The organism is Bradyrhizobium sp. ISRA436, from assembly GCF_029910015.1.
In the GTDB taxonomy this organism is placed as follows: domain Bacteria; phylum Pseudomonadota; class Alphaproteobacteria; order Rhizobiales; family Xanthobacteraceae; genus Bradyrhizobium.
Genome location: NZ_CP094519.1, coordinates 5,400,586 through 5,457,309, shown reverse-complemented (window position 1 = coordinate 5,457,309; position 56,724 = coordinate 5,400,586). Strand labels below are relative to the sequence as shown.

The window sequence follows — 56,724 nt, the reverse complement described above, 5'->3', positions numbered from 1 at the left end:
GGCGACAAGGCGATTGCCCTCGGCCCGAACTGCGCGGATGCGTATCACATGGCTGGCATGTTTCACGGCTACGCTGGCGATTTCCGAAAAGCCGCTCAGTACGAGGAGCAAGCACAGCGGCTCAGCCCGCTTAGTATTAGTCAATCGATGGTCGATGAGGCACGGGCAAAGTTTCACCTTGGTAATCTTACCGCTGCACGCGACATTGCCTCGCGCGTCCTAATCGAGAGGCCACACTGGCTAACAGGGCAGGCCGTTCTTGCAGCGTCGCTCTGGAACCTCGGCAGTGAGGACGAGGCTCGAGCAATCGTCAGGAAGATGCTGACAACCCATCCCAACCTTACCGCAAGCCGCTGGGCGCAGGGATTACCTTACCGCCACCAGGAACACCTGGACGCACTGATGAAGCCACTGCGCCTTGCCGGGTTACCCGAATGATCCAGTAGCCGCGATCAGCGGACGCTCGTCTATGCCGAAGTGGTGATCGAGTCAGGCAGCAGAATTCGAAATGGTAAGGAAACGGATACAGATGCGGGAGACGTCATTGGTTAGCTTTAGCGGGTGTTTACTTTGCGCGACGGCATCAGTGAAGAAGAGTTTTTGCCAAGATTGCACGCCTTCCTCCAGCATTTCATAGATATTGGGTTTGCTACCAGCTATCGCATCATGCGCCGCGAGGCACTGACCGGTTTCGGCAGAACGCTGCCGGTTTTCATGTATCGAGGCGAACTCATCTATCCAGACCTGGAGCGGGAGCATGCCGCGTACGAATACGTCAAACAACGTGGCGAGCAGGTACACTCGCTGCATGTAACGATGAACTCGATGGTCAAACCCGACGCCGACTTCTTTTTGGAGACGCAGATCGGATAGACCGCGAATGTCTGCCTCTATGCGTCGGCTGTCGGGGATACACCGGGCAAATTGTCTCAGGGGCCGGCCGTCGTTCTTGACCCAAGCGGTCCGTAGTCGATTTTAAATCTCCAGGATCGGCCGAACAAAATACCATGCCAAGCGATCGGCGTCACGTTGCTCCATCGGTAGATGAGGGGCGCCTTTGTTCGACGTGGTGAATTGTGTTCCGAACAGGTGCGGATCGAGTCCTACACTGGTAAGCCAATCAGACAGTAGCCGTGCGTACTGGTGCGTGGTTAGGCTGCAGTTAGGTCCTCGCCGGCCGGTGAATAAGTATTCGTCCGGCTTCTTGCCCGTCGCCCTCAGATAGGCGTCGATGGCTTGGCGCGTTGACCCGGTGAGTTCGAATCTGAGCGGCCGTCCCGTCTTCTTTTGTCGGACGCTTGCACGATCGGTCGTCGACTTTCAGCGCCACGACATCGCAGCCACGAAGTTTACCGTCGATGGCCACGTTGAACAGCGCCAGATCACGGACCCGGCCTTCCTTCTTGGTAATGCGCTTCGATTCGGGACGGCCGACGAAGTGCTCGCAGCGGGAGAGGGCATCAAGACCACGCTGTCGCTGCGATGCCCAGCTCCGATGCTGCCAATCGTGCAGCGCTCTCCGCAAAGCACCTTGCTGCGCTCCAGCTTCCGGCCGGCTCTACATGGTGCGTGGTGCCGATTCGGCCGGCGATACAGCAGTGTCGGCCCTGACCAGGCGCGCCGAACAGACAGGTATCGAGGCAATCGCACTGTTGCCCGGCTCGGGGAGTTCAATGAGGAGCTGCGACATTTCGGGCTCGGTCACTTGCGCTCAGCCTTATCCGCCCAGTTCAACTCCACAGGACGCCGCGCGCTTCATCTGTCCCGTCATGACCGGGATTGGCTGAATGACGAGTTCGTGGCGTCGTCATCCGATTCCACGAGGGCGTCCTCTCCCGGCCAAATCCGCACCCCAGCCTTCTGAAGGGCGATCGGACGGCAAGCGGCTCGGCCCTTCAATGGCATGGATCGCGGCTATTTTCCGCCGGCGCTTATCAGCGCCTTTGCATCGCGAAACAAAATAGCCGCGCCTCTGCCATCCTCCGCTGACGCTTCGGCCCTTCGCTGCGCTCCGGGTTCTGGTCCATTCCGCTTGCCGTCGGGTGATCGCCACGAAGGCCGCGATGGGCGCGGCCGAGCCGGCCAAAGGAGCCCACCCATGGCAAGCGACCACGACGACAGCGACCTCGAACCGCCCCACAGTCCGTCCCCGACCGCTCACATCCTCGACGAGCTTCAGCTTTATGGCTTCCGTCCCTTGAAGGATGAACCCGACCCGAGGCCCCTTCCGGAAGGCAACGCTGTCGCCGGCGCCGTTTCCGACATTTTCGGCGCCCTGGTCTCGACCTTGCACGGCACTCGCCTCGAATCGGACCTCGAGGACCTGCTCTGGCAGACCGTCAACCTGTTTCACCGTGCAACAGGCTGGATCGAACGCGAGCTCGACGCCAACGAGCAGGCACAGCAGAGAAGCCAACACGAACAGAATGGCTCAGAGGTGCGATCCGTCGAACTCGAACGGCTCACGGCCGAGGGAATCACACTCGTCGAGCGCCGCAACGCGATGGAGCTCTTCCGCGATCAGGCCGCCGAACGATTCGAAGTCCAGATCGGTTCGCCTTGGCGCCCGCGCTCAGGTTCTGTCGTCAGCCACCGCACATTGACCGCCGCAATGATCGACTCTCGCGATTTCCTCGCCGCAAAGCGCCGCGCTGACGCCGAACTGATGCTGCCGCCCGGCCCGAAGATCGCGCTCACGGGCGGACTCGACTTCAATGATGTGTCATTCATCTGGGATCGGCTCGACAAGGTCCACGCAAAACATCCCGACATGGTTCTGCTCCACGGCGGATCGCCGAAGGGCGTCGAATTGATCGCTGCAAGATGGGCCAGCAATCGCAAGGTACCCCAGATTGCCTTCAAACCGGACTGGACGAAACATGCCAAGGCTGCGCCATTCAAGCGCAACGATGCCATGCTGGCGGTCATGCCGATCGGCCTCATGCACTTCCCAGGCACCGGCATCCAGGAAAATCTTGCCGACAAGGCGAAGAAGCTCGGCATCCCTGTCTGGAGGTTTGGCAAGGATCGCGCATGAGCGAGAATCTCCATCCGCCTCACGTGCCTGCGGGTGTCCGAAGCGCGCAGGCCGAAGTGCCGAACCTTGCGTCGAACTCTGAGACCCGATCCTACCGCCAGGGCTGCTGCAGCTGCGTCTTCTTCCGTCGCATGAGTGCACATGCAATTGCGCAACTGGTTTCAAGAACAGCAACCGTACGACGCCGCGGGCGCGGCTCGGTCCCGCGGTCCCTTCAATTCGGCCGCCGACTTTGACCTATTCGCCACTAGTTGAGGTGCGTGTCAGGAAATATTCACGCGACAACATCTCGGTGAGGGTTGAATCGCACCTAACGTCAAGTTGTACGGTCTCGGAATAGGCAGTGTTGGTATTCACAAACCGAAAAGCTTCGAGCGAGCAACAAAGGTACGAATGTCTCAAGTCTCAGTCTCAGTCTCATGCAAGACGAGCCCCACTGTTAGCGACACTGTAAGGCGGGCGATCTCCGGATCAGGATCGGCACGCGATGGTCTGACGGGCGCCGTTGGCCGAACGTCGACATCCTACGTAAGCAGATCGGCTGACCTGCCTCGCCTGCGATCGAAGATTGGCGGCAAGCTCAACCTGCCTGTGCGCAAGCTCAGGATCGAGCTGACCATTGTACCAATTGCGATCGGAGGCGTGGATCGTAAGCGCAATGTCCAAGAGAGCTCAATGACGTCAGCCACTGGTTTTGCGGAGATCGTTCCGCATCTGCGTAGATATGGAGGTTGTTGTTCGCGGACCTTCGAAAGGCCGACACGCGAGGCGCCATCCTGATTCCGCCGAGTGCCGTGTCGTTCAAAGCGGCCGCAATGAGGGAATCGTCGCCGGCTTCCGGGCTTGACAAAGCGCCGTTTCTCGGTCGCGCCGCAATGCTTCAGATCCGTTGAATACAACAATGAGGGGGATGGTATGACAAGGCAGCGCTCTCTGCTGACGCCTGGTCCAATGTCGCTGTCGGCGGCGGTTAAGACCCAGATGCAATTTGATCTTGCATCGCGTGATTGCGAGTTCAAGGAAGTAACCGCCCGTATGAGGCGGCTGATGCTCAATCTGTCGGGGAACCCTGAAACCTATTCTGTGGTGCCTATTCAGGGTGGCGGCTCTTTTGCCATGGAAGCCGCTCTCTGTTCGTTCGTTGCCCAGGCCGACAAGCCGCTCGTTTGCATCAACGGGATCTACGGGGAGCGCATTCTCACGATCTTGCGGCTATGGGGCGTCGACGCGCTCCACTTTGTCAAGCGAGCCACCGAGCCTTTGGATCCCCAGGAGGTTGCTGAGCGTCTCAGTCAAAATCCAGGCATCACGCACATCTGCTTTGTCCATTGCGAGACCACGACCGGGATCGTCAACCCGCTGGAAGCGATTGTGGCGGAGGCGAAGCGGCGTGGCGTGAAGACCATTGTCGACGGGATGAGCTCGTTTGGTGCCATCAACACCGATCTGAGCCACGACGGACCGGAAGTCCTTGTCACGTCTAGCAACAAGTGCATAGAAGCGCCGCCGGGAGTCGCTTTTGTCATCGCCTCTCGCGAGCTGCTGGAGAATGCGGCTCACGAACCAAGGTCATTTGTGCTCGACGTAAGAGACCAATGGCGTTCGTTCGAGCGCACGGGAGAGTGGCGATCGACCCCTCCCACTCATATCGTTCAAGCGGTTACAAAAGCGTTGGAGATTTTGCACGCCGAAGGCATTGATGCCAGGCGCCGCAGGTATGAGAAGATAAGGGACCATCTTATCAAAGAACTCGAAGGAGTAGTGTCTCCACTTCTGCCAGCCGACCTGCAGTCGCCCATTTGCGTCGCGTTCACCGCGCCGACCGGAATCTCGGACCAGGTCGCGTTCGATGGCCTATATCGTCATCTGGCGGCTCATAACCTTTACGTCTACTCCAAGTTGCATCCTCCTACCCGCAGCTTTCGGATCGGTTGTATTGGAGAAATCCAATCCAGTTGGATCGAACGGTTGGGGTGCGCTTTTCGCACATATTTCAGGTCAGGTCCGGCGCCGTTGGCGGGGCGGATGTCACCCCAGGAGATTGCCGGCCGGCAAGGCGAGATCTCGCGTCCGGTCGCGACAACCTCCCAGCCCCCATTTTCCACCGAAACTGCCGTTCTGCATGCGGGATACCGGCGTGATCCGACAACAAAAGCTGTCGCGGTGCCGATCTATCAGAACACGGCTTATGAACTCGACGGCGATCTGAACCATATCGCCGATGTCTACAACGTAAAGGCTGATGGTTTCACCTATACCAGGATCATCAACCCAACGACCCGAGCGCTGGAACGAAGGTACGCCGCCGTCGACGTGGGAAGCGACGCGCTCGCGGTTGCATCGGGTCAAGCCGCGACATTCCTTGCGATCGTCAACCTATCAAGCGGCGAGGTGGGGGACAACGTCGTCGCCTCTCCGTATCTGTACGGCAATACCTGGAACCTGCTCCACAACACGCTAAAGCGTCTTGGTATTAGCGTCAGGACAGCGGATCCTCGTAGGCCCGAGACCTTCGAACGTGCAATCGATGATCGCACGATATGTCTGTTCGGAGAGGTGATCTCGAACCCATGCCTTATTCCGCTCCCTGTCAAGCAACTGGCGGAGATCGGCAGAAAGCACGGCGTCCCCCTGGTCGTGGACAATACGACGACACCCTTGGTGTGTCGGCCGTCAGCGCTCGGTGCGGCGATCACGACGTACTCTGCAACCAAATACATATGCGGCCACGGCACGACACTAGGCGGTCTGATCGTTGACAACGGAGAGTTCGATTACCGGGGAGCGTCTCGCTTTCCCCTGTTCAATCATCCTGACGACGCGCATGGGGGAATTATCTGGCGCAACGCGCTGCGGGATGTCGAAGACCTCGGCAAGAGCGAGTTTCTACTGAAAGCGCGAATGACATGGCTGCGCGATACCGGGGCCGCCATCGCCCCCTTTGCGAGTTTTCAACTGATCCAAGGGCTCGAGACACTGCCTCTTCGCATGAAGCAGCACTGCGAGAATGCCAGGATCGTGGCCAGCGTTCTTCAGGAGCATCCAAAAGTGCGGCGCGTCTTCTACCCAGGGCTCTTTGAAGGAGCCGATCGGGAAACTGTCGATCAGACCCTCGATGTCGCGTACGGATATGGGGCGATGGTGATGTTTGAGGTGGAGGACGAACAGGCAGGGCGCAGGTTCATCCAGAACGTCGACTTGATGTATCACGTGTCCAATGTGGGGGATGCCCGCACGCTCGTGACGCATCCTGTGTCCACGACCCACACCACTGTCCCACGGGAAAAGCGTGAGGCCGCCGGCATATTTGGTGGCTCAGTCCGACTGTGCGTCGGCATTGAAGATGTCAACGACATCATCAAGGACTTGGACAAGGCGCTTTCCGCAATCTGACAACCTGTAAGCCCATCAGGAAGGGATTTCTCATGACACAGGCAGAGGCTTGGAAACTGAGGTCGTCGCGCTATGAGGCTGTTCAATTCAGCCGCGAGATCAACAAGCAGCTCTCCGAGCTGAGACCGGACAACATAACGGGAGCCGCCTATATCGCGAAAGATTACGCTGTCATTACAGCTTGCGCGCTCGCGACGGTCTACGTCTCATGGTGGCTCTATCCGCTCGCTGTTCTTCTGATCGGCGCCTACCAGCGGGGATTGACAACGATCGCGCACGATGCGGCTCACCGCACCCTCGCGAAAAACACGACCTGGAACTATGTCCTTGGCATTCTGTTCGCCGCCTATCCCTTGTTTCAGCGCCACTGGGCTTACCGGATTTCACATGTCTACCAACATCATCCCTATCTCGGCGACCCGCAGAAGGACCCTGATCTGAAGTTCTTCCTGGCCAGCGGCGTCTACGACGTCCAGCCCCCGGGACGCTACGCCTTCAACATGATCTGGAAGCCGATATTGGGTGGCGCGACAGTCGCGTACCTGAAGTATCTCTGGACCAACCGGTTTTCGATAACAGATGCCGACGACGCGAGCCGGTCGGGCATACTTATCGACAAGTATGGCTTCTATCTTTTCTGGACGACCATCTTGGTCGGATCATATGCCCTTGGACTGCTCCACATCGTCGTGCTGTTCTGGATCGTGCCCTATCTCTCCACGTTTCAGGTCCTCGGCTGGTTTATCGAGCTCGCCGAACACTCCCCCATGTGCGAGACGGAGACGCAGAACGTCTATCTAACCCGGAATAGGAAAGGAAACTTCCTCGAGCGAGCCATCTTTGGTCAGAACCTGGATGAATATCACCTCGAGCATCATCTGTCGCCCGGCATTCCGTTTTGGCTCCTGCACAAGGCACAGAAGATTCGAATGCAAGATCCTCATTACGCAAGCGTTGCTGCGACCTGGGGAGGGCTCTTCGTCAAGGGACCCCAAGGTCAACCCAGCGTCATGACTCAACTAAAGGAACGAAATCGACGCCTGTATGAGCAGTCGTTGACCAGCGTCGATACGAAAGAGCAACCAGCTTGACACCGCAACGGAGACTCTCGACCCGAGCCGTCGTGGGCGTCACGTCAAATCGCCTCTTGGTGGATGGCGTGCACCGCGACTGGTTGCGCCGCAAGTATCTGCACGCCCTCGCTCACTATGCCGGCGCGACCTGTGTGATACTGCCGACCATCGATGCTGAGGATGTGAACGCCGATGCCGGACTGGCGATCATGCCCAGATTGGACGGCCTCGTGTTGACAGGAGATGAATCGAACATTGATCCTGCAATCTTGCGCGCGCCCGCTTCCCTTGCGAAGACAAGCGAGCAGGACGTTGAAGGAGGCATCCGCGACCGCCCACGCGACCGGCTGTCGGCGGCGGCCATCGAGAGGGCCGTTGCCTACGGGATGCCGATCTTGGGTATTTGCCGTGGGCTGCAGGAGCTTAACGTCTACTTCGGCGGCACGCTTCACCCGTCGCTTTCGCAGTGGAAGTCCGAAAGTGGTCAGATGCATGCCGAGAAAGCAGATCTTCCAAGGGATCGGCAATACGATGTGGCACATAGCGTAAGGATATGTCCTGACGGCGCGCTCTTTCCGATCGCCGGCGCGATCGAAGCGCAAGTGAACTCCTTGCATAATCAAGGCATCGAACAGCTTGCCGCTGCGCTGAAGCCAGAGGCCTGGGCGTCCGACGGTCTGGTTGAAGCGGCGTCTGTCATTGGCGCGCCGACGCTGCAGATTGGCGTGCAATGGCACCCCGAATGGCACGTGGCAACCGACCGCGTGAGCAAGCACCTCTTCAGCGCATTTGGCGACGCGTGCGCTGCGTACTGCCAAAGCAAGACATACTAGGGGCGGATCGTGAAGTTCCGATCGAAATGCGGCCCTGCGGAGCCGAACGGAGAATCCCGCAGGTCCGGTTCGCCGCAAGCCGCGCCCGGGCTGCTGACCAATCGCTTCGCCGCGGGAGTGGTCTTTGTGGCCCTCTACGTCACCGTGAGTGCCGCAGGTGAGGTCTATGCTGCTTCATATTTCCAGCAGGCAGACGCGGCCATCGCTCTTCTGCTGTCCTTTGGTGTGGTATGTATGACCTTCAACGTCTTGGCTCGCGGGGCAGGCGGACGAGTGGAAGTCACGAAGTCGTCGCTTCCGGTCTTTGTCTCACTCAATTTCGTGACCGCGATAAGCTGGGTTGGGCTGTTCGTCGGACTGACGTACGCCGAACCTGCCATCATCGTCGCGTTCATGGTGGCGTTGGGGCCTTCCGCAACAGTGTGGCTAAACGCGCTGATCAGAAAGCAGGGCATTCCCCCAAGGTCAGATATTGTCGTGAGCCTTCTGATTGCGGTCGTTGGCAGTTACATGATCTGGATTTCGGCGACCGGAAACGCCGGCGTCGCGTGGGGACCTCAATCGTCCTTTGGCATCTTCCTGGCAGTCGTGGCCGGTCTATCGCTTGCCCTTACCAATATCCTCGTGAAAATGCTGTTCGATCGTGGATTCTCCGGTCGTCAAGTGCTGGCCCATCGCTTCTACGGGGCGATCCTCTTGCTGCTTGCGCTGAGCGATCATTCGTCTATCGCGTCGGAGATCGCGCAGCATTGGTGCGCAATCGTAGTGATCGCGCTATCGACAATCATTGTGCCTTTGCTCTTGATACAGGAGGGCATTCGCCGCGTGGAGCCGTTCACGGTGAACATGGTCCTGTCCACGGCTCCGATCATCACATTTTTGTTCCAGTATTTCGACGCTCGCATCGTGCCGTCTTCATACACGTTCGTTGGAAATCTTCTCATCACGGCTATCGCCCTGTGCAACATCTACTTGCAGTATCGGAGATCCGCATGAAGGAACGGCATTGTGTAATAGTGGACGCATACTCAACCGGCCGATACCTGCCGGAGGAGTTCAAGCGGTATGGAATTGGAACGGTGCATGTGATGTCGTCTGCACAGATTCCGGCCATCTTTCGCTCGCATTTCGACGATCGGTCATATGATGAGGTCATTCGTCCGAGCGAATGCATGGCTGACGATCGGCTTGTCGAGCATCACCTGCAAGCCCTTAGAGGTCGAGAATTCGACTTCGTGATAGCCGGATGTGAGACAGGAGTTGAGCTGGCCGATTGCCTGTCCGAACGGCTGGGCTTGCCGACGAATGGGACCGCCATGTCGTCTGCAAGACGAGACAAATCGCGCCTGGCTGAGGCGTTGAGGTCTGCAGGGGTACGATCGATCAGTCAACTGGTGTCTGATAATGCGGAGGACGTCATAAGTTGGATGCGTCAGGAACATTTCGACGAAATCGTCATCAAGCCGGTGAACAGCACCGGTACGGAGGATGTATTTTTCTGCGCGACTGATGCGGATGTCCGGCGAGCGTTAAGTGTCATCGTCGGAAAGACGAACCGGGTCGGATCGTTGAACCGCGTTGCCCTTGCTCAGGAGAAGATAAACGGTCAACAGTACACCGTAAATGCAGTCTCGATCGAGGGGGAAACGTTCGTCACCGAGGTGTGGACCTATGACACCGTTCCCATAAAAGGGGCGGGGTCGGTCTGCTCGCTCGAGCGACTGTTGGGAGGTAAGGAGCCCGTCGTTCAAGAGCTGTCCGACTATTTGGTCCGAGCATTGCAGGCGCTGAAGATCGTCAACGGACCCGCTCATGCCGAGATCTTCGTTGATGATCGGGGAGCGGTTTTGGTGGACTTTGGAGCAAGGCTTCAAGGGACAATGTCGACAAAGGCCCGGACGATGGCTTTGGGTCACAATCATATGACGCTGACTGCGTGGCGCTATGCAGATCCCGTCGGCTTTGCGGAGTATATGAGGCGGCGCGGGCCGTACATGCGGCGCGCTCACTCGCTGTGTGTCTCGCTCATCTCCGATGTGGGCGGTGTTGTTGCTGGATATCCGGGACTCGAGGCAATCCGCGGACTGCCGAGCTTTGCGGATGCGATTGCATTCGTTCCGATTGGTCAGAACCTGGTACCGACGATTGACTTGGCGTCAACACCGGGCATCGTGTATCTCGTCAACAATAACTTGATCCAGCTCGAGGATGACTATCGAGCGTTGCGCGCCATGCGTATGGACCAGGTGTTCGAATTGAAGACGCAAGGACAGCATTGATGTCGGGCGAAGTACGGGGGAGCGCCGCGAATGGAGCCCGTGCGGCAATGATTGGCGTGTGCGACTTTGACGGCGTCCTTCGAGGCAAGCACGTGATGGCCGACGATGTCCTTGATGGAGATAAGCTCATCAAATTCTCGGAGGCCGTGCTCGCCTGGGACTGCGCAGACCAGGTGATCCCGGCGACTGTTACACAAAAGCCGACATCAGCATTCGCAGATGCCGACCTGCGGATTCTCTCACGCACTGGTCGCCCGGTGTCTCCTGATCGTCGTCAGTACCTCTATCTTGCTGAGTTTGTGGGAGCGCATGAGAGCATCTGCCCGCGTGGCGTCTTGCGTAAAGTCCTACGAAGAGCTGCCGATCACGGATATGGCTGCACAGCCGGATTCGAGTTCGAGTTTGTGCTATTCAAGGAAACCGCCGAGACAATTGACGGCAAGCCATTTGACCAATGGACTCCTTTGACGCACGGTCCGTTCGGCTATTCAGTCGCACGCGCCGTCGCACACAATGAGCTGTTCGACGAAATCCGCGTGCTTTGCAAGAACGCTGGAATACCTCTCAGCGGGCTTCATTTTGAAACGGGGCCTGGCGTTATTGAAGCGGCACTTCGCCATTGCGATGCCCTGGATGCTGCCGACCGTGCCGTGATATTCAAGTCGATGATAAAATCGTGGGCGCAGACGCGAGGCCTGATGGCGACCTTCATGGCCAAGGTGTCCGAGAACTGGCCGGGCCAGTCGGGCCATATTCATATCTCGATGTCGTCGGGCGGCGAGAATCTATTCTACGACCGCGAAACTAACCGTAACGTCTCGAAAGCCATGCGTCAGTTCGTCGGCGGACAGCTGAAGTACATGAAAGAGTTTTGTGTGCTCGCCGCGCCCAACGTGAACAGCTATAAACGGCTAAGGCCCGGCTATTGGGCTCCAACCTGCCCGAGCTGGGGGCTCGACAACCGCTCCTGCGCAGTACGCGTCATTCCGGGAGAGCCAGCCGCGCACCGCATCGAATACAGGCTGAGTGGCGCCGACGTGAACCCCTATCTCGCCCTCTCATGTGCTATCGGCTCCGGCCTGCTGGGGATCGAGGAGGACGTTGGCTTGACAGCTCCAGTTGCCGGTGATGCAAGTGCAGTAAACTGCGCTGCGGCCGAGCGTCTTCCCCAAGATCTATCGGAGGCGACAGGTCGGTTTGTACAATCTCCAGAGGCGGTTGACCTTTTTGGAGGCGAGTTTGTCGAAGCTTTTTCGTCGTCCCGCCGCTGGGAGTGGGAAGTGGTTCAGCACCGAGTCACTGACTTTGAACGTCAGCGGTACTTCGAAATCATTTAGAGCAGGCAGCGCGTACGGTCAGCGAACCAGTCGGACGACGGCTCAAGCGCCGGACGATGCTCTCGTCTGCATCTGAGTGGTTCCGGACAGCTGGTACGACCGCCTGCCTCTGTGCGGCCGTCAGTGTCGGCATAGCGCGGACGCGGATTATTGTTCTGGACACGCGCCCAGGCCGGAGGGCGTCGCCGGATGACGTGTCGGCGAACGCGCGGCCTGGGTCGCACTGAGCGTGCCGAGTGTCATTGGGCCGATGATGTGCCGGCGGCAGGCGCGTCGTTGCGGCATTGTGCCATTCGACGATTGCGCCTTTCCTTCGCATGCTCTTTCCTTCTCTACGCCCAGCCCAGACGACCCCTTGTGTTGGACAACGACGTCCGCCAAGTCTTGCTCTCCAGAGTGTTCAGCGCTCGGACGCACCTGACCTCGTTGGCTCGATCTGGCCGACGACCGGCTGCGCCTCGATCGTCTGAGCCGCAACGCCGGCAATCAAAACTTTCTTCCCCTGGGCTGACGCCCATTCCTCGCGAGACAAGAAAGTTTCTCGCCGGCGTCCTTCGCTGCGCTCCGGCCCAGAAGCGGGTGCGCCGCCGATCGTCGTCGGCCTGTAGATCGCCATCGAGGCTGCGGTGGTCGCGGGCTCGAACAACAGAAGGAGAAGAGACATGGCTAACATCGGTTCTTTCAAGAAGGTCGGCAACGATTTTCAGGGAGAGATCATCACGCTGAGCCTGCAGGCCAAGGGTGTCCGAATCGTCGCCGAGGCCAGCCGCGGAAACGAGAACGCTCCGAGCCATCGCGTCTATGTGGGTCGAGCGGAGATCGGAGCGGCCTGGTCAAAGCGCTCCGAGGAGGGCCGGGATTACCTGTCACTCAAGCTCGATGATCCGTCGTTCAACGCGCCGATCTATGCGAATTTGTTCGACGATGAAGCCGGCGAAGGCTATACGCTGCTCTGGTCGCGGCCGCGCAAGAACGGCGACTGAGGTCGATCCGTCGAAGCCCCGCCCGGTTCATCGGGCGGGGCGCTTCGTTGTTTTGTCCACTGGTCAGCGAGTATCCGTCGTCGCCGGATGACCCGCTCGCATCGACTACTCGATCTGCGCCCGAGGCGCTCGCTCGGCGTCCCATGCGATACAGTTGCGACCGCCAGGGCGCTCGCGGTCGCGACTTTGCTATGAATCAGGGCGGGCTGGTTCGCAGCTGGCGTACGCGCCGGCTGTTCGGGGAAACTCCAGATACGCGCGATCTCGGGCGACGGTTCGCCGTCGGCAGCCGACAATGGGCCCCCTCTGTAGTCGTCGTGCTGACTCCCATCGAGGCGCGGCGTGCAATCCCGCCTCGTTCTGAAAACGGTGCAGCTGCATAGCACGATGCCAGCACCGTCTTGAAAACGCTGTCGGTATCCACACTGCTGACGAGCGATCCGGTCATTGCAGGCCACCGTGTTGATCGTTGCTCAGCCAGCCCGATCTCACTCCTGAGCACCTCGACATTCGCCCGGCCAGCGATGCAGCAAGTTCGGTGCCCCCCCTGACATATGATATCGCCAGGCAGCGATCGGCTTCTCGGACAGGGGGCACTCGCGCATCGCGGCTCGTCATTGCAGTCGGCCCAGTCTCCGAATCTGTCAAAATGGTAACGGCATCCAATGTTTGCTGGATTGGCCGCAACTCACTTAGCTGACACTCGAAGGCTGGTTGATTGGCGGACGCGTGCGCTGGTGAGCTGGTTTGTGCACTCGGGGCAACGGCCAGCCGACTTCAATGCTTCGTGGATCGATCTTCATTCTGTCCCCAACGTAGGCCGTTCAAGGTTTCTTCAGTATTCCAGGCGCGGCTTTCGAAAAGCGGACCTGACGGAAAGGAAAGCCATAGAGGCTCAAATTCGTTTGACTGTGGCCGGCTCGACCTCCATCGCTGAGCAGGAGAATGCCGCGCGAATGCAGCATGCGCCGGGTAAACCCCGCCCTTCGGCGCATCTAAAAGCTCCCGTTTGCCCCGTTTCGGTGCGCCCCAGTGGCCAGCGAACAGATGAGAGCGCCGACGGGGCCTGCCACTGATGCAGGGTGGATATGGCTGACTTCCATGAGCTGGACGTAGAGAGCTAGCGCTATCAGCTTGGGGTATCGAAAATCGGCCCCTCAATATTCGGCATCCCGCTCCGAAAACAAGCTCCTCCATAATGACCACACGCACGGCGGCGCTGCCGTGCGCAGCGTGCTGTCATCCAGGAGCTATCTAATGCCCGATCCAATGGCCGGCCTACCCCCACGCTTTCTGCGTACGGCAGAAGCGGCGCGTTATCTCGGCCTGTCCGGTCGCACGCTTGAAAAGCACCGTACATACGGCACTGGCCCGACCTATCGCAAGATTGGCGGTCGCGTCGTCTACGCCTTGGATGATCTGAAAGCTTGGGCCGATCTCGGCTCCCGGACATCAACTTCCGATCCCGGCAAGGGGGCTGTACTGCCGGCCAAGAAGCACCCGACCCTGCGCCCGTATGCGGGACAAGAACGCCGGTGAGCATCGGGGGGAGCTTGCGATGCGACTTAAACATCACTCCGAGCGAGACCAACTCCAGCTGTTTCGAGCGCTGCCTGGCGATCTCGCGCCCCGGGACACCCAGGATCTTATGGCGTATCCATTCTTTTCGCTCGCGAAAACGAAGCGGATCGTGCCTATCGATTTCCGCGCCGGCACAATAGCAATTCGCGTTGAAGCCGTGCCGGAGCACGGTATGGCCACCATCTGGGATGCGGATGTTCTGATCTGGGCAGCTTCCCAGATCGTCGAAGCACGCGACGCGGGCTTGAAGACTTCACGCCTCATGGCTGCAACGCCTTACGAGATTCTGACGTTTGCCGGCCGCGGGACAGGCGCGCGAGACTATGATCGGCTGAAGGCGGGCCTCGACAGGTTGCAGTCAACGACGGTGCTGACATCGATCCGTCAACCTGCTGAGCGGCGGCGACATCGTTTTTCATGGATCAACGAGTGGAAAGAAACTGCCGATGCAAACGGGCGCGCACGCGGGCTGGAGTTGATCCTCCCCGATTGGTTCTATGCAGGCGTTATCGACGACTCGCTCGTGCTCACGATCGATCGCACTTACTTCGATCTGACAGGCGGACTTGAGCGCTGGCTTTATCGGCTCGTGCGCAAGCACGGTGGCCGCCAGGTCGGCGGCTGGAGTTTTGACCTTGTGCACCTCCATGCCAAGTCCGGCAGCCTCTCGCCGCTCAAGCATTTTGCATACGACGTACGGCAGATTGTCCAGCGTCAGACATTGCCCGGCTACCGGCTCTTGCTCACCCGCGATCGGACCGGCGCTGAGCGGTTGAAGTTCGCGTGCACCCCGATCGGCCCGCTCACCCAAGGACTTCGCGGGCGCGGTATCACTCCAAACTCGGAGGACGGCCTGTGAATCAGCTCGTGCTATCGGGGACTGCGCCCCTCGTGCTATCGAGGACCGAATCCTCGTGCTATCGAGGACCGAAATCGAGCTCAAGTGCCTGTTTTTCAGCGCTTTGCGGTCGCTGTAACGTTACTAACATACTGACACTAACTTCTTGTTGTGAATCAGTGCGTTGTGAACAAGTCGTGCGCCGCTCTGGTGAGGATGCCTCATGCACGTTCTCTCTCTCTCTCGCCGCCCTTCTGCAATCCGATTCTCCTGTCGAAGCCACGCGTGCCTTCGCAGTCGCACGCAAGCGCTCGCGATCATCAGTATCGACATCGCTGCGTCGTGTTCGTCACTTTCCCTTGCGGCAGCTCACGCGGCGAGAAGAACTCTGCAATATCCGTGGTGGGCACGATGCCCGCAGCATGCCGGAAGCTGCAAAATGGGCACTCACGCTAAGCTGCGCCGTTCGTGATGACCTCAATGAGGGGCTCAAAGCCGCCGGCAACAAAAGTTCCGGTCTCACCCACAGCTCCGCCTCCTCGAAAGACGCCGCTCCGCCGTGGCGGAAGGCGAAGGCCCTCATGGAAGGGGCCGGGTCGCGGAGGTCCTTGAGCGGACGCCGCGACCCGGCGGCGCCTGTTGCCGGCGTCAAACTGGAAGGTCGTGCCGCCGATCCAGACCTTGAGCAGCAGTATGGTGTGCGGCCGCGCCATCAGCGCCGGGCGCTGCAGTTCGGCCAATCGCGGCGGCATCGCGTTTCGGGCGTGGACCAGCGACGCGATAACCGCCTCCGGTTTCTTCTTCCCGGCCATGATCTCGTGCACCCGCGCGTCAAGGCGGTCGACCGAGATCCTGCCGACTTTGAGGCAAAACGGGCGCAACAGGCCGCGGATCATGTTCTCCATGGGCAGCACCCTGCCGAGCATTGCCCTGCGCCGGACCAGCAGCGCCTGCAGGGTCTGTACGTCCTCCGACTTGACGTGCACAGCCCGGAACCAGCCGGTCCGTGCCTGTACGATGTCTTTTGCGTCGTTCCGATCGACAGACAACGGCGGTCGACGAACCGTACCAAGATTTACATCTCTGCCCCGCCGCCGCACTGGTCCGCATCCAGGGCTTCGACGGATAGCGCTTGCCTCCACAACGGAAGAGCTGACGCATGAGCGATCTCACGCAAGTGGAAGTCCTGTGGCTTGAGAGGCGCATCGAAAACCGTATCCGGTTCGGTCGCATCATCGAAGAAAAAAAGGTCGATCGTCACCGCCGTATCCTGTCATTTGCGCCGCACAGCATCTTCGCCTTTGTCCGCTGGACATCGAACGACTTTGGAACGGTCGTCTCACGAATTGACATCTTGCGCGCAGTTGCACCGGGGCAGCGCTGCTCAACCGTACCCTATGTGAAGCCTGGAGGGGAAATCCTGCTACGGCTTTCCGGTTGGCTGAGGGTCGAGCGGGTGTTGCAGATGATTGATGCGATTGAGGCGCTCGACATTGATCCAGCCGATGTTGCTCCTGATCATTGGCATCACGTTCACAACCGCCTCTCTGTGAATGAGAGCCCGCGTCCGTACACGAAAGCGCGACATCAGGCTTGGCTTCACCGGCGGAGAGTCATGCGATGATCAGCAAGCTGAAGATCATGATAGCGATGTGTGGGGCCGCTGCTGCGCTGATAACGACAATGGTGCTCGAATCAAATCCACTCTACATCTGGAACGGGTCTGCGAGTGTCCCGATCGGCCTCTATCGCTTGCGGCCCCTGGAAAAGCTCTTCGTCACGGAGCTGGTCGCCGTTCTGCCGCCGGAGCCGCTCGCGACCTTTCTCGACCTGAACGGCTATCTGCCCTCGGGCGTCCCGATGCTCAAACGCGTGCTAGCGGTTCCAGGACAGACGGTCTGCAGAACCGGACTCACGATTTCGGTCGACGGGATTGCGGTGGGCGAGGCGAGGGATCGCGACAGGCGCGGCCGACCGCTGCCCAAGTGGGACGGGTGCCGCGTGGTCGGGGACGCCGAACTCTTTCTCATGAATTGGCAGTCGGATGATTCACTCGATGGCCGGTATTTTCGTTTTCTGCCCGCATCGGCTGTCATCGGCCGTGCCTTTCCCATGTGGACGTGGGAGGAGTGATCGTGCGTGTTTCATGTGGCCAGCGCGCCATTCCTCTGTTCGATCAATTGAGGGACCATTCCTCCATCCCGACCAATGTCTGCAAGGCCGACGTGCGCAGCGGCGGTCCAGGGCGGCCGAACGGCCGGCGCGAAGCAGCTTTACCCTGGACGGGCGTGAGCACGGTGGCATGCTTGGCTGGGTCGGGAGCGCTCGTCTGGGCTGTCGAGCCGCTGCTGTTCGTTTTCACGGTCTGCGGCAATGCCGCTGTTGCCGGAGAAGAATCTGCTAGCCAGCCAGCCGAGGAACAGGTCAGCAATGCGTTTGCGCTATTCATTGTAGAAGCCTCACAACGGTTCGCAGTGCCCGTGCGCTGGATCAGATCCGTGATCCGGCTGGAGAGCGCCGGCGACGTGCGTGCCAAATCGTCGAAAGGCGCAATGGGATTGATGCAAATCACGCCAAAGACCTGGGCGGATCTTCGTCGGCGGCACGATCTCGGCAACGATCCCTACGACGCTCGCGACAATATTGTGGCCGGCACGGCATATCTGGCGGAACTGCGCGACAGGTATGGCATGCCCGGTGCGCTTGCAGCATACAATGCTGGGCCAGCACGCTACGAAAGGCATCTCGCCGGCGCCCCATTGCCAGTCGAGACTCAAGCCTATGTCAGCCATCTCGCAAATTTGTTGGCAGTTGAGCTCGCTTCCCGTCGCTCCTGTCGCGAGGTCCTTTGGACCACCGCCCCGTTCTTTGTTAGGCGATCGGAACACAAGAGTCGTCCGGATTGGGAGCAGGCTAGAAGCGTCGCGAACGGGGCACTCGCTTCTTCAGGTGTTCACCCTCTATCGTCCATGATTCCCACAGGGACCGGTCTGTTCATCGTGAGATCCGATGTTGGAGGCACACGATGAGCAACTGCGTGAATCGACGAGCGATGGGAAGCGGTAGAGGGAAGTTGGCGGAAACGAGAGGACAGGAGCGCACGACAGCACGACGGCAAGATAAAAGGGGCTCGCCCGTCAAGCCGCAAGCCATTGTCATGGCATGCGTTCTTCCGTGCCGGCCGGTCGTGACGCGTGCCGCGCCTTTCGAATTCACGAGCAAATTCAAGACTGCCTTCGGCACTCCTGGCTTTCTTGCATCGGCGGAGGACCTGACATGATTGCGCGCGATAGCGATCTCCGCATCCGACCGGGACGAATCCGCAGCACACGGGCGCCAAAGCAGAAGAGCTTCATCAACCAGGTGCTGCGTGCGGCAATGAGGGCTGGCCACACCTCGACTCACGCAGGGGTCTATCGGTGCGCTTCAGGTCGCGGACGCTCGACGTTCGGGCGCGGCCGAACCCATTTCAGCCGTGATCGCCTGTTCAGCCCGACGCGTCGCGTCACAGTGAAAGCGCGCGTGGTGCGTCATCAGGGACGTGCGTTCCGATCTGCGTCGCTGAACGCTCATCTCGTCTATTTGAAGCGCGACGGCGTGAGCCGAAGCGGGCAAGAGGCCGCGATGTTCGATGCGCAGAGCGATCACGTCGATGGTGCTAGCTTCGCTGCCCGATGCAAGGAGGACCGGCATCATTTTCGCTTCATCATCTCGCCGGAGGACGCCAGCGACCTGACCGACCTCAAATCATTCACGCGTGACCTGGCCAAGCATATGGAACCGGATTTAGGCACCCGGCTCGAATGGATCGCCGTCGATCACTGGAATACAGACAATCCTCACATCCATCTGCTTATTCGTGGGGTGGACGAGACAGGCGGCGATCTCGTGATCTCCCGCGACTACATCAGTCGCGGTTTGCGCTCGCGTGCCGAAGAGCTGGTCTCGATTGAGCTCGGACCCAAACCGGAGCACGAGGTTCGCAATGCTCTTGAACGGGAGGTTTCCGCCGAGCGCTGGACGCGGCTTGATCGCGAAATTCGCCTCGCCGCCGATGAAACGGGCTACATCGACCTCCGTCCTGACAATCCTGCTACCTTCGATCCCGAAGTCCGTCGCCTCATGATCGGGCGCCTCCAGCATCTCCAAAAAATGGGGCTGGCCTCCTCGGCCTCCCCCGGCGAATGGATGGTGGGGCTTGAAGTCGAGCGCCACCTCCGCGATCTCGGCATGCGCGGTGACATCATCAAGACCATGCATCGCGCCTATGTGGAGCGTGGGCAAGAGCGCAGCGTTGCCGACTTCGTTATCGAGGGCGAAAAATCTTCAGCGCCGATCCTCGGACGGCTGGTCGGAACGGGACTTCACAACGAGCTGACCGGTGAGGCATATGCGTTGATCGATGCCACTGACGGCCGTGTCCATCACGTTCGCTTTAGAGGTGTTGAGGCCTTCGAACATGCGCCGCCAGTCGGAGGGATTGTCGAGATCCGGGAATTTGGAGCTGCCGAGGAACTGCAGCCGACGCGACTGCTTGCGAACCGATCGGATTTCGACCTCGCGGCTCAGATCAAGGCGCAAGGTGCGACCTGGCTTGACCATCGCCTTGTCGAGCGAGAACCCATGCCACTTGCGCTCAGTGGGTTCGGCCGCGAGGCGCGGGACGCGATGCAGGCCAGAGCTGAGCATCTCGCCGCAACAGGGTTAGGAAGACGGCAGGGCCAACGCATCATTTTCCAGCGCGATCTCTTGAATACCTTGCGCCGTCGAGAACTCGATGCAGTCGGATCTAGGATCGCTGCCGAGACGGGATTGCCGCAACGGAAGGCGGCCGTCGGTGAGCAAGTGTCGGGCACGTACCGGCAGCGTGTGACGATGACCTCAGGCCGCTTTGCAATGATCGACGACGGGTTGGGCTTTCAGCTCGTGCCTTGGTCGCGCGAGCTCGAGAAAAGGATCGGCCGACATGTCACCGGTACCGCCAAAGACGCCGGTGGCATCGAATGGAGCTTCGGTCGGAAACGAGATCTTGGACTCTAGTCCGACGTGATCCGGCCCGAACAGAAGTAAGAGCACTCAGCATGTCCGGAACCAAGATTCTATGGGGACAGATCATCATCGTGGGAACGATCGTGCTCCTCGCAATCTGGGGAGCCACACAGTGGACCGCCTGGCGGTTGGCCTACCAGCCAGAGCTGGGGCAACCGTGGTTCACGGTACATGGCTTTCCGCTCTACTACCCACATGCCTTCTTCTGGTGGTGGTTTGTCTACGATGCCTATGCGCCCAGCATCTTCGTGGAAGGCGCCTACATCGCCGCGTCGGGGAGTCTTTTTTCGATCGCGGTCGCCATCGGGATGTCGGTCTGGCGGGCACGCGAAGCCAAGGATGTAGAGACCTATGGATCGGCGCGGTGGGCGGACCCGAACGAGGTGAGGAAGGCCGGGCTGGTAGGTGTTGACGGGGTCGTTCTCGGTAGGCTTGCCAAGGACTACCTCCGCCACGACGGACCGGAACACGTGCTTTGCTTTGCGCCGACCCGTTCGGGCAAGGGCGTCGGCCTCGTAGTTCCATCGCTGCTGACCTGGCCAGAGTCAGTGATCGTACACGACATTAAGGGCGAAAACTGGCAACTGACGGCTGGCTTTCGGTCGCGCCATGGCCGGGTACTGTTGTTCGATCCGACGAACGCCAGATCTTCAGCCTATAACCCGCTCCTCGAGGTTCGCCGCGGAGAGTGGGAGGTCCGGGACGTCCAGAATGTCGCCGACGTTCTTGTTGATCCCGAAGGCTCTCTCGACAAGCGGAACCACTGGGAGAAGACCAGCCACTCTTTGCTGGTCGGAGCAATCCTGCATGTGCTCTACGCAGAGCGCGACAAGACGCTGGCCGGCGTCGCCGCCTTTCTGTCGGATCCTAGGCGGCCGATCGAGGCAACCTTGAAGGCGATGATGACGACGCCGCATTTGGGCGAGGAGGGACCGCACCCGGTCGTTGCCTCAACGGCGCGGGAGCTCCTGAACAAATCCGAGAATGAGCGCTCTGGGGTGCTCTCGACCGCGATGTCGTTCCTCGGGCTCTATCGGGATCCGGTCGTCGCCGAGGTGACAAGCCGATGCGATTGGCGGATTGCGGACCTGATCGCAGATCATCGTCCGACCACGCTATACCTTGTGGTACCGCCATCCGACATCTCCCGAACGAAGCCGCTGATCCGTCTGGTGTTGAATCAAATTGGCCGCCGCATCACGGAAGAGCTGCAGGCCAAGGTCCGCCGGCATCGTGTTCTCATGATGCTGGACGAGTTTCCGGCATTGGGGCGCCTCGACTTCTTCGAATCTGCACTCGCCTTCATGGCCGGATACGGGATCAAGGCCTTCCTGATCGCGCAATCGCTGAATCAGATTGAGAAAGCCTACGGTCCAAACAACGCAATCCTGGACAATTGCCATGTCCGTGTGAGTTTCGCGACGAACGACGAAAGGACAGCAAGGCGTGTCTCGGACGCGCTCGGTACCGCGACCGAGATGCGAGCCATGAAGAACTATGCTGGTCACCGCCTCAATCCCTGGCTTGGGCACCTGATGGTCTCCCGGCAAGAGACCGCAAGGCCGCTGCTGACGCCTGGCGAGGTGATGCAGCTTCCTCCGACCGATGAGATTGTGATGGTGGCGGGCACGCCACCGATCCGAGCCAAGAAGGTACGTTACTACGAAGACAGACGCCTCACGGAACGAGTTCTCGCGCCGCCAGATTCGGCCGGGTTGCCGCGGTCTTCGCGCGAGGACGGTTGGTCTAATCTTAGGCCGCTCGTGCCGACCAACTTGGCTGTGGAGGCCGAGCAGACCCAATCGGATGCCGCCAACACTGGTCTTCGCCGCGAGCCTGAGCTTCCAGATCATATCGCCATCGTCAAGGAGACGACTGACGTGACGCCAGCGGAAGAGTTCGCCGTTCTCGAGGACGACGATGACGCCGTTCGTCAATCCCGGCTTCTCTGCCAACAGATGCGCGGTGTCGTCCGCCAAGTAGCTCTCGACCCGAACGACGGTATCGATCTGTGAGGTTCCATGCGCAATCGCATGAACGTGTATTTCCCGCCCGAGTTACTGAAGCAGATTTCCGATCTTGCGGATCGCAAGGATCTCTCTCGTTCGGCAATCGTCGAGGCGGCTGTCAACTCCTTTCTGTCGCCCGACGGAGCTGACCGAAGAGAAGCGGCCTTCGTCCGCCGTCTTGACCGATTGTCGCGTCAAATGCAGAGGCTCGAGCGTGACGTCGGTGTGACGGCCGAGACTTTGGCCCTGTTCGTGCGCTTTTGGCTGACGATCACACCGCCCTTGCCGAACGAGGCTCAGACAGCCGCACAGATCAAGGGCCGCGAGCGGTTTGAGGGATTCGTTGAGACCTTGGGGCGTCGCCTGCAGAAGGGCCAGAGTTATTTGCGCGAGATCCCTGCGGACATTTTGCGCGGCGCATCGGATGATGTCGCCGACTGATGGACCTGGGCATTTCCTTTCACGTCAGCTGTTCTTATCCCGCCAGAAAACTGGCCGATCCTTTCTTTCCTCACGCCCGCCTACGATGAGGGGCCTTGCACTCTTGAAGCAGCGATCGCCCTGTCCTTTGTGAGGCGCCGTATCAACGGGGCAATTCATCCAGTCCGAGTGATAGCTAGGTTTGCACTCTGCGCGACCGTGCAGAGACCGCAATTCTGCGCTCGACGGAGCTACTCGCGCAAACAGCTGACGAGATGCGCTCCTTAGTGAGGTTCGCAATGACAAGAAAGGTATGCGTCCAGCTTTCCGAGCAGCTGTTCGAACAGCTTAAGGCCACAATGGAGCACTCGAGCGCAGGTAAGAGGATGGTCGTAGAGGCGGCTCTTGAACGGTACCTTGATCCAGTGCCAAGCGGCGAAGACATCGCCCATGGGCATCTCGATCGGATCAGCAAACAGCTTGAGCGTCTTGAACACGAGCTCCGCATCATCGGCGAAACTGCCGCTCTTCACGTCCGGTACCGCCTGACCGTCCCGCCGATGCCGCAGTCGCAGCAGCGCGAAGCGTGTCAGATCGATCATGACCGGCCCACGGTTCTCGCCGGGCAAGTCGACAGCCGCTTTCGTCTCGGCCGATCACTGATCCAGGAAACGATCAGCGGGCTAACCGTGCCCAACGTCGCGGGATCCCTGCTTGAGAGTCAGAAGGATACTTCGAAGAGTTCGAGAACAGCCGATCAAGAGACGCCTCCGATAGCCGCTGAGGTCCCGAACTCCGAGTTAACGGCTGCCGTCCGGGAGGACGGCAGCCCAATTTTCGGCACCTGCCGAACAAATTCTGCTGAGACGGCCGGTAAGGTCGAGCCTAGCGCGCCACGCGCGAAGGGCGATCGATTCGACAGTCAAATGTGGGGTATCGCGCGACGCCTTCCGACCTGGCGCCTAATCGCGGGTGTATTTCTGCCGTTCGCGGCCGGTTACTACCTTTCCTATCTATTCCGGACGATCAATACGCTGATCTCTGGTCCACTTGTCAGTGACCTCGGTCTCGATGCGGCAGAGCTCGGGCTGCTGACATCGGTGTATTTCCTGGTCTTCGCAGCTGCCCAGATTCCTGTTGGCACCCTCCTGGACCGGTTCGGACCGCGTCGGGTTCAGAGCGGGCTGATGTCAATTGCTGCCGCGGGTGCGGGCTTATTTGCCACATCAACGGCATTTGTCCCGCTCTTGCTCGCCCGCGCGTTGATCGCACTCGGCGTTGCGGCCTCCTTGATGGCCGGGCTGAAGGCGATTATCGTATGGTTTCCGAGAGAGCGGGTCGCGCTGGTCAATGGCTACATGGTCATGCTGGGCTCGCTCGGGGCCGTAACCGCGACCGCGCCTGCCGACGTCCTGCTGGGCTGGATAGGTTGGCGGGGGTTGTTCGAACTCCTGGCCGTGGCAACTGGCGGGGTGGCCGCGCTGATCTACCTGTTGGTTCCTGACAGTCCACCGGCTCAGAGCCAGCACTCTCACTCGCGCGCTCTCAAAGAAATCTATCTGAATCGGCGCTTCTGGCGAATAGCGCCTCTCTCTGCATCCTGCGTCGGATCAGCCTGGGCCCTCCAGGCCTTGTGGGCGGCGCCCTGGCTTACAGACGTGGAAGGACTGGATCGGCCGAGCTTGGCCACGCACCTTTTCGTTATGGCGCTAGGGATCAGCGTTGGTGCGTCGCTTTTAGGCATCGTCGCGGATCGGTTGCGTCGACGTAGGGTCCAAACCGAAGTCTTGTTTGCCGCACTGGCGGTGGTGTTTGTTGCGGCGGAGCTTGCGCTGATTCTGCGTCTGCCGTTCCCTTCGCTGTTACCATGGTCTGTCGTGTCAGTCGTGGGAGCGGCCTCCGTCCTCAGCTACGCGATCATAGCCGACTATTTCCCAACTGAACTTGGCGCCCGTGCCAATGGCGGCTTAAACCTTCTTCATTTTGGATGGGCCTTCGTGGTCCAATGGAGCACTGGCCTCATCCTTGGGCAATGGTTGCCGCAGGATGGCCATTACCCAGTGGTCGCCTACCGGATGGCATTTGGTGCCAGTGTTGGCTTCCAGGTGCTGGCGTTGGCATGGTTCATTTGGCCCAGTATCCGTCGTCTTGGCCGGACGACTACACCGTCGTTCGTGCGAGAGCCTTCAGGCGACTGGCACGAGTCGATGGTGCCGTCGGCGGACACCGCCATCCTGGAGCCACTTGAAGGAGCGGAATGGTGACGCCGATCTTTTGCGGTTCATGTCACATTCGAGGATGATCGTATACGGCATGGGTCCGGAACCTGCTGTGAGCCACTCCCAACCTTTCTTTTCATACGCCAGGCTACGAACGCGGCAACACCCTTGTTGATCCCGGTCTATTTCTGCCTTTTCTAATCATCCCCATCTGAGGGCGCTGCTTGTTCTGCCCTCGGTCGGCGGGGGCGGCAGTGGCAATCCATTCGTTTCAATCGGAGGTGACCTCGCGCGGTGCGCGAATGCTCCGCAGTGCACTAGGGCCCGCTATTGCTCGTTACCTTGAAGACGAGGCAATCGTCGAGGTGATGCTGAATCCCGATGGACGGCTATGGATCGACCGGCTGCCAGGCGGCCTGACCGAAACCGGTGAGCAGCTCTCCGCGACAGATGGAGAGCGTATCATCCGCCTGGTGGCGCATCATGTCGGTGCCGAGGTCCATGCCGCTGCGCCGCGCATTTCTGCGGAACTACCCGAAACTGGAGAGCGGTTCGAAGGACTCTTGCCGCCTGTCGTGGTCGCGCCAGCCTTCGCTATCCGCAAGCCCGCGGTCGCGGTATTCACGCTCGACGATTATACTGCCGCGGGCATCATAATGCCTGAGCAGGCAGTTGCTCTGCGTCTGGCTGTCGGCGCACGCAAGAACATCTTGGTCGCCGGCGGTACTTCGACGGGAAAAACGACGCTTACCAATGCCTTGCTTGCGGAGGTCGCGAAGACCAGCGATCGCGTGGTTCTAATCGAGGACACTCGCGAATTGCAATGCAAGGCGCCGAACCTCGTCGCGCTGCGCACCAAGGACGGGGTGGTCACGCTTTCGGATCTTGTGCGCTCCTCCCTTCGACTGCGCCCAGATCGTATTCCTATCGGCGAGGTTAGAGGCGCTGAAGCGCTCGATCTGCTCAAAGCCTGGGGAACGGGGCACCCCGGCGGCATCGGCACCATCCATGCGGGCACCGCCCTCGGCGCGTTGCGCCGGCTCGAGCAGCTCATTCAGGAAGTCGTCGTCACGGTACCGCGCGCGCTGATCGCCGAGACCATCAACGTCATTGCTGTCCTTTCCGGGCGCGGCGCCGCCCGCCGGCTCACCGAGCTTGCACGTGTCGACGGCCTTGGGGCGACCGGCGATTACAGCCTCTCACCAGCAGGAGACTTGACATGAGCTTTCCATTTTCAATCTCGCCGCGCGCGACTTGGCTGCTCGCAGCGGCGATGGGTATGCTTGCGAGCTCACCTGTCCGAGCTGCGGGCTCCAACATGCCATGGGAGCAACCGCTGAACCAAATCCTGCAGTCGGTTGAAGGACCGGTCGCGAAGATCATCGCTGTCATTATCATCGTGGTCACAGGCCTAACGCTGGCGTTTGGCGATACGTCCGGCGGCTTTCGCAGGCTCATTCAGATCGTATTCGGGCTTTCGATTGCCTTCGCAGCCTCGAGCTTCTTCCTGTCGTTCTTCTCCTTCGGCGGCGGCATGGTGATCTGATGGACGAGCCAGTTGCAGGGTTCGTCACGCCAGTGCGCCGTGCGTTGACCGAACCGATCCTGATGGGGGGAGCGCCTCGCGCGGTCGCCATCGTGAATGGGACCCTTGCCGCGGCTCTTGGACTCGGACTGCGTCTGTGGATCGCGGGCCTGCTGTTCTGGGCCATCGGCCATGCCGCAGCCGTCTGGGCCGCCAAACGCGATCCCGCCTTCGTCGAGGTCGTGCGCCGCCATCTGCGGGTTCCGGCTCATCTCAGCCTTTAGAGCCTTCCATGATGAATCTTGCCGAATATCGCCGATCGAATACCCGGCTTGCCGATTTTCTGCCGTGGGCGGCCCTGGTCAATGAGGGGATCGTCCTGAACAAGGATGGCTCATTCCAGCGGACAGCCAGATTCCGCGGACCGGATCTCGACAGTGCTGTACCGGCCGAACTCGTCGCCGTCGCGGGCCGGCTGAACAACGTGTTGCGTCGTCTGGGTTCCGGCTGGGCGGTGTTCGTGGAGGCGCAGCGCCATTCCGCTGGAGTCTATCCGCTGAACTCGTTTCCGGATGTGGCGTCCGCGCTGGTCGATGCGGAGCGGAAGGCGCAGTTCGATGAGGAGGGCGCCCATTACCAGTCGAGCTATTACCTGACGTTTCTGTACCTGCCACCGGTAGAGGACGCGGCGAGAGCCGAACGGCTTCTATATGAAGGCAGTAATCGCGCTCCGAGCAGCGACGCGCGCGAGGTTCTCGGTGGGTTCGTCGATCGAACCGATCGCATTCTGCAACTCGTCGAGGGGTTCATGCCGGAATGCGCTTGGCTCGATGACTCGGAGACGCTGACTTACCTCCACTCGACGATTTCCTCGAAAAGGCATCGGGTTCGTGTGCCGGAAATCCCGATGTATCTGGACGTGCTGCTTGCGGACCAGCCGATGACGGGCGGGCTCGAGCCAATGCTGGGCGCGGCACACCTGCGTGTGTTGACAGTCGTCGGATTTCCGACCGCGACAACGCCCGGCATTCTTGACGACCTCAACCGTCTGGCATTTCCGTACCGATGGTCGACGCGGGCTATCATGCTCGACAAAACCGATGCCACAAAACTACTGACGAAAATCAGGCGCCAATGGTTCGCCAAGCGCAAATCGATCGCGGCGATCCTCAAAGAAGTGATGACCAACGAGGCGTCCTCGCTTCTCGATACCGACGCCCAGAACAAGGCTATGGATGCCGACGCTGCGCTCCAGGAGCTGGGGGCTGACCAGATTGGTGAAGCCCTCATCACGGCAACCGTGACGGTTTGGAGCCAAGACCCGCGTTCGGCCGATGAGAGACTACGGCTGGTCGAAAAGGTGATTCAGGGGCGCGATTTCACCTGCATGATCGAGACGATCAATGCTGTCGAGGCTTGGCTCGGCAGCTTGCCCGGACATGTGTACGCGAACGTCCGGCAGCCGCCGATCTCGACACTTAATCTCGCGCATATGATTCCCCTATCAGCCGTGTGGGCCGGCGAGGCGAGGGACCATCATCTCAAGGGTCCGCCCCTGTTTTATGGCAAAACAGAGGGAGCGAACCCCTTCCGTTTCTCGCTTCACGTCGGAGACGTCGGACACACTTTGATTGTGGGCCCGACCGGTGCCGGAAAATCGGTTCTGCTGGCGCTCATGGCGCTGCAGTTCCGCCGCTACCCCAACGCCCAAGTCTTCGCGTTCGATTTCGGCGGTTCGATCCGCGCGGCCGCGATCGCGATGGATGGAGATTGGCACGACCTTGGTGGAGTGCTGTCGCAAGATGCGACGGGGCCGGTCGCGCTGCAGCCATTGGCCTGGATCGACGATCCGGCCGAAAGAGGCTGGGCCACCGAATGGGTTGCTTCAATCCTCACCCGCGAGAAGGTCGACATTACGCCGGAGGCGAAGGACCTTCTGTGGTCGGCGCTGACGTCCCTGGCCTCTGCACCCCGCGCGGAACGGACGTTGACGGGACTTTCAGTGCTTCTTCAGTCGACGGCTCTGAAGCGCGCCTTGCAACCATATTGCCTTGGCGGTCCCTACGGCCGACTGCTTGACGCGGAGTTCGAGCGCCTCGGCGAGGCCTCCGTCCAGGCATTCGAGACGGAAGGATTGATTGGAACTGGCGCGGCGCCCTCAGTACTTGCCTATCTATTTCACCGCATTGGCGACCGTCTCGACGGCAGTCCGACCCTCATCATCGTCGACGAAGGATGGCTTGCGCTCGATGATGTGGATTTCGCCGGTCAGCTCCGCGAGTGGTTGAAGACGTTGCGGAAAAAGAACGCGTCTGTCATCTTCGCTACCCAGTCGCTATCGGATATCGATGGGTCAGCCATTGCTCCGGCCATCATTGAGAGCTGCCCGACCCGGCTGCTTCTGCCAAACGAGCGGGCGATCGAACCTCAGATCACCGCGATCTATCGCCGCTTCGGGCTCAATGATCGCCAGATCGAGCTGTTGAGCCGAGCCACCCCGAAGCGGGACTATTACTGCCAATCTCGCCGCGGCAATCGCATGTTCGACCTCGGTCTCGGCGAGGTTGCGCTCGCCTTTACGGCCGCATCCTCCAAGACTGACCAGGCGGCGATTGAGAGGCTGATCGCAGAGCACGGCCGCGATGGCTTCGTGGCCGCCTGGCTCCGGCACCGCGAAGCGAGTTGGGCCGTGGATCTCATTCCCAGTCTCAGCAATCTGGAGAAGTCACAATGATCCGTCATAGATTCCTAGTCATCAGCATCATCGTATTGTCATTTGCAGCTACCGGACCGGCGCGGGCACTGATCGTCTTTGATCCCAACAACTACGTTCAGAATGTTCTGACCGCAGCGCGCGAGCTGCAGCAGATCAGCAATCAGATCACCTCGTTGCAGAACCAGGCACAGATGCTGATTAATCAGGCGAAGAACCTGGCGAGCCTGCCGTACTCTTCGCTGCAGCAGCTTCAGGCGTCGATTCAACGGACCCAGAAACTCCTGGCCCAGGCACAGCGTATCGCTTACGACGTGCAACAGATCGATCGGGCCTTCGCGACCAGTTACGCGCCGACGAACAGCAGCCAATCCGATTCCGCGCTCTTTGTAGGTGCACAAGCACGCTGGCAAAACTCGGTTGCGGCGTTTCAGGACGCGCTTCGTGTGCAGGCGGGTGTCGTGGGTAACCTCGATACCAACCGCATTCAGACCTCGGCCCTCGTGAGCTCAAGCCAGGGCGCAAGTGGCGCCTTGCAAGCGACGCAAGCCGGCAATCAGATCCTTGCGCTTGAGGCGGAGCAGCTCGCCGATCTGACCGCAACTGTGGCGGCGCAGGGCAGGGCTCAATCGCTTGAATCCGCGCAGCGCGCCGCTGCCCAAGACCAAGGGCGCGAGCAGCTTTGGCGGTTTCTGAGACAAGGCCAAGGTTATCAGTCCTCCAACGTCCAGATGTTTCACTGATGACCGACCTCAAGGCCTTTAGAGCACTATCGCTGGCTATTTCGGCGATCGCCGGACTGGCAGCCATCGTTGCCTGCACGATCCAACTGCGTGAGCCTCACAAGGTTGCGGGGCCGACGCAATCGAACGAGAAGGCGAACACTGCGCTCGGGTCGGATCTGGCACGTTGCCGTTCGGTGACGTCGGAGCAAGCACCCGCTTACGAGCGCTGCCAAAGGGCTTGGGCCGAAAACCGACGGCGATTCTTTGGTCACAAGGCAAACTCGCCCGGTATCGCCGAAGCTGATACCGGTGGTTCGCCATCATTGTCCGCACCAAAGGATCAAAGCCGTATCCCGCAGGGCAGTCCCTCGGTCGTTGCGCCACGGGAAGGTGATCAATGACGGGCACCGGAGTCATCGACCAGTTCCTCGAAACGTTCACCCGCTACATCGACAACGGCTTTGGTCTTGTCGGAGGTGAGGTCGGCTATCTCGCGACGACGCTGGCTGCCATCGACCTTACGCTGGCAGGTCTGTTCTGGAGCTGGGGCACGGATGATGACGTAATCGCGCGGCTCATCAAGAAGATCCTCTTTGTCGGGATCTTTGCCTATCTGATCGGGAACTGGAACAGTCTCGCCAGGATCGTTTTTGAAAGCTTCGCCGGTCTTGGACTGAAGGCATCAGGGACCGGTCTTTCGGCCGGTGATTTCGTTCACCCCGGGAAGATTGCGCAGGTCGGCCTCGATGCCGGCCGGCCGATCCTGGACTCGATCTCGAATCTAATGGGCTATGTCAGCTTCTTCGAGAATTTCGTTCAGATCGCCGTTCTGCTCTTCGCTTGGGCCGTTGTTCTGATGGCCTTCTTCATCCTGGCCATTCAGCTCTTTGTCACGTTGATCGAATTCAAGTTGACGACGCTTGCTGGCTTCGTGCTGATTCCGTTCGGTCTGTTCGGCAAGACTGCATTTGCCGCCGAGCGGGTCCTCGGCAATGTCGTCTCATCCGGCATCAAGGTGCTGGTGCTGGCCGTGATCGTCGGCATTGGATCGACCTTATTCTCCCAATTTACCTCCGGCTTCAATGGCGGCCAGCCGACTATTGAAGATGCAATGACGCTGGTTCTTGCCGCGTTGTCGCTGCTGGGGCTGGGGATCTTTGGGCCTGGCATTGCCAATGGTCTGGTTTCGGGTGGCCCGCAGCTCGGGGCGGGCGCCGCAGTCGGTACGAGCCTCGCTGCCGGTGGCGTTGTTGCCGCGGGTGCCGGTCTCGCCGCCGGCGGCATGGGACTCGCCAGCGGAGCGATCGCAGGTGCTGTGCGGGGAGGCAGCGCGATCGCAAGCGGAACGGCTGCTGCCTACCGGAGCGGCGGCGTTCTCGGCGTTGCCGAAGCTGCCACCTCCGCGCCAGGGAGTCCTCTACGCCGGCTCGCTGCGGCTGTGGGCGGCAGCGCCCAATCCGTCGGCCAGGTGTCAGGGGGCTCGGTCGAAAGCCCGCCGGAATGGGCACGGCACATGAAGCGCACCCAGACGATCAGTCAGGGCGTTTCGGCGGCAACACACGCTGTTCGGTCAGGTGATCCCGGGGGAAGTGGCGGCTCAGTCGATCTGTCGGAGGGCGGGCGCTAGTTGGTCAAAAACTCTGCTCTGTTGGGGAAATGCTAATGTTCAAAAGGTCTTCAGTTCACTACGGGCGAGCGCCAGCGCCAGTCACACCATATCAAAAGGCCGCCCAAGTGTGGGACGAGCGTATCGGATCGGCTCGCATACAGGCGAAGAACTGGAGGCTAATGGCATTCTGCTGCCTGGTGTTGTCGTGCGGCCTAGCCGGAGGATTGGTCTGGCAGTCGACGCAGGGAGCGATCACGCCGTGGATTGTCGAAGTCGATCACATCGGGCAAGCACAGAGAGTTGCGCCCGCCAACTCGGATTATGAGCCGACCGATCCGCAGATTGCCTATCATCTAGCCCGCTTCATCGAAGACGTTCGCGGCCTGCCGGCAGACGGCATCGTCCTTCGTCAAAATTGGCTGCGGGCTTACGATTTCACCACCGATCGCGGAGCTGCCGCGCTCAACGAGTATGCCAGGAGCAATGATCCATTTGCCAAGCTCGGCAAGGCGCAGATCTCGGTCGAAGTCTCCAGTGCGATCCGCGCCTCTATCGAAAGTTTTCGTGTCGCCTGGATCCAGCGTTCTTATGAGAACGGATCGCTGGCATCGACCGAACGCTGGACCGCTATTCTGACTGTCGTCATTCAGACGCCTCACGACGCCGATCGCTTGCGCAAGAACCCGCTCGGGATCTACGTCAACGCAATCAGCTGGTCGAAGGAGCTCGGACAATGAAGCGGCAACCTTATGAACGCCGGACCGGAGTCATCGCCCCCAGATGTGCGCTGGTCTCAATGATAGCCATCTTCGTGTGCCCGTTGGGAGGCTGCTCAACATTCATCCCGCCCGAGATCTCATACGATTCCGACGTGCCGCCGTTACCGCCCGCGCCGGCGACCTTCGACGATCGGTCGCGGCCGCTCCACGTTCCGCCGGCCTGGAAGCCAACCCTTGGCGGGAAAGCAGGAACCAAGGAAGAAGCCGAACCGGTTGGCAGGATCGAAGTCGCGAATAGTGCGGCTCGGGTCGAACCGCGGAGACGAGGATACTTCAACGCCGCACAGATCTACAGTTTCAGTGCGGGCGCGCTCTATCAGGTTTACGCGGCGCCGGGAGAGATTACCGACATTGCACTCGAGGAGGGCGAGCAACTGGTCGGTTCCGGGCCGATTGCAGCCGGTGACACCGTGCGCTGGGTCATCGGTGATACCGAGAGCGGTAGTGGTGAGGCTCGACGGGTCCATGTCCTGGTCAAGCCGACTCGTTCCTCGATCGAGACGAACCTCGTTATCAACACCGACCGGCGGACCTATCTCATTGAACTCCGCTCCCGCGAGAAGCCCTACATGCCGCTGATCTCGTGGTACTATCCGGAAGAGCAAAGAAAGGGGCAATCACTATCTCTAACGCCCACCTTGCCTGATGCCTCACAACGCCGCTTCCGTTACGCGATCGAAGGTGATCGCCCGCCTTGGCGACCGCTCGCGGCTTACGATGACGGCCGCAAGGTCTACATAGAGTTCCCCCAAGGTATCGTTCAGGGCGAGATGCCTCCACTGTTCGTGCTTGGCCCGGACGGTAAGTCCGAAATCGTCAACTATCGTGCCTACAGCAATCTGCTCATCGTCGATCGTCTGTTCGCCGCTGCCGAACTGCGCCTGGGAGGGGAGCATCAGCAGAAGGTAAGAATTGTTCGGACCGACGGGAGGCCATCATAATGAGCCAGAATCTTTCGGACGATCGTCCACCTGTTGAAATGCAAGGTCCTGCCGAAACGCCAAACGCCTTTCGGCTCAGACCGGGGTATCCACGCGTTACGCGACTCTCTCGAAAGGTTCTCCTGGCTGGCAGCGCGATGGGGTTGACGGTCGTCGCTGGCGCAGCGTTTTGGGCCCTACAGAAGAACAAGACAACGGGCCCTTCCCCGGAAGAGCTCTATAGTACCGACCATCATAGCATTGCTGATAGCATTGCGGCTCTACCACGTGACTACGCTGCCGCCCAACGTCAGGTGCCGCAACTCGGGCCGCCGCTTCCGGGCGATCTTGGTCGTCCGATTCTTTCTGCTCAAGGGCAGTCGCCAACAGTCTTTGGGACTACACTTGACCAAGATCAGCAACGGCAGAACCAGGAGAACGAAGCTGCGCGTGTCAGCCGTCTCTTCGTGTCGACAAGCGTTCGAGGGAGTCAAAATCCGACAACGAACGAATCGACCGGCGATCGCGTGATTCCATCTACGTCGCCATCCAACAATGAAGATGGACTAACGCTGAACGCGCAGGACAGAAAGCTTGCTTTCGCCAACGCCGTCGTGGATCGCCGCACCACGAACGCGGATCGCATCACGAAAGCGGCGTCAGCATTTGTGGTTCAGGCAGGAACCGTCGTTCCCGGAGCACTCATCACAGGTATTCGCTCGGATCTACCTGGCCAAATCGTGGCGCAAGTAACAGAGAACGTATATGATTCTCCAACGGGACGTTTTCTGCTGGTTCCGCAGGGAGCACGCCTGATTGGTCTTTACGATAGTCAGATCGCCTTCGGTCAGTCTCGCGTGCTGCTCGTATGGACGCGGCTGATCATGCCGAACGGACGTTCCATCGTTCTCGAGCGACAGCCTGGTGCCGACGCCGCAGGTTATACTGGCCTCGAAGATGAAGTCGACAATCACTGGGGTGAGTTAGTCAAAGCCGCGGCGCTGTCGACCTCATTGGCAATCGGCACGGAGCTAGGTGAGGGCTCAGACGCCAATAGCAATAATGGCGCAATCGTTCAGGCGTTGCGCCACGGCGCGGCCGATTCGCTGAGCCAAACCGGACAGCAGGTGGTTCGACGCGGCCTGAATATCCAGCCTACTTTGACCATACGGCCGGGGTTCCCGGTCCGTGTCATTGTCCATCGTGATCTCGTTCTTGAACCGTACAGAGGGTGAAAACATGCCAAAGCTCAAAATTGGAGCGCTCCCAGACGACAGGTCGGTCAAAGTGAGTGTGGAATTGCCGGCGGCGGTGCACCGTGATCTCATTGCCTATGCAGAAGTCTTGACACGTCAGGGTGGTCAGCCGATCGAGGCGACCAAGCTCATCGCACCTATGTTGGCGCGCTTCATGGCCACCGATCGAGGATTTTCCAGGCTGAAGCGTGGAGCTCACGTGCCTGTCGCTGGTGAAGGATAGTCGTCCACTACCGCTTCACGAACCTGTCGACCACTGCTGAAGACATGCTCCGCATCAGCCGAAGCGGATCGCTCTCGTTGCAACGGCCGAGCCCGCCGGCATGTCGGGCGAGTGGGCGTGCGCAACTTGATCGCGGCAGCCCGACACGGAGTGCGCGTGGAGATGCCCTGTCGGGAGGTGTGCACCCGCGTCTCCCGGGATACCGCCGCGCTCACCAGGTTCTGTCGAGTTCTTAGCTTCGCGAGTGTTGAGCGACGTCGATAGGCGGCTGTTTGTTGACCTTGAGCCGCCTGACACTGTTTCGGCCGTCAACGCTGACGGGCACATCACCGTCGATTGTGGCACGTCGCACGACGCGATGCTGATCGCCATAGTCGTTGACCGCATAATGCTGTGTTGCGCGGTTATCCCATATCGCGACATCACCTTCCATCCAGTTCCAGCGCACGGTATTTTCGGGCGCGGTGATATGAGACTGGAATAGATCGAACAGCTTCTGGCCGTCATATTTGGGAACGCCGACAAAACGCTGCACCAAGGCGCCGAGCACTAGCGCCCGCTCGCCTGTCTCGGGGTGAACTCGCACGACGGGATGCTCAGTCTCGAAAATCGTTCTGGTAAAGACCTCGTCAAAATGCTTCTTGTCAATGTCGCGGACGCGAGCCATTCCGGCGTAATCGAAAACGTTGCTGTGAACGGCCCAGAGCTCGTCGGCAAGTCGTTGTAGCGGTGGCGCCAGATCGAGATAGGCTGCCGCTGTATTCGACCACACCGTATCGCCGCCGAACGGCGGCATTACAACGGCTCGTAGCACCAGAATCTTTGGATAGGCATCGGCGAATGTCCCATCCGCATGCCACACATCGGCGCGACCGCCGCCGCGGGTGGAATCCAGTTCGAGGATCGATGCCATTCCCTTGGTAACGCCGAGCATCGGATGCGGCACTAGAGTTCCTAAACGAGCGGCAAAGCGCTCCTGCTCGGCGTCATCGAGATGGCCTTGCCCACGGAAGAAGATTACTTTGTGTTCGAGCAGCAAGCTGTTGATCGCTGCAATCGTCCGGCTCGGCAAGTCCCCCGATAGCTTGATATTTTTGACCTCGGCGCCGATACGCACTGCTCGTTTTACGACGTCGGTACGCGAGATGACATCATCGATCAAATCCGTTTCGCTCATAGCGGTATTTTCCAAGCTTGCGGTTCGCTTCCTAGGCCCCTCGGTAGCGAATGATCAGCAGCAAGCATTGTGCCAGTCGCAAAGATCGAGCCTGAGTGGCTACGGACCGAGATGAGCAATAGGAATCGTGCGGTCACCGGATAGAACCGATGACTGGAACGGACAGTCAACGGGCTCGGTCGCCGGCATCATCCTTCAATATCATGGAGTCGCGAAGAAGCAGTGATTAGCAATAGTGACCAACGGCAGACCTTCGATCACTCAATTGAGAATGCGGTGTTTCTGCAAAATGGGTACTAGGTCATGGTGGTCATGTATCATGTAGTCCGGCCGTGCGGCGCGCAAGCGCGATTCGGAAACAAATCCGCCCGTGATCGACACGCTGATAAGGCCGAGATTGCGGGCGATCTCCGTTTCGATTGGCATGTCGCCGACGACGACGGTTCTTTCGGCGGACAGATCATTGGCCTGCATGTACAGGCGCAGCCGGTCCTCCTTGCTCATGCTCCTAAACTGAGTTGCGCGGCTCTCAAACGCCAAAATCTCGGTGACGCAACTCTTGATGCCAAGTCTTCGCACCTGTACGCGAATTGGTTCGACAATGTGATTGCTCAGAATGACGGTTTGAACGGCTTGGCGATGTGCAGCTAGCAAGATATTTCGTGCGCCTTTCCGTAAAAGAGCTTTACTTGCCAAGGATTCGTAGGTGTCGTGAAAGATGGCGCTGTCGTTACTATGCACGACTTCGACTTCATCTTCCGACATGTCCAGATTGCGGTAAAGAACGGAGAGCGGAAGCTCAAACTCCTCGCGGAACCTTTGCATGTCTACGGTCGCGCGACTGAACCGGCTCAAAATGGCATTGACGGTTTGCAACACCGCATTGGCATCGTCGAGCAGCGTACCATTCCAGTCGAATACGATCGCGGATTTCATGCGTGAACCTAGAGCAGTGGTGGCGCGGTAAGTCTGCTCGTGATTGTTAAAGTTTGGATCCATATGTCTGCGTCGAGCAGATCGTAAGGGTCTCATCTGAGCATACGAGCCACAAATGTGGACCTGCCTCAGTTACGTTTAGGCTCCAGTGAGGGATTGAGAGGTGCGTTGACCGCGTTGACCATTCTTCCGAGAGCTAGACACGAGGATTTAGGAAAGGAGAGATTGCCTGCCGGTTTCGTGCCTTTGGATGCTCTAGGTCGGCTTTTGCTGGAGCAATGGTCGTGCCAGCTCTGCTAGTGCGTACTAAGCGGCTGAGTATCCGTTGGAAAATATCAACCCGTGCTTTCGCGGGGTGTACTGAAGCCGACACAACAATTGTGCCGCTGTCGGAACATGGACAAGAACCTGCACGGCGGGCGGGGCCGAGGTGTCGAACTGACGACTGGTCATGTTGTGGTATTTCGGCTGTACGTTGAATCGAGGCTCGAGTCTCGCCTGCCGAACTTGGACCGATGACCATGGATTCCATGGACACGTCCATGCATGAGGGCCAAGCTTGGAGACCCAAGATACTCACCCGACGTTGCATCAGCTGTCGTTCCTAACTGGTCTTGTACATTTTCGTTACGCTCGCCTCAGGCCTGAGCTAGAATCAGGGCAGCCACTTCCTGATCCCGTGGCTGTTTGCTCGCCGCGAGGCCGGTGGCAACACCGATGCGGTCAGCCGCGGGACGATTTTGGCTCATCTTGCGCTTGCCTTCGATCTTGGTGATGGGAATGTGCACGCCAACAATTCCACAGAGCTGGGCGGCGATGAAATCAGCGGGGGCATCACTGACTGACCAAGGCGTCGCGCGTAACGTCTCGTGAATATTGGTCAACCGCGTAACGACCGCAAGCAGACGTTCGGGATCCTCGAAGAACTCAATCGGCCCGTGGGCGTGGACCGCGACGTAATTCCAGGTCGGCACCACACATTCAGCTTCTTGTTTGGTGACATACCAGGAGGGCGTCACATAGGCCTCCGCCCCCATGAAGATCGCCAGAGCTTCACCGATCGAGGCCGCACGCCACTGCGGATTGGCCTTCGCCAGGTGCCCGTACAGTGCTCCGTGTTCGCCTTCGGTCTCGTCTAGGAAGAGCGGGAGGGGTGTCGCAAGTGGTCCGTCTGACGTAGCCGTGATCAAATTGGCGAGACGGCCGGAGCGGATCGTCTCTCGAATGTTATCGAGATCGTCATCTCTAAAGGCCGGTGGTATGTACATGAAAGCTCTCCGGTTTGTGGTTCTGAGATAAACCCAGGTCGGCACGCTGGAAACTGCCAGTTCCGGTCGGCCCGGCAGAGGCTCGCCGGTGGATCCAGCGGCCTTGCTCATGACCTGGCCAGCCGATGATCAGGCAGAGAACGTCGCGCCCGTTGGAAAGGGATGTGGCTAAGTAAGGCGGTTGTAATGGCCCAGAGGCCGCCGGTCCGCGAACTTAAGATGGTAAAAAGTCCACGGCTGCGCGTCGGATCTTGAAGGGATCGGCTGTGGGCTCAATCACTTTGGTCGTGCCGTGGGCCGAGTGTTCGTTCCGACCGCGAGTTCGATTCTAGATCAAGCCCGAATGTGGCAGGGGACGCATGGGCCGGCGATCCGAACGGCGGCATTCGCACACGGCAGCCGCGACGGCGTGCGAGTTCGCTAACGGCGCAATCATCCGAGATGATCGCCGAAGATTGCAGCGCGGGTAGTAGCTCGTCTGACGGAGCGCTTCGCTGGCCGGAATACAACGCCTTGCGACACGGCCGTGGCCTCTGCATCATGCGGCAATTCACGCAACCGTGTTGAGCCAGCTTAGACGATCTCTTGGGTGCGTTAACGTAGGGAATCGAACAATGACGCCGGTCGATAAGCTCGATAAGCCGCCTCACAGAGCAGCAGGCGCGCGGCAAATCGACGATATATGAGTTCAGCCTCTTCGGGTATGCGCGGAGGTAGCTCGGTCTTGTTCGTTGCTCGGAACGTCTGGCTTCGTTTGAACTCTGCTGGCTGCACGGCAGCTTGCCCATCGGCCGAGCCAAGCTCCCAAATCGGAATCTTTCGTGAGCGACTTACCAAGAGCGGAGAATACAGCAGTGCTGATAGCTTGCTGCTGGCCGCGCAGGTGATCCTCGAGGAGTTTCTGTCGGGTAACGTAGCCGGCGTTCACGCCTGGAATCGAATGGTTCATAAGAAGCTTCGCATCGAATTCGGACACTCCAGCAGCCGATGCAACAGTGCGGAACGTTTGGCGAAGATCATTGCCCCATTTCGAGAGTGTACCCCGATCCTCCTTTGTTTCAGCTAGATGCCCTGACGCGCTGTCGCCGGGAAATACCCATTTCTGCGACTGCAACGGATAAATTTGTCTGCCGAATCGGATTGTCCGAATGAGACACAGGATCATTTCGCGGGAGAGCGGGATGTCAAAAGCTCGCTTCCTGCCACCCTTCGGTTTTTCGATATGCAAAGTCCGGCGGTGAAAATCGATGTGGCTTGGCTTTACTTGCTGCAACGCGGTGGTCCGGGAACCAGACAGCAGCGTGAGCAGATGAAATTCACGACGGACTGGATTCTCAAGAGCGGCCAACTCCCTGAACCATTCGGTCAGGTCGCTGATGCCCATGCCAGTATCGCGACGTTTTTCCTCATTCCAGTCGATAGCGTCTGCTGGATTGTCGCGCGGCAGTGATCTGTTGGTCTTACGAGCGTGATTGTAAATTGCGCGCAGCGTTCGCATGCTGCCATTCGCAATATAGGGACCGTTCTGCTTCGTGAGGTCGTCGTGCTTGTTCGCAACACGAGCAGGATTCATCGCAAGTTCGCTCAATGGAGTATCAAGCCACTCCGCAAAGAGACGTTCTACATGGTCGCGATAACCACTTATGGTCTTCTCACTACGCCCCTTTCGGATCAGATGGGCCACCAGATATCGCTGCCATGCTTGCCTGAGTGTAACAGTCGCGCCGACCGTATTTCCGACCGGGACGGAGCCACTGTGCCCCACTTCCTTTGTCGCCTTCGGGTGCTGTCCCTTGCTGATCTGGGCCAGATATTCCTTCGCCATCGCGCGCGCGGTTCGGGTCGTCAACTCGCGCGTATCACCGATAGAGACTCTGATGGAAGATGACCGCTTTCCTCCTTGCCGGAGGTCGCCTTGGACAGTGAAGGTCCTTTTCCTCCGCCCCACGACGACGAAGAAGCCCTTCAACTCGGTGTCGCGGGCTAGGTACCATCCGTCCTTCGGGGTAGGTAACTGAGCGATGGTCTTGTCGCTCAGGAGAATGCGAGTGTTGTTCATTGGAGGGAGCAGTCAACTAAAACGGTTTTTCAAACGGTTTTGGCAAACCGGGGTGTTTGGGGGTTCGGGTTCGACGAACTGCGAAGCTATGCGAGAAATGCCCATAAACAAAGGACTTCTCGATCATCGTCGTAGCGCGTCGTGGATTCAGAAATTGCAGCGAAGCGCTGATTTTGAACTCTTAATCAGCGGGTCCCAGGTTCGAGCCCTGGTGCGCCCACCACTCTCAAGTGATGGCCCGTCAAGGGCCTATTTTATTTTCCGCAGATCGAAGGTCACGCGATCCGTCGCGGCGTGCGAGCGCCGGTGACGGCATCGGATCGCGTCGTCAACTGCGCGCCTGTCTCAACAGCGGTTCGCGGGCGTATTCCTTCGAGCGCAGCAGCGCGTCGACGAAGATCGGCTCCCAGGACCGGATGTGGCTCCTCAGCAGCGTCGTCAGCGCCTCGGTCTCGCCGGCAAGGGCGAGCTCAATCAGCCGATAGTGCTCAGGGACCGACGCCTGTTGTCGCTCCAGGCCGGCGCGCGAGCTGATGCCGTAGAGCCGCATCTTGTCGCGCAGGCCCATCACCATCTCGGTCAGCAAGTCGTTGCCGGCGGCCGCGATGAACTCGCGATGATAGTTGCGGTCGGCTTCCAGATAGAGCTGGACGTCGTCGGTCGCGACGGCCTTCGCGATCTGGTCGGCCCGCTCACGCACCGCGGGTAGATCCTGCGGGGGATTGGCGGCGACCAGCGCGGCCGCGTGCAGCTCCAGCACCTCGCGCATGTCGAAGAGGTTGCGCAACTCGGTCAGCGTCGGCTCCACGACCTTGAAGCCGCGATTGCGCATCGGCTCGACCAGCCCGCCCCGGCTGAGCTCCAGCAGCGCCTCCCGCACCGGCGTCGAGGAGACGCCGAGGCTCGCTGCCAGGCTAGGCACCGAATACATCGTGCCGGGCGCGCTTTGCCCGGAAATGATCTCGGCGCGCACGCGCTGCAGCACCTGCTCTCGCAAATTCTGGTCCATGGGTGGTCGCGGCCGCCTCTTCGTTGGGAGCTCCAATTCGTCCCTGATTATTACTTAGTCTTCTAGTAGTGTGTGACGTAAATGTGTAACGCATTACAGAGATGCGTTACCTCTGACCCGCGCGGATTGTGAGACCAAGGTGAAACAGCGGCTGCCCGGTTATTGCACGCTTTGTCGCTCGCGCTGCGGTGCCCTCAGCGTCGTCGAGGACGGGCGCCTTGTCGGTGTAGAGGTATTAACTAACCATCCGACCGGAGGCGCGCTTCTGCGCCAAGGGGCGCGCAGCGCCGGAAATCGTGGCTAGCCCGCGGCGCCTGACAGTCCCGCTCAAGCGCACCAACCCACGTGATGCCGCCGACCCCGGCTGGGTCGAGGTGTCCTGGGACGAGGCGCTGACCGAGATCGCTGGGCGGCTCGGTGCGATCCGTGCCGAGAGCGGCGCAGAAGCGGTTGCCTTTGGCGTCACCACGCCGAGCGGCACGCCGATGGTGGACAGCTTCGAGTGGGTCGAGCGCTTCATCCGCGGCTTCGGCAGTCCCAACCTGATCTACGCGGTCGAGATCTGCGGCTGGCACAAGGACTACGCCCATGCCCTGACCTTCGGCCGAGGCATCGGCTTTCCCGACTACGACAATGCGGACGCAATGGTGTTGTGGGGCCACAATCCGGCCCGCACCTGGCTCGCCCAGGCGACGCGGATCGCCGATGCGCGGCGACGCGGTGCAAGGGTCGCGGTCGTCGATCCCAAGCCGAACGGGTCGGGCCAGCAGGCGGATCTCTGGCTGCGCATCCGCCCGGGCGCCGATGCCGCATTGGCGCTGGGCGCGATCCGCCACCTCATCGCTACCCGCGCATACGACGCGGACTTCGTCAACGCATGGACCAACGGGCCACTGCTGGTTGATCGTGCGACGGGACGCTTTCTCCGCGCCGGCGCGCTGTGGCCGGATGGCGTGCCGGACAACTTCGTTCGCCTGGATGCGGCAGGCTCGCCTCTGCCCTGCGATACGCGTTACGCGCCGGAGACCGGCGGTCAACTGCGCGGGACATTCTCCGTCCGCGCGCGCGACGGCCGCCCGATCTTGGCAGCGACGGCGTTCGAACTCCTGGCCGCGCGGGTCGCCGATTACACGCCTGAGCGTGTGGCGGCGCTGACCTGGCTTCCTATCGATGACATCGAAGCGTTCAACGCGCTGTTCGCTGGTCGACCACGGCTCGCCTACCACTCCTGGACCGGCGTCGGCCAGCACACCAACGCGACCGCGATCGAGCGCGCGATCGCGACGCTCTATGCATTGACGGGCGCCTGCGATCGGCCGGGCGGCAATCGCTGGCCGGTCCCGCCGCCGACCCGCGCGCTCAACGACTACAACATCCTGCCGCCTGAGCAGCAGGCCAAGGCGCTCGGCCTTGCCGAACTGCCGCTCGGCCCGCCGGCCAAAGGATGGATCACGGCGCGGGATTTCAGCAGGGCCGTGCTTGATGGCGAGCCTTACCGGGTGCGCGCGCTGGTCGCCTTCGGCACCAATTTCGTCGTCTCGCAGGGGCATTCAGAGCGAAACCGCGAAGCGCTGAACGCGCTCGAATTCCAGGTTCATATCGACATGTTCATGAACCCGACCGCGGAGAGCGCCGATTTCGTTCTGCCGGCGAGCACGCCATGGGAGCGCGACGCGCTCAAGATCGGCTTCGAAATCACGCAGGAGGCGGTCGAAACCGTGCAATTTCGCCCGCGCATGGTCGAACCGGTCGGCGACGTGAAGGCCGACTACGAGATCGCAGCGGCGCTCGCGCTGAAGCTAGGGATGGATGAGCTGTTCTTCGGGGGCGATATCAAGGCCGGCTGGAATTACCAGTTGGCGCCGCTTGGGATCGGCGTCGACGACTTGCGCGGCCATCCCGAGGGGCGCCGCTTCCCGCAGAGCGTCCGCGACGAGAAATACGCCGCGGCGCGGGACGATGGGACTGTGACGGGCTTTGAAACGCCGACACGCCGCGTCGAGCTCTATTCGGAGCTCATGCTCGGGCACGGCTATGATCCCTTGCCCGATCATGTCGAACCCGCCGGCAGCCCGTTCGCGGCGGCGGACGAACACTATCCGCTCGTGCTCACCACGGCCAAGAGCGGATGGTTCGTTCACACGTCATATCGGCACGTCGCCTCGCTGCGGCGAAAGTCACCCGATCCCGCCGCCGAGATCAGTCCGCAGCTCGCCGCGCGGCGCGGGCTTGTCGAGGGCGATTGGGCCGTGGTGCAGACGCGCGGCGGCGCCGTGCGCCTGAAGGTGCGTCTCAATGCGGCGCTCGACGAGCGCGTGGTCGTTGCCGAATTCGGCTGGTGGGAGGACTGTCCGCCGCTTGGCCGCGATCGCTCCGCGGCGGCCGGCACTGGCACGCGCAACATCAACGCCGTGCTGCACGACGATGCGCGCGATCCCGTCAGCGGCTCCGTTCCGCTGCGTGCGACGGTCTGCGACATCAGGCGCGACGCAATCGCAAGCCGCGGCGTCTGGAGCGGCCAACGGCGGTTCGTGATCGGCGGCCGGCGCACTGAAGCCGGCAATGTTGTGGCGTTTGACCTGTTGCCGCATGACAACGGTCCGTTGCCGGATTTCTTGCCTGGACAGCACGTCATGACATCGCTGCCCGGTTCTCGGGAGGGGCGTGCCTATTCCCTGACCGGGCCAAGCGACACGCCCGGCGTCCTTTCGATCGCGGTGAAGGGGCGCTTCCCTGACGAAGCGCGCAGCAGCGACGCGCCGTTCTTCATGCCGGATCGCATGCATGGTCTCGCCGTCGGCGACGAAATCGTGCTGAAGCCGCCGGCTGGCATCTTCACACCGCCCTTGAAGGGGCCGCGGCCTCTTGTCTTCCTCGCGGCGGGGATCGGCATCACGCCGTTCATGAGCCACCTCGAGACGCTGCAGCACGTTGCGCCGCAGGACCGCGTTCCCGAGATCCTGCTACTCCACGGCTGCCGCAGTAGCCGCGAGCATCCCTTCGCACGGCGGCTCGCGGAGCTGGGGGACGTCACGCCGGAGCTGAGGCGGGTGACGTTCTATTCCGCGCCGCTTGCGCAGGAGCACGTTGATTGCGGTCCGTTGCGCAAAGGCCGTCTTGATCTTGAGCTGGTGAAGCCGCTGTCGGCGCGGCGGCCGCTTGTCTACATCTGCGGCTCGCCGGAGTTCGTTGCGGCTCAGATCGAGGCAGTGGCGGCGCTCGGCGTGCCGCGCTTCGACATCTTCGCCGAGAGTTTCGTGTCGCCGCCGGTTGTTCCGAGCGACCTTGTCCCGCGCACCATCCGGCTCGCCCACAGCGAGCAGAGCTTTTCCTGGGGGCCGGAGCAGGGGACGCTGCTCGACGCCGCGAATGCGGCCGGCGTCGCGCTGCCCAGCGGCTGCCGTGTCGGTCAATGCGAGAGCTGCGCGGTGCAGGTCGTGGACGGAGACTTCACGCATCTCGGTCCCGTCGATGGAAGAGAGGGGCAATGCCTCGCCTGCCAGGCGGTGCCCTTAACCGATCTCACGCTCGCGCTTTGAATATCAATACAGACTGAAGGCTGTAACCGCGTCACCAGAAGGGGGATCAGATTGATGACGATGCAACGCACGATCAGACCATGAGCCTGCAAAAACCGGTTGCTGATAACATCATGGCGCGATCTTCGCAGGCCCTGGTGGCGTTCGCGGAGCGCTGGTTTCCGGATGCTTACGTCTTCGTCCTGATCGCGGTGATTGCGGTTCCCGTCGGCGCGATCCTGCATGGCGGCTCGCCGCTTACGGTCAGTCGTGCATTCGGCGACGGGTTATGGAATCTGATCCCGTTCACCATACAGATGGCCCTGGTCGCGATCGGCGGCTGCCCAGCGTATCGGGCGTGCTGCTGCAGTTTCCCTTCTATGCCGGCATCGCGCACCACCCGCCGATTCTGCCCTGAGCCAGCGCGGCCAGCTGCCGGGACACCCCGGCGTCCGGTCGGCGCGGGTCGGCAGATGGTACCTCGCCATGAATATGCGACGCAGTGGCCGTCCCCCAGGGGGCTGGTTGCGGTCCGCCATGGAATGGACGCATATCTCCAGCTCAGATGCATTCGTCCTGGCGGATGAGACCGCCGAGGGCAGGGATGCCAAAAACCGGAGAAGGAGCGTTATGATCGATACCGCAGGCGCAAAACAGGGCAGCGGGAGTCGTCCCGAGCCCGTCCGCAACGACTGGACCCGCGCCGAGGCCGAAATCCTCTACGACCTGCCGTTCTCCGACCTGATGTTTCGCGCGCAGACCGTGCATCGCGCCCACTTCGATCCGAACCATGTCGAGACCGCGAGCCTTCTCAGCATCAAGACTGGCGGCTGCCCGGAGGATTGCGGCTATTGCTCGCAGAGCGCCCACTACGACACCGGCCTGAAGGCGACGCGCCTGATGGACAAGGCGGATGTGATCGCGACCGCGAAGCGTGCCAAGGATGCCGGCGCGGAGCGCTTCTGCATGGCGGCGGCGTGGCGCAATCCGAAAGATCGCGATCTCGATCAGGTCTGCGAGATGGTCAGCGCTGTCAAGGGCCTCGGCATGGAGACCTGCGTCACGCTGGGCATGCTGACGCCTGCGCAGGCGATCCGGCTCCGCGACGCCGGGCTCGATTTCTACAATCACAACGTCGATACCTCCCCGGAGCACTACGACCGGATCATCACCACGCGGACGTTGCAGGACCGGATCGATACGCTCAGCCATGTGCGCGAGGCCGGCATCAAGGTCTGTTGCGGCGGCATCATCGGCATGGGTGAACAGGTCACTGACCGGCTCGGCATGCTCGTGCTGCTCGCCAATCTGCCCACCCATCCGGAGAGCGTTCCGATCAATCTCTGGAACGAGGTCAAGGGCGTGCCGGTCAACGCCACCGCGGAGCGGCCGGATCCAATCGACGTTGTGCGCCTCGTCGCGGTTGCCCGCATCATGATGCCGCAGAGCGTGGTGCGGCTGTCTGCCGGACGGCAATACATGACCGACGAGTTGCAGGCGCTCTGCTTTCTCGCCGGCGCCAATTCGATCTTCATCGGTGACGTGCTTCTGACCACGCGCAATCCGCAGCGTGACCGGGACGCCGAGCTGCTCGATCGGCTCGGCATCAACTCCGGGCTGGTGCGGAACAAGCAAGCTGTGCCGGCTGAGCCGTCAACGCGGGTCGCTCAAGCGGGTTGACGCAGGCCTCGCGCAGGACACGACCTGTGTCCTGCGCAAAGATACCCGGGGGCCGCTGCTCAGGATGCAGCAGCGAGCGGCGGCGAAACGACCTCCGGCTCCGCGGTCACCTGCGCAGGTGCCGTCGCGAGTTGGAAGCGAATGCCGTGCAGGCTGTAAGTCAGGGGGATGCCGCGGGCCGGCGGGCTCGGGGCCACGGCCGGCTCGTTCACCGATTACGCAGCCTCGATCGTGGCCAACATCGCCAGCAAGGCGACCCAGGCGTCGTCGACCTACACCGCGAAGCAGACTGCGCAATCGACCTATGCGAACTCGCTGTCCTCGCAGTCCGGCGTCAATATCGACGAGGAGACCGCGAACCTGAGCACGCTGCAGAACAAGTATTCGGCCGCTTCCGAGCTGATCCAGGCGATCAACAGCATGTTCTCGTCACTGATCACCGCGCTGCAGTCGGCGGGCTGAGAGTGAGGGTACGGTCATGGTGATGCGCGTTGCCACCTTTGCGCTGTCGGACCAGATGATCGCGAGCGCGCTGCGGATGCAGGCGGTGATGGCCAATGAGCAGGTGCAGGAATCCTCCGGGCAGAAATCGCAGGATTTTGCCGGCTATGGCGCCGACGCCGAGCGTGTGATCAACCTGCAGGTCTCGGTGACGCGTTCGCAGTCCTACATCGACGCTGCCAATGTCGCCGACAGCAAGGTGCAGGTGATGTATTCGGCGGTCGGCACGATGACCAACATCATCACTCGGCTGCGCACCCAGCTCAGCGCCGCCACGACGGGTAGCAGCACGGCGACAACATCGGTGATCAACTCGGCCCAGCAGGCGCTGTCGCAAATGGGCGGGTTGCTCAACACGCAATATGATGGGCAGTACGTCTTCACCGGCGCCCGCACCGACACCGCGCCGGTGGATCTGACCAGCTTTTCGACGGGGACCGGGTCGCTGACGACGCCCGATGCCAGCTACTACCAGGGCGACAGCGAAATCGCATCGGTTCGGGTCGCGGACGACCAGACCGTCTCCTACGGCGTCACCGCCGACAATTCGGCCTTCGAGCAGGTCATGCGGGTGCTGAAGTTCGTCGGCAACAGCACGTCGCTGTCGTCGAGCGATATCTCGCAGGCGCTCGACCTCGCCGGCAGCGCGCTCGATGCGGTGTCCACGGTGCAGGCAAAGCTCTCGACCGCGGCGTCGCAGATCGAGACGGCAAGCGCGAACCAGAGCGACTACCAGAATTTCGCTCAGACCCTGGGCGGCGACCTCACCAATGTCGACGTTGCCGCCGTCACCGCGCAACTATCGACCTACCAGACGCAGCTGACTGCGTCCTACTCGGCGATCGCCAAGATCCAGAGCCTTAGCCTGGCGAACTACCTGAAGTAACCGGCCTCCAGGGAGCGGTCCCAACCTTACCGGTTCAGGATCTTCAGCCAGACGTCGCCCAGGATGATCGGCTCGCGCGGGGCGAGGTAGGTGAGGCCGGCCGTCTGGCCCAGCTCGACGATCTTGCCGGCGGACTGCAACTCCGAGAGTGCCTTGTTCACCGCGTCCAGCAGCGCCCTGTCGCTGTCGAGCGCGACGTAGCCGCGGTTGGCGCCGATCGGATAGTAGTAGCCGGACGTAGCGATCTTGGTGTCGGGATGGTTTGCGCGATAGGCATCGAACCGGCGCAGGTCGAGCAGCGTCGCATCGAACTCGCCGCGTTCGATCGAGCCGAGCAGATCGCTGCGGCCCGGGACGAGATGGGTGATGTCGTCGATCAGCTTGCCCTTGTCGAACGTCATCAGGATGGCATCGCCCAGCGTGCCGCTCTCGATTCCGATCCGGAGGCCCGCGAGATCGCCGATGCCGGCGATCTTGTGATCTCTGGCCTTGGGGCCGAGCACGACCGTCATCGGCGAATAGATGTAGGGCTGGCTCGGCATCAGCACACCGATCGGGATGCGTCGTCGATGATCGTCGCGTGTCGCGCCGTCGAAGTCGGGCAGCTTTGCCGTCTTGACGCCGGGCACGACGAGGGAGTCCCTGGTCAGCGCGTAGCCACCGACCAGCGAGCAGCGGCCGTCCGACAGCAGCGCGTTGGCCTCGAGAGAGGGGCTCGAGTCCTCGTCGAGCTTGCTCTCGAACCACTGGATCTTCAGCGGCCGCCCAAGCCGTTCGGCGATCACTTGCGCGAGCGCCACGTCGAAGCCTGAGTCGGGCTTGCCGCGATGATGCGCGGAGAGGGGCGGAAGATCCTCGTCGAGGCACACCTTCAGCGGCTCGTCGGCGGCCCGCACCGCGGCGGCCGCCGCCATTGCAAGGAGGAGGGCGGTCACCGAGCCCGCAAGGAAGGCCCTCATGGGCTCCTCCGGCTCGACACGAAGGCCCAGACATCGGCGATCTCCTGGTCGCTCAGGATGTCCGCCCAGGGCGGCATTCTGCCGTTCTTTCCCTGCTTCACGGTCGTCACGAAGCGAGTTTTGTCGTCGGGAAAGGTCCGCAGGTCCGGTGTGATGGTTCCGGAGTTGACCATGTTGGGCCCATGGCAATGCGAGCAGTTCTTCGCGTAGATCACCTTGCCCTGGTCGACCTGACCCTGAAGGTCAATTGCACTGGGTTGCTGGGCGGCAGCCGCAATCTGCACGATCGAGGTCGTCGCGACGGCGGCGAGGATCGCCGCCGTCAACAGAGTTGCTCTTTCAGTCACGTCCGCTCCGCGCTCAGTGCTTGACCGCGAAGACCCAGAGCGAGCCGCCGGGCGGCACCTTGCCAAGCCGCTCGTCGCCGGAGAACAGCGAGTAGACGCCGCCATAGCCCGACGTGACGGCGACATATTGCACGCCGTCCTGCTGCCATGTCACCGGCTGACCCTCGATGCCCGAGCCGGTCTGGAACTGCCAGAGCTTCTTGCCGGTATCGGCGTCGAAGGCTTCGAACTCGCCGGTCAACGCACCGGTGAAGACCACGCCGCCCGCGGTCGACAGCACGCCGGAGAAGCGCGGAATGTCGCTCGGTGCTTCCCACTTCGCCTTGCCGGTCAAGGGATCGATCGCCTTGAGGTGGCCGCGCGGGCCATCACCCCATTCCCAGGGATCGGTCAGGTCCATGCCGAGATACCACTCGCCCTGCTTGTAGGTGACAGGTTCGGCCTTGTACTTGCCGCCGAATGCGAGCGTGTTCGCATAGGCGAGGCCGGTCTGCGGGTTGTACGACATCGGCTCCCAGTTCTTGCCGCCGAGGATCGACGGATAGACGGTGACCTTCTTGCCGTCACGGGCGTCCTTGGCGACGTCGGTCTCGATCGGGCGGCCGGTCTTCATGTCGATGCCGGTGGCCCAGTTGACCTTCACGTAAGGATTGGCCGCGAGCAGCTTTCCGTTGGTGCGGTCGAGCACGTAGAAGAAGCCGTTGCGGTTGGCATCCATCAGCACCTTGGTCGGCTTGCCCTCGACGTTCATGTCGGCAAGCACCATTTCGGCCACCGAGTCGTAGTCGAACGGATTGTTCGGCGAGAACTGGTAGTGCCACTTGATCTTGCCGGTCTTCGGATCGAGTGCGAGCACCGAGCAGGTATAGAGGTTGTCGCCGGGGCGCACGGCCGCATTGAACGGGCCGGGATTGCCGATGCCCCAATAGACCGTGTTCAGCTCCGGATCGTAGGAGCCGGTGATCCAGGTCGAGCCACCCCCGAGCTTCCAGGTGTCGCCCTTCCAGGTGTCGCCGCCGGGTTCATCCGGGGTCGGGATCGAGTAGGTGCGCCAGAGCCGCTTGCCGGTCGCCGGGTCCCAGCCGTCGATGAAGCCGCGAGTGCCGAACTCGGCGCCGGAGATGCCGGTGATGACTACGCCGTCGGCGACCAGCGGGGCGACCGTCATCGAATAGCCTTCCTTGATATCGGCGGCCTTCTGGCGCCACAGCTCCTTGCCGGTCTTGGCATCGAGCGCGATCACATTGGCGTCGAGCGTGGTGCGGAACACCTTGCCGTCGTACAGCGCAGCGCCGCGGTTGATGATGCCGCAGCAGACGATACGCGGCGTCTCCGCGGGATATTCGACCTTGCTCTTCCAGATCTGCTTGCCGGTCTTGGCGTCGACCGCAATCGTTGCGTTGTGTGTGGTGAGGTAGATGACGCCCTGATAGACCAGCGGCTGCGATTCCTCGCTGCGGTCGTCGTTGAGACTGTAATTCCAGACCGGGACCAGGTTCTTGATCGTGTCCTTGTTGATCTGATTCAGCGTCGAGAAACGCTGAAGATTGTAGCCCATGCCATAATTGAGAACGTTCGAAGTATCAGTCGCACCCTTGACCAATTGCTCCGTGGTCTGGGCGCTTGCACCATAGGATGCAAGGATTACGAGGCTTGCGGCCAGCGCAATGCGTTTCATTGTTTCCTCCAATGGACCTTTTTGCACGCCTATTCCTGACGTTGCAGCTGCAACCATCCGCTGGAAACCAAAACGCGTCAATACGGAAACGCGCGCGAAGCCTTGCTGCTGGTGCGAGCAGGCTTCGAGCATTCGATTTTCCGCAAATGCCTCCACGGCTTACCCCGCCGTGGAAAACCCAACACAGCGGTGCGCCGCCGCTCGCGGCCGGCTCGACGTGAGAGAATCGATCAACTCGATGGTGCGTGCCGGCAGGCGGTCGGGCGCGGCTTGGCACCCCGCTTGTCGGGCGGCACGTTGCAATTGTCGATGCGCTGCTCATCCGTCCATTTGCGGCCGAGCCGCTCCTTGCCGGTCAGCGTACCCTGCAGGGTTGTCTGTCCGAGCGGAGCAGGGTGCCCGCTCTGGGCGGACGCAGATGCGACCAGACAGAGCGCGAAGACGCAGCCCAAGGCATTCCGGTCAATGCAGCACATGATTGGCCTCGCTCGTTCTCATGGTGCGACGCAATCGAGAGACACGGTCAGATGATCAGATGGGTCGTTTCTTTCCACCCGAAACCTGACGGCATTCCGCGGGCTGCACAATCTGTGCGAAGTTTCGCTGAAATCTGCTATGATCAGTCTCGGCTTGCAGGCTACGCTCGGCATCGCTGTCGGGGGCTCCAGGAGGAGACGAACGATGATATCGCGCCGATCTGTTGCTCTGACGCTGCTGGCAGCAGTCCTGTCAGGTCCCGCGTTGGCGGCCTCCCGCCGTACTAGCGTGCTCAAGATGCTCGACGTGGACAATGACGGCACGGTCGATCTCGCCGAGGCCAAGAAGGCCGCCGCCGATCTGTTTGCGCGGCTCGATCATGATCATGACGGCACACTCGACGTACGCGAATTGAGAGGACGACTAACCGCAAAGGGGCTGGCTGCCGCGGATCCCGATCACGATGGCACGCTTACTCTCGACGAATATCTTGCGGTCGTCGAACAGCGCTTCAATGCGGCCGATCCGGACAAGGACGGAACGTTGGATGCGAAGGAGCTGAATTCGCGCGCCGGACGTGCGCTGCTGCGCCTGCTCAAATAAGGCCAGGGGCGGCTTCGGCGGAGCATTCGTGGGTCGGGAGCAGGCCTTGCTCCGGCGATAACAAAAAAAATTGCGATTTCTCTCCTGGACAAGACACGGTTGAAGTGACAGGGGGCGGGGATTGCCTCCGCACCTGGCGGAAGCCGGAAAATGCCTGACAGAACAGTGTCGGCCGTTGCCCGGCCCGCCCCGCCCGGACGGATGCGATCGCGCCATCGGTCAAGACATATGTCCAGCAGCGAAGTCGGCCATTGTCCCGGCCGCTTGCGCCAGGTTGGAGGCGGCCCTAGGTTTCGCCCCCGGCGCGAGTCTCGCGCCAGCTTACTTGGGAGCACGCGAATGACCTGGAAAACTCCGAAGATCGTCGAAGTGCCGGTGGGCATGGAAATCAACATGTACGCCTGCGCTGCGCGCAAGTGAGTTGAGACGTTCTGCCACGGCTCGTGCAGCTCGCTGCATCGAGCCGTGGCAGGCGTCCGCGTTTCGGCGGCGACTGTGCCGCCGGGCTCTGAACCATCGATCGCCGCGATCGGCAGAGGCCGCGTTGCGCGCTGATCTGCACTCGCAGCCAGATTTGCTCACCGGCTTACGCCTGAGTTAGGGTGGGACATCGTTGCAGGGCGCGGGTTTTCAAGCCGGGAATCAACAAGGTTAGGTGGGCAGAGACCCATGTGCTGCGGCCGCGATCGTCGCCGCGGAGTTACCGCTTGCCGTGCAAGCCGAGGGCATCGATACCGAACACATCTTCGGGTTCATGATCGGATCGGATGTCGGCAGCGTCGGCGAGCGCGAATTCCAAAGCGAGACCACGGGTCGCTTCGCCAGGAGCCGGTTCCTGCGCTGTTTCACGGGGCTGTGAAACTGCGGATTGCCTGATTGCGTACTTTGCAGTGTTATCTGCCAATGGGCATGTTTGAGGATAGCACATGAACCTGATCGATTTGATCGTCACCGTATGTGTCGTGACGTCGCCCGCCACCTGCGAGGAGAAGCACCTGGTCTTCGACTGGCAGGGATCGCCGCAGCAATGTGCGATGGCCGCGCCACCCTATATCGCGCAATGGATCGGCGAGCATCCGAAATGGACGGCGGTGAAATGGCGTTGCGAATATCCGCACGCTCATGACCATGCAGGCGCGGGCGGCAACATGCCGGCCGGCTAGAGCGTTTTCGCGCAAAGTGGACACCGGTTCGCGCGAGGAAAACGCGTCAAAACTAGAATCTGGAGCTTCGGTTCTAATTCGATCAGAACCGAAGCTCCAGGCGTTACTTGTTACAGTCCTTCAGGTCCTTGTCGGAGACCGAGAACACGGCGTCGGCCTTGATCTCGATGTCGCGGACGAAGCACTGCCTGGATCCGGCGTAGCTGACCTTGGCATCGTAGCGGCCGGGCTCGACGCCGGTGATGCGCAGGCGCTCGTCGTGGTCGACCTCCTTGTCCTTGTCGTTCAGCGTCTGGTTGGGACCCCACTCGTTCTTGCCGGCCGGCGACAGTTCGAAGCCTGAAATCGTCGCGCTGGTCAGGTTCCACAGGCGGATGCCCTTGCCCTTGCTTTGCGCGAGCGCCAGACTCGGCACGGCGAGCAACGAGACAGCAACAACGATCAACGCCCGCGACATCGAGAAACCTCCGTGGATTTTCCTCAAGGATGAACGCGCCTCACATATTTGCAAGGTCCAGCTGCGAGAGGCGCGTCTTGATTTCGGTGATCTCCTGCTCGCTTCGTGTTGCCCGCGGCGTCGCAATCGTTTCGACGTGAAGGATCCGGGCCGGCCGCGCCGACAGGAAGAACAGGCGGTCGCCGAGGCGGACCGCATCGTCGAGATCATGGGTGACCAGGAGCGTCATCATCTTTCGACTGGCGACCAGCGTGGCGATCTGGTCCCGCAGCCGCCCGGCAAGCGCGCTGTCGAGCGAAGCCAGCGGCTCGTCGAGGATCAGGAAATCGGGGTCGATGGCAAAGGCCCTCGCCAGCGCGACGCGGCGGGCGAGGCCAAGCGACAGTTCACCAGGAAAATGGCCGCGGTGCGCGGTCAGCTCCAGCACCTCGAACAGCGCCGACAGTCTGCTGTCCTCGACATGCGGCGCGGCGAGCCGCACATTCTCCTCGACCGAGCGCCAGGGCAACAGCCGCGGCTCCTGAAATACCATGCCGAGCCGAACGTCAGCGGAGCGCGCGACCTTGCCCTGGTAGTTGCGGTCGAGGCCGGCAAGAATCCTGAGCAGGGTGCTCTTGCCGCAGCCCGAGGGGCCGAACACCACGCCGACTTCGCCGGCATTCAGCGTGAAGGTGATGCTACCGAGCACGTCGTGGCGCTTGCCGGCCGCGTTCTCGAAGCTCTTGCCCGTGATATTGACGTCAAGCTGCACGGAGCCGCCACCGCGATAGCCTGGTTTCAAACGGCTGCACCAGCAGGGTTTCGATGACCAGCACGACCGCCGCAAAGCTCAGCGAGTAGGCGAGCAGCAGCGGGATGTCGAAGAGCTGGAAGGCGACGCCGATCTCGAAGCCGACGCCGTTCGGCCGGCCCAGCAGCTCGGCGACCAGCACGATCTTCCAGACCAGCGAGAGCCCGGACCGCGCAGCGGCCGCGATGTAGGGCGCAAGCTGCGGCAGGATCACGTGCCGGTACAGGCGACCACGCGGAAACGCAAACGCCGTCGCCATCTCGTCCAGCGCCGGGTCGAGCGCGCGCGCCCCCTCGCGCAGCGTCACGACGGCGGTCGGTAGCTTGTTGATGGCGATCGCCGCGATGGCTGCAACCTCGGTGAGCCCGGCCCAGATATAGGCCAGCACGATGACGACGAGCGCCGGGAGGTTGAGCAACAGAATCAGCCAGGGATCGCCGAGCCGGTTGACCAGCCGGACCCGGCCCATCGCGTAGCCGATCGCCGAACCGAGCGCCATGGCCAGTGTGAATGCCAGCGCAACGCGCGCCAGCGTCGCGCCCAGATTGAGAAACAACGCCCCGGTCCTGGCCTCGGCGATCATCGCCGACAGCACCACTGGCGGCGTCGGCAATTTCGCCTCGCCGACCAGGAGCGAGGCAATCCACCAGGTCGTAATGAACAGTGCGAATGACAGGAGACGCAGCACCTCAGTCTCCGGGATTTGCTTGATAGAAGGTACCGGGGTCGAGTTCGGTCGCGTTCCCGACGAGCTCGCGGCCGCCGATCTGTGCCAGCACGCGGTAGAGCACGCGCGCATCGGCCTCTTCGTCGGCGACCGATCGGCGCGGAATGCCTTCGCGATAGCGGTCGCGATAGGCGTGCAGGGTGGCGGCATCGGTCGCGCCGGTCAGCGGTGCGATCGCATCCCATTCGGCGTCCGATGTCGCGAGGATCTCCTTTGCCGCGCGCGTCATGGCGATGAAGCGGGCGACCAAGTCGCGGTTGGCGTTGGCCCAGGCTTCGTCGAAGACGTAACCGATCATCGCAATCCGTCCCTTGGTGCCGAGTTTCTTGAGGACGTCTTCCATGCCGGCGAGGCGGCGAAAGCCCTTGGCCTCGAGCGCGGCACAGAAATTCCAGTAGTTGAGGACAGCGTCCATCTCGCCGCCGAGCGTCTTGGCCGCGAGCAGCGGTGGGGCGCCGTAGACGATGGTCGATTGCGACTTCAGGTCGATACCCTCCTGCTTTAACGCCGCCTGCAGCAGCAGCCAGTTCTTGTCGATCGCCCCGCCGGCGACGGCGAGCTTACGACCCCTGAGATCGGCGAGCGTCTTGATCGGGGACGACGCCGGGACCATCACGGCGCCGAGCGCGCTCGAATAAGGATAGAACTGCAGCTTGGCGCCGAGCGAGCGCTCGCGCGACACCCAAGGCCAGTCGGACACCATCACGTCGGCCGTGCCGGCACGCAGCGCGATCCTGCCGGCCTCGGGACTTGCGAGTTCGACGATGTCGATCGACAGGTTGGCCTTCTTGTCGAGACCGTGGGAGCGGATGACCGCCAGTTCCCAGGCCAGCGTCCCGGTCTTCTGCGCTGCAACGCGGATCGTCTCCGCGTCGCAGGGGGTGCCGACCTGCATGACGGCCAGAATGGCCGCGGCCAGCAGCATGCGAACAGAACTCTTCATTGCCTCGTGAGCCACTTCCTCGAATGTTTTCTTTTCTGTCGTCGACTCATAGCATAGCCTGCGGCAGGAGAAGAGGAAGCAGGACCATGGCACGAGCTGGCATGCTAGGACCGATTGTCGCCGTCTCGGCCATGCTCGCCGCGACGGGCATGAGCGCGCGGGCCGACGAGGTCAACGACTATCCGACCTCGGCGCGGGCCGAATATGTGTTCGGCTGCATGAAGGCCAACGGCGAGACCCGGCAGACGCTCGAGCAGTGTTCCTGCTCGGTGGACGTCGTTGCGTCGCTCATACCCTATGACCGCTATGTCACGGCCGAGACCGTATTGAGCATGTCGCAGGTGCGCGGCAATCTGGGAACGCAGTTCCGCTCGTCCGAGCAGGCGACGAACGCGCTCAACGACCTGCGGCGCGCGCAGGCGGAAGCCGAAGTCAGGTGCTTCTAACAGCCCCTCATGGCGAGGCGCGCGGGAACGCGCGTCTCTGGACGATGCTGCGCATCGCCAAGCGAACCATGAGGCCTTGTTCTTGGCCTACATCGAGACGTCCGCGTCTCGCGGGCCCTCAGGATGAGGGTATGTCATGTGATGCAGTGAACCTTGCGTCCGTGCCCGCTACGGGCGTCAGGTCCCGGAAGCGTCGGCATTCCATTCGTGCTGGAAGACATGCCCGTCGGTATCCTTGGCCTCGGCGCGGAAGTGCTTCGCCCCGTTCGAAACATAGGTGAAGCGGATATTGGGGTCCT

The 56,724-nt window shown here is 60.9% G+C and carries 56 protein-coding genes and 1 pseudogene (2 of these 57 cut by a window edge); 41 read left to right on the top strand and 16 right to left on the bottom strand.

All coding sequences use genetic code 11. From position 1 onward, the window contains the following. From MTX23_RS25725 to MTX23_RS25675, 10 genes are all read left to right on the top strand, one after another. Nucleotides 1-438, top strand: partial view of an adenylate/guanylate cyclase domain-containing protein gene (locus MTX23_RS25725; RefSeq protein WP_280973005.1) — the 3' end only. The gene continues 1,308 nt to the left of window position 1, outside the view; the window shows 438 of its 1,746 coding nt (coding positions 1,309-1,746); its start codon lies beyond the left edge, outside the window; the stop codon is at nt 436-438. Between the two features lie 132 nt (nt 439-570). Beyond that, nucleotides 571-873: a DUF6614 family protein gene (locus MTX23_RS25720; protein WP_280973004.1), complete on the top strand. Its 303-nt coding sequence runs from the start codon at nt 571-573 to the stop codon at nt 871-873. Between the two features lie 358 nt (nt 874-1,231). After that, nucleotides 1,232-1,864 (top strand): hypothetical protein, encoded by a 633-nt coding sequence (locus tag MTX23_RS36430; protein ID WP_348637513.1) that lies wholly within the window; start codon nt 1,232-1,234, stop codon nt 1,862-1,864. A 234-nt stretch (nt 1,865-2,098) separates the two neighbouring features. Next, entirely contained in the window at nt 2,099-3,037 is a 939-nt protein-coding gene (locus MTX23_RS25710; RefSeq protein WP_280978189.1) for a DUF2493 domain-containing protein, read from the top strand. A gap of 915 nt (nt 3,038-3,952) precedes the next feature. Further along, nucleotides 3,953-6,430, top strand: a complete 2,478-nt coding sequence (locus tag MTX23_RS36425) for a 2-aminoethylphosphonate--pyruvate transaminase (RefSeq protein ID WP_348637512.1) — start codon at nt 3,953-3,955, stop codon at nt 6,428-6,430. A 32-nt stretch (nt 6,431-6,462) separates the two neighbouring features. Continuing rightward, nucleotides 6,463-7,521, top strand: a complete 1,059-nt coding sequence (gene rtxC, locus MTX23_RS25695) for a dhydrorhizobitoxine desaturase (protein WP_280973003.1) — start codon at nt 6,463-6,465, stop codon at nt 7,519-7,521. Between the two features lie 32 nt (nt 7,522-7,553). After that, nucleotides 7,554-8,336 carry a gamma-glutamyl-gamma-aminobutyrate hydrolase family protein gene (locus MTX23_RS25690; protein WP_280973002.1) on the top strand — a complete coding sequence of 261 codons (783 nt, stop codon included), beginning with the start codon at nt 7,554-7,556 and terminating at the stop codon, nt 8,334-8,336. A gap of 9 nt (nt 8,337-8,345) precedes the next feature. Further along, nucleotides 8,346-9,332 carry a DMT family transporter gene (locus MTX23_RS25685; RefSeq protein WP_280973001.1) on the top strand — a complete coding sequence of 329 codons (987 nt, stop codon included), beginning with the start codon at nt 8,346-8,348 and terminating at the stop codon, nt 9,330-9,332. Then, nucleotides 9,329-10,615, top strand: a complete 1,287-nt coding sequence (locus tag MTX23_RS25680; RefSeq protein ID WP_280973000.1) for an ATP-grasp domain-containing protein — start codon at nt 9,329-9,331, stop codon at nt 10,613-10,615. Before MTX23_RS25685 ends, MTX23_RS25680 begins: the two co-directional genes overlap by 4 nt. Next, nucleotides 10,615-11,952 (top strand): glutamine synthetase, encoded by a 1,338-nt coding sequence (locus MTX23_RS25675; RefSeq protein WP_280972999.1) that lies wholly within the window; start codon nt 10,615-10,617, stop codon nt 11,950-11,952. The genes MTX23_RS25680 and MTX23_RS25675 overlap by 1 nt, the downstream gene beginning before the upstream one ends. A gap of 400 nt (nt 11,953-12,352) precedes the next feature. Here the strand turns inward: MTX23_RS25675 and MTX23_RS25670 are convergent, their stop codons facing one another. Then, nucleotides 12,353-12,616: a hypothetical protein gene (locus tag MTX23_RS25670; protein WP_280972998.1), complete on the bottom strand. Its 264-nt coding sequence runs from the start codon at nt 12,614-12,616 to the stop codon at nt 12,353-12,355. Between MTX23_RS25670 and MTX23_RS25665 the strand changes: the two genes are divergently transcribed. The 3 genes from MTX23_RS25665 (at nt 12,615) to MTX23_RS25655 (ending at nt 15,375) form a co-directional block, all read left to right on the top strand. Further along, nucleotides 12,615-12,935, top strand: a complete 321-nt coding sequence (locus MTX23_RS25665; protein ID WP_280972997.1) for a DUF736 domain-containing protein — start codon at nt 12,615-12,617, stop codon at nt 12,933-12,935. The genes MTX23_RS25670 and MTX23_RS25665 overlap by 2 nt on opposite strands. 1,257 nt (nt 12,936-14,192) lie before the next feature. After that, complete coding sequence (locus MTX23_RS25660) at nt 14,193-14,474, top strand: helix-turn-helix domain-containing protein (RefSeq protein ID WP_280972996.1); 282 nt, start codon at nt 14,193-14,195, stop codon at nt 14,472-14,474. 19 nt (nt 14,475-14,493) lie between these two features. Next, a complete protein-coding gene (locus MTX23_RS25655; RefSeq protein ID WP_280972994.1) occupies nt 14,494-15,375 on the top strand; it encodes a replication initiator protein A in 882 nt (293 codons plus the stop codon). Nucleotides 15,376-15,806: 431 nt separating this feature from the next. Here MTX23_RS25655 and MTX23_RS25650 read toward each other — a convergent pair whose 3' ends face one another. Then, nucleotides 15,807-16,454, bottom strand: coding sequence for a hypothetical protein (locus MTX23_RS25650; RefSeq protein ID WP_280972993.1), 648 nt, complete (start codon nt 16,452-16,454; stop codon nt 15,807-15,809). A 59-nt stretch (nt 16,455-16,513) separates the two neighbouring features. Here MTX23_RS25650 and MTX23_RS25645 point away from each other — a divergent pair, with 59 nt between their 5' ends. From MTX23_RS25645 to MTX23_RS25560, 18 genes are all read left to right on the top strand, one after another. After that, on the top strand, nt 16,514-16,978 hold the full coding sequence (locus MTX23_RS25645) for a DUF2840 domain-containing protein (RefSeq protein WP_280972992.1): 465 nt from the start codon (nt 16,514-16,516) through the stop codon (nt 16,976-16,978). Continuing rightward, nucleotides 16,975-17,487, top strand: coding sequence for a S26 family signal peptidase (locus MTX23_RS25640; protein WP_280972990.1), 513 nt, complete (start codon nt 16,975-16,977; stop codon nt 17,485-17,487). Before MTX23_RS25645 ends, MTX23_RS25640 begins: the two co-directional genes overlap by 4 nt. After that, a complete protein-coding gene (locus tag MTX23_RS25635; RefSeq protein WP_280972989.1) occupies nt 17,484-18,383 on the top strand; it encodes a lytic transglycosylase domain-containing protein in 900 nt (299 codons plus the stop codon). Before MTX23_RS25640 ends, MTX23_RS25635 begins: the two co-directional genes overlap by 4 nt. Nucleotides 18,384-18,630: 247 nt before the next feature. Continuing rightward, a complete protein-coding gene (locus MTX23_RS25630; RefSeq protein WP_280972988.1) occupies nt 18,631-20,394 on the top strand; it encodes a DUF3363 domain-containing protein in 1,764 nt (587 codons plus the stop codon). A 41-nt stretch (nt 20,395-20,435) separates the two neighbouring features. Next, nucleotides 20,436-22,418 (top strand): conjugal transfer protein TraG, encoded by a 1,983-nt coding sequence (locus MTX23_RS25625; RefSeq protein WP_280972987.1) that lies wholly within the window; start codon nt 20,436-20,438, stop codon nt 22,416-22,418. Between the two features lie 6 nt (nt 22,419-22,424). Beyond that, nucleotides 22,425-22,853 (top strand): CopG family transcriptional regulator, encoded by a 429-nt coding sequence (locus MTX23_RS25620; protein WP_280972986.1) that lies wholly within the window; start codon nt 22,425-22,427, stop codon nt 22,851-22,853. A gap of 278 nt (nt 22,854-23,131) precedes the next feature. Next, on the top strand, nt 23,132-25,096 hold the full coding sequence (locus MTX23_RS25615) for an MFS transporter (protein ID WP_348637511.1): 1,965 nt from the start codon (nt 23,132-23,134) through the stop codon (nt 25,094-25,096). A 209-nt stretch (nt 25,097-25,305) separates the two neighbouring features. Then, nucleotides 25,306-26,274 (top strand): P-type conjugative transfer ATPase TrbB, encoded by a 969-nt coding sequence (trbB, locus tag MTX23_RS25610; protein ID WP_280972985.1) that lies wholly within the window; start codon nt 25,306-25,308, stop codon nt 26,272-26,274. 50 nt (nt 26,275-26,324) lie between these two features. Beyond that, nucleotides 26,325-26,597, top strand: a complete 273-nt coding sequence (locus tag MTX23_RS25605; RefSeq protein ID WP_280978186.1) for a TrbC/VirB2 family protein — start codon at nt 26,325-26,327, stop codon at nt 26,595-26,597. Next, nucleotides 26,597-26,860: a VirB3 family type IV secretion system protein gene (locus MTX23_RS25600; RefSeq protein WP_280972983.1), complete on the top strand. Its 264-nt coding sequence runs from the start codon at nt 26,597-26,599 to the stop codon at nt 26,858-26,860. The genes MTX23_RS25605 and MTX23_RS25600 overlap by 1 nt, the downstream gene beginning before the upstream one ends. An 8-nt stretch (nt 26,861-26,868) precedes the next feature. Beyond that, a complete protein-coding gene (trbE, locus tag MTX23_RS25595) occupies nt 26,869-29,310 on the top strand; it encodes a conjugal transfer protein TrbE (protein ID WP_280972981.1) in 2,442 nt (813 codons plus the stop codon). Next, on the top strand, nt 29,307-30,032 hold the full coding sequence (gene trbJ / locus MTX23_RS25590; RefSeq protein ID WP_280972979.1) for a P-type conjugative transfer protein TrbJ: 726 nt from the start codon (nt 29,307-29,309) through the stop codon (nt 30,030-30,032). Before trbE ends, trbJ begins: the two co-directional genes overlap by 4 nt. After that, a complete protein-coding gene (gene trbK-alt / locus MTX23_RS25585) occupies nt 30,032-30,415 on the top strand; it encodes a putative entry exclusion protein TrbK-alt (protein ID WP_280972978.1) in 384 nt (127 codons plus the stop codon). Before trbJ ends, trbK-alt begins: the two co-directional genes overlap by 1 nt. Then, nucleotides 30,412-31,641, top strand: coding sequence for a P-type conjugative transfer protein TrbL (gene trbL / locus MTX23_RS25580; RefSeq protein WP_280972977.1), 1,230 nt, complete (start codon nt 30,412-30,414; stop codon nt 31,639-31,641). The genes trbK-alt and trbL overlap by 4 nt, the downstream gene beginning before the upstream one ends. A gap of 35 nt (nt 31,642-31,676) precedes the next feature. Then, the gene (gene trbF / locus MTX23_RS25575) at nt 31,677-32,360 is read left to right on the top strand and encodes a conjugal transfer protein TrbF (protein WP_280972976.1); all 684 of its coding nucleotides are present in this window, start codon (nt 31,677-31,679) and stop codon (nt 32,358-32,360) included. Nucleotides 32,361-32,419: 59 nt separating this feature from the next. Then, nucleotides 32,420-33,343: a P-type conjugative transfer protein TrbG gene (gene trbG / locus MTX23_RS25570; protein WP_280978185.1), complete on the top strand. Its 924-nt coding sequence runs from the start codon at nt 32,420-32,422 to the stop codon at nt 33,341-33,343. A 38-nt stretch (nt 33,344-33,381) separates the two neighbouring features. Further along, nucleotides 33,382-34,557, top strand: a complete 1,176-nt coding sequence (locus tag MTX23_RS25565) for a TrbI/VirB10 family protein (RefSeq protein ID WP_280978184.1) — start codon at nt 33,382-33,384, stop codon at nt 34,555-34,557. Nucleotides 34,558-34,561: 4 nt separating this feature from the next. Further along, nucleotides 34,562-34,801: a DUF2274 domain-containing protein gene (locus tag MTX23_RS25560; protein ID WP_280972975.1), complete on the top strand. Its 240-nt coding sequence runs from the start codon at nt 34,562-34,564 to the stop codon at nt 34,799-34,801. Nucleotides 34,802-35,033: 232 nt separating this feature from the next. Here the strand turns inward: MTX23_RS25560 and MTX23_RS25555 are convergent, their stop codons facing one another. The 5 genes from MTX23_RS25555 to MTX23_RS25535 form a co-directional block, all read right to left on the bottom strand. Further along, the gene (locus MTX23_RS25555; protein WP_280972974.1) at nt 35,034-35,978 is read right to left on the bottom strand and encodes a TauD/TfdA family dioxygenase; all 945 of its coding nucleotides are present in this window, start codon (nt 35,976-35,978) and stop codon (nt 35,034-35,036) included. A 261-nt stretch (nt 35,979-36,239) separates the two neighbouring features. Continuing rightward, complete coding sequence (locus MTX23_RS25550; RefSeq protein WP_280972973.1) at nt 36,240-36,977, bottom strand: HAD hydrolase-like protein; 738 nt, start codon at nt 36,975-36,977, stop codon at nt 36,240-36,242. Between the two features lie 575 nt (nt 36,978-37,552). Next, a complete protein-coding gene (locus tag MTX23_RS25545) occupies nt 37,553-38,182 on the bottom strand; it encodes an FMN-binding negative transcriptional regulator (RefSeq protein WP_280972972.1) in 630 nt (209 codons plus the stop codon). A gap of 688 nt (nt 38,183-38,870) precedes the next feature. Then, a complete protein-coding gene (locus MTX23_RS25540) occupies nt 38,871-40,241 on the bottom strand; it encodes an integrase arm-type DNA-binding domain-containing protein (protein WP_280972971.1) in 1,371 nt (456 codons plus the stop codon). Between the two features lie 328 nt (nt 40,242-40,569). Beyond that, the gene (locus tag MTX23_RS25535; protein WP_280972970.1) at nt 40,570-41,250 is read right to left on the bottom strand and encodes a GntR family transcriptional regulator; all 681 of its coding nucleotides are present in this window, start codon (nt 41,248-41,250) and stop codon (nt 40,570-40,572) included. 296 nt (nt 41,251-41,546) lie between these two features. On the opposite strand from MTX23_RS25535, the gene MTX23_RS25530 reads away from it, so the two are divergent. The 5 genes and pseudogenes from MTX23_RS25530 (at nt 41,547) to MTX23_RS25510 (ending at nt 47,835) form a co-directional block, all read left to right on the top strand. Beyond that, nucleotides 41,547-44,789: a molybdopterin-dependent oxidoreductase gene (locus MTX23_RS25530; protein ID WP_280972969.1), complete on the top strand. Its 3,243-nt coding sequence runs from the start codon at nt 41,547-41,549 to the stop codon at nt 44,787-44,789. 80 nt (nt 44,790-44,869) lie between these two features. Then, complete coding sequence (locus tag MTX23_RS25525) at nt 44,870-45,355, top strand: TIGR00366 family protein (protein WP_280972968.1); 486 nt, start codon at nt 44,870-44,872, stop codon at nt 45,353-45,355. Nucleotides 45,356-45,398: 43 nt separating this feature from the next. Beyond that, on the top strand, nt 45,399-46,448 hold the full coding sequence (gene bioB / locus MTX23_RS25520; RefSeq protein WP_280972967.1) for a biotin synthase BioB: 1,050 nt from the start codon (nt 45,399-45,401) through the stop codon (nt 46,446-46,448). A gap of 177 nt (nt 46,449-46,625) precedes the next feature. After that, nucleotides 46,626-46,910: pseudogene (locus MTX23_RS25515) on the top strand (flagellar basal body rod C-terminal domain-containing protein); the annotation flags it as partial. A 16-nt stretch (nt 46,911-46,926) separates the two neighbouring features. After that, nucleotides 46,927-47,835, top strand: coding sequence for a flagellin (locus MTX23_RS25510; protein ID WP_280972966.1), 909 nt, complete (start codon nt 46,927-46,929; stop codon nt 47,833-47,835). 26 nt (nt 47,836-47,861) lie between these two features. Here the strand turns inward: MTX23_RS25510 and MTX23_RS25505 are convergent, their stop codons facing one another. The 4 genes from MTX23_RS25505 to MTX23_RS25490 form a co-directional block, all read right to left on the bottom strand. Further along, the gene (locus MTX23_RS25505; RefSeq protein ID WP_280972965.1) at nt 47,862-48,794 is read right to left on the bottom strand and encodes a transporter substrate-binding domain-containing protein; all 933 of its coding nucleotides are present in this window, start codon (nt 48,792-48,794) and stop codon (nt 47,862-47,864) included. Next, complete coding sequence (locus MTX23_RS25500; RefSeq protein ID WP_280972964.1) at nt 48,791-49,141, bottom strand: cytochrome c; 351 nt, start codon at nt 49,139-49,141, stop codon at nt 48,791-48,793. The genes MTX23_RS25505 and MTX23_RS25500 overlap by 4 nt, the downstream gene beginning before the upstream one ends. 13 nt (nt 49,142-49,154) lie before the next feature. Then, a complete protein-coding gene (locus tag MTX23_RS25495) occupies nt 49,155-50,819 on the bottom strand; it encodes a methanol/ethanol family PQQ-dependent dehydrogenase (protein ID WP_280972963.1) in 1,665 nt (554 codons plus the stop codon). A gap of 230 nt (nt 50,820-51,049) precedes the next feature. Further along, nucleotides 51,050-51,295 carry a hypothetical protein gene (locus tag MTX23_RS25490; RefSeq protein ID WP_280972962.1) on the bottom strand — a complete coding sequence of 82 codons (246 nt, stop codon included), beginning with the start codon at nt 51,293-51,295 and terminating at the stop codon, nt 51,050-51,052. 205 nt (nt 51,296-51,500) lie between these two features. Between MTX23_RS25490 and MTX23_RS25485 the strand changes: the two genes are divergently transcribed. The 4 genes from MTX23_RS25485 (at nt 51,501) to MTX23_RS25470 (ending at nt 53,062) form a co-directional block, all read left to right on the top strand. After that, a complete protein-coding gene (locus MTX23_RS25485; RefSeq protein WP_280972961.1) occupies nt 51,501-51,899 on the top strand; it encodes a calcium-binding protein in 399 nt (132 codons plus the stop codon). 339 nt (nt 51,900-52,238) lie between these two features. After that, the gene (gene pqqA, locus MTX23_RS25480) at nt 52,239-52,319 is read left to right on the top strand and encodes a pyrroloquinoline quinone precursor peptide PqqA (protein WP_035721241.1); all 81 of its coding nucleotides are present in this window, start codon (nt 52,239-52,241) and stop codon (nt 52,317-52,319) included. 235 nt (nt 52,320-52,554) lie between these two features. Next, on the top strand, nt 52,555-52,758 hold the full coding sequence (locus MTX23_RS25475; RefSeq protein ID WP_280978358.1) for a hypothetical protein: 204 nt from the start codon (nt 52,555-52,557) through the stop codon (nt 52,756-52,758). Between the two features lie 67 nt (nt 52,759-52,825). Then, the gene (locus MTX23_RS25470; protein WP_280972960.1) at nt 52,826-53,062 is read left to right on the top strand and encodes a hypothetical protein; all 237 of its coding nucleotides are present in this window, start codon (nt 52,826-52,828) and stop codon (nt 53,060-53,062) included. Between the two features lie 103 nt (nt 53,063-53,165). Here MTX23_RS25470 and MTX23_RS25465 read toward each other — a convergent pair whose 3' ends face one another. Genes MTX23_RS25465 through MTX23_RS25450 form a run of 4 tightly spaced genes read right to left on the bottom strand, consistent with a single transcriptional unit; the run spans nt 53,166 to nt 55,961 of the window. After that, nucleotides 53,166-53,519, bottom strand: coding sequence for a hypothetical protein (locus MTX23_RS25465; protein ID WP_280972959.1), 354 nt, complete (start codon nt 53,517-53,519; stop codon nt 53,166-53,168). 40 nt (nt 53,520-53,559) lie between these two features. Further along, complete coding sequence (locus MTX23_RS25460) at nt 53,560-54,270, bottom strand: ATP-binding cassette domain-containing protein (RefSeq protein ID WP_280978183.1); 711 nt, start codon at nt 54,268-54,270, stop codon at nt 53,560-53,562. Beyond that, entirely contained in the window at nt 54,260-54,997 is a 738-nt protein-coding gene (locus MTX23_RS25455) for an ABC transporter permease subunit (RefSeq protein ID WP_280972958.1), read from the bottom strand. Before MTX23_RS25455 ends, MTX23_RS25460 begins: the two co-directional genes overlap by 11 nt. Nucleotide 54,998: 1 nt before the next feature. After that, nucleotides 54,999-55,961, bottom strand: a complete 963-nt coding sequence (locus MTX23_RS25450) for an ABC transporter substrate-binding protein (protein WP_280978182.1) — start codon at nt 55,959-55,961, stop codon at nt 54,999-55,001. A gap of 104 nt (nt 55,962-56,065) precedes the next feature. Between MTX23_RS25450 and MTX23_RS25445 the strand changes: the two genes are divergently transcribed. Then, complete coding sequence (locus MTX23_RS25445) at nt 56,066-56,425, top strand: hypothetical protein (protein WP_280972957.1); 360 nt, start codon at nt 56,066-56,068, stop codon at nt 56,423-56,425. A gap of 177 nt (nt 56,426-56,602) precedes the next feature. Here MTX23_RS25445 and MTX23_RS25440 read toward each other — a convergent pair whose 3' ends face one another. Continuing rightward, a protein-coding gene (locus MTX23_RS25440) for a quinoprotein dehydrogenase-associated SoxYZ-like carrier (RefSeq protein ID WP_280972956.1) crosses the window boundary here: on the bottom strand, nt 56,603-56,724 show its final stretch. 709 nt of this gene lie beyond the right edge of the window; only the last 122 of its 831 coding nucleotides appear in the window; its start codon lies beyond the right edge, outside the window — the gene reads right to left on this strand; it ends in the stop codon at nt 56,603-56,605.

Bases quoted from the DNA above. Each gene is read 5' to 3' on its own strand.
- trbF (WP_280972976.1), top strand. From the start codon at position 31,677: ATGTTCAAAAGGTCTTCAGTTCACTACGGGCGAGCGCCAGCGCCAGTC.
- MTX23_RS25625 (WP_280972987.1), top strand. From the start codon at position 20,436: ATGTCCGGAACCAAGATTCTATGGGGACAGATCATCATCGTGGGAACG.
- MTX23_RS25620 (WP_280972986.1), top strand. From the start codon at position 22,425: ATGCGCAATCGCATGAACGTGTATTTCCCGCCCGAGTTACTGAAGCAG.
- MTX23_RS25495 (WP_280972963.1), bottom strand. From the start codon at position 50,819: ATGAAACGCATTGCGCTGGCCGCAAGCCTCGTAATCCTTGCATCCTAT.
- bioB (WP_280972967.1), top strand. From the start codon at position 45,399: ATGATCGATACCGCAGGCGCAAAACAGGGCAGCGGGAGTCGTCCCGAG.
- pqqA (WP_035721241.1), top strand. From the start codon at position 52,239: ATGACCTGGAAAACTCCGAAGATCGTCGAAGTGCCGGTGGGCATGGAA.
- rtxC (WP_280973003.1), top strand. From the start codon at position 6,463: ATGACACAGGCAGAGGCTTGGAAACTGAGGTCGTCGCGCTATGAGGCT.
- MTX23_RS25710 (WP_280978189.1), top strand. From the start codon at position 2,099: ATGGCAAGCGACCACGACGACAGCGACCTCGAACCGCCCCACAGTCCG.
- MTX23_RS25510 (WP_280972966.1), top strand. From the start codon at position 46,927: ATGGTGATGCGCGTTGCCACCTTTGCGCTGTCGGACCAGATGATCGCG.
- MTX23_RS25535 (WP_280972970.1), bottom strand. From the start codon at position 41,250: ATGGACCAGAATTTGCGAGAGCAGGTGCTGCAGCGCGTGCGCGCCGAG.
- MTX23_RS25545 (WP_280972972.1), bottom strand. From the start codon at position 38,182: ATGTACATACCACCGGCCTTTAGAGATGACGATCTCGATAACATTCGA.
- MTX23_RS25665 (WP_280972997.1), top strand. From the start codon at position 12,615: ATGGCTAACATCGGTTCTTTCAAGAAGGTCGGCAACGATTTTCAGGGA.
- MTX23_RS25655 (WP_280972994.1), top strand. From the start codon at position 14,494: ATGCGACTTAAACATCACTCCGAGCGAGACCAACTCCAGCTGTTTCGA.
- MTX23_RS25645 (WP_280972992.1), top strand. From the start codon at position 16,514: ATGAGCGATCTCACGCAAGTGGAAGTCCTGTGGCTTGAGAGGCGCATC.
- MTX23_RS25615 (WP_348637511.1), top strand. From the start codon at position 23,132: ATGACAAGAAAGGTATGCGTCCAGCTTTCCGAGCAGCTGTTCGAACAG.
- MTX23_RS25605 (WP_280978186.1), top strand. From the start codon at position 26,325: ATGGGTATGCTTGCGAGCTCACCTGTCCGAGCTGCGGGCTCCAACATG.
- MTX23_RS25680 (WP_280973000.1), top strand. From the start codon at position 9,329: ATGAAGGAACGGCATTGTGTAATAGTGGACGCATACTCAACCGGCCGA.
- MTX23_RS25675 (WP_280972999.1), top strand. From the start codon at position 10,615: ATGTCGGGCGAAGTACGGGGGAGCGCCGCGAATGGAGCCCGTGCGGCA.
- MTX23_RS25505 (WP_280972965.1), bottom strand. From the start codon at position 48,794: ATGAGGGCCTTCCTTGCGGGCTCGGTGACCGCCCTCCTCCTTGCAATG.
- MTX23_RS25555 (WP_280972974.1), bottom strand. From the start codon at position 35,978: ATGAGCGAAACGGATTTGATCGATGATGTCATCTCGCGTACCGACGTC.
- MTX23_RS25640 (WP_280972990.1), top strand. From the start codon at position 16,975: ATGATCAGCAAGCTGAAGATCATGATAGCGATGTGTGGGGCCGCTGCT.
- trbJ (WP_280972979.1), top strand. From the start codon at position 29,307: ATGATCCGTCATAGATTCCTAGTCATCAGCATCATCGTATTGTCATTT.
- MTX23_RS25565 (WP_280978184.1), top strand. From the start codon at position 33,382: ATGCAAGGTCCTGCCGAAACGCCAAACGCCTTTCGGCTCAGACCGGGG.
- MTX23_RS25525 (WP_280972968.1), top strand. From the start codon at position 44,870: ATGAGCCTGCAAAAACCGGTTGCTGATAACATCATGGCGCGATCTTCG.
- MTX23_RS25540 (WP_280972971.1), bottom strand. From the start codon at position 40,241: ATGAACAACACTCGCATTCTCCTGAGCGACAAGACCATCGCTCAGTTA.
- MTX23_RS25445 (WP_280972957.1), top strand. From the start codon at position 56,066: ATGGCACGAGCTGGCATGCTAGGACCGATTGTCGCCGTCTCGGCCATG.
- MTX23_RS25660 (WP_280972996.1), top strand. From the start codon at position 14,193: ATGCCCGATCCAATGGCCGGCCTACCCCCACGCTTTCTGCGTACGGCA.
- trbG (WP_280978185.1), top strand. From the start codon at position 32,420: ATGATAGCCATCTTCGTGTGCCCGTTGGGAGGCTGCTCAACATTCATC.
- MTX23_RS25490 (WP_280972962.1), bottom strand. From the start codon at position 51,295: ATGTGCTGCATTGACCGGAATGCCTTGGGCTGCGTCTTCGCGCTCTGT.
- MTX23_RS25550 (WP_280972973.1), bottom strand. From the start codon at position 36,977: ATGGATCCAAACTTTAACAATCACGAGCAGACTTACCGCGCCACCACT.
- trbE (WP_280972981.1), top strand. From the start codon at position 26,869: ATGATGAATCTTGCCGAATATCGCCGATCGAATACCCGGCTTGCCGAT.
- MTX23_RS25630 (WP_280972988.1), top strand. From the start codon at position 18,631: ATGATTGCGCGCGATAGCGATCTCCGCATCCGACCGGGACGAATCCGC.
- MTX23_RS36430 (WP_348637513.1), top strand. From the start codon at position 1,232: ATGGCTTGGCGCGTTGACCCGGTGAGTTCGAATCTGAGCGGCCGTCCC.
- MTX23_RS25465 (WP_280972959.1), bottom strand. From the start codon at position 53,519: ATGTCGCGGGCGTTGATCGTTGTTGCTGTCTCGTTGCTCGCCGTGCCG.
- MTX23_RS25670 (WP_280972998.1), bottom strand. From the start codon at position 12,616: ATGTCTCTTCTCCTTCTGTTGTTCGAGCCCGCGACCACCGCAGCCTCG.
- MTX23_RS25450 (WP_280978182.1), bottom strand. From the start codon at position 55,961: ATGCTGCTGGCCGCGGCCATTCTGGCCGTCATGCAGGTCGGCACCCCC.
- trbL (WP_280972977.1), top strand. From the start codon at position 30,412: ATGACGGGCACCGGAGTCATCGACCAGTTCCTCGAAACGTTCACCCGC.
- MTX23_RS36425 (WP_348637512.1), top strand. From the start codon at position 3,953: ATGACAAGGCAGCGCTCTCTGCTGACGCCTGGTCCAATGTCGCTGTCG.
- MTX23_RS25485 (WP_280972961.1), top strand. From the start codon at position 51,501: ATGATATCGCGCCGATCTGTTGCTCTGACGCTGCTGGCAGCAGTCCTG.
- MTX23_RS25560 (WP_280972975.1), top strand. From the start codon at position 34,562: ATGCCAAAGCTCAAAATTGGAGCGCTCCCAGACGACAGGTCGGTCAAA.
- MTX23_RS25470 (WP_280972960.1), top strand. From the start codon at position 52,826: ATGAACCTGATCGATTTGATCGTCACCGTATGTGTCGTGACGTCGCCC.
- MTX23_RS25600 (WP_280972983.1), top strand. From the start codon at position 26,597: ATGGACGAGCCAGTTGCAGGGTTCGTCACGCCAGTGCGCCGTGCGTTG.
- trbK-alt (WP_280972978.1), top strand. From the start codon at position 30,032: ATGACCGACCTCAAGGCCTTTAGAGCACTATCGCTGGCTATTTCGGCG.